Annotated in this window: 47 protein-coding genes and 1 pseudogene (1 of these 48 running past the window's edge); 24 read left to right on the top strand and 24 right to left on the bottom strand. The window is 63.7% G+C overall.

The annotated features are described in order from the left end of the window. Positions 1-205 precede the first annotated feature (205 nt). Positions 206-1348, bottom strand: a complete 1143-nt coding sequence (locus tag G6N44_RS04050; RefSeq protein ID WP_163661320.1) for a type II toxin-antitoxin system HicA family toxin — start codon at positions 1346-1348, stop codon at positions 206-208. A gap of 98 nt (positions 1349-1446) precedes the next feature. On the opposite strand from G6N44_RS04050, the gene drmD reads away from it, so the two are divergent. Both drmD and G6N44_RS04040 read left to right on the top strand, forming a co-directional pair. Beyond that, a complete protein-coding gene (drmD, locus tag G6N44_RS04045; RefSeq protein WP_235682941.1) occupies positions 1447-4995 on the top strand; it encodes a DISARM system SNF2-like helicase DrmD in 3549 nt (1182 codons plus the stop codon). After that, positions 4995-9062, top strand: coding sequence for an Eco57I restriction-modification methylase domain-containing protein (locus tag G6N44_RS04040; protein ID WP_163661318.1), 4068 nt, complete (start codon positions 4995-4997; stop codon positions 9060-9062). Before drmD ends, G6N44_RS04040 begins: the two co-directional genes overlap by 1 nt. Positions 9063-9210: 148 nt before the next feature. On the opposite strand, the gene G6N44_RS04035 is transcribed toward G6N44_RS04040, so the two are convergent. Next, positions 9211-10146, bottom strand: a complete 936-nt coding sequence (locus G6N44_RS04035) for a type IIL restriction-modification enzyme MmeI (protein ID WP_179964476.1) — start codon at positions 10144-10146, stop codon at positions 9211-9213. Between the two features lie 177 nt (positions 10147-10323). On the opposite strand from G6N44_RS04035, the pseudogene G6N44_RS04030 reads away from it, so the two are divergent. From G6N44_RS04030 to G6N44_RS04005, 6 genes and pseudogenes are all read left to right on the top strand, one after another. After that, positions 10324-11461, top strand: a pseudogene (locus G6N44_RS04030) (IS3 family transposase). 321 nt (positions 11462-11782) lie between these two features. Then, positions 11783-13117, top strand: a complete 1335-nt coding sequence (locus G6N44_RS04025; RefSeq protein ID WP_163661316.1) for a recombinase family protein — start codon at positions 11783-11785, stop codon at positions 13115-13117. Beyond that, on the top strand, positions 13114-16827 hold the full coding sequence (gene drmA, locus G6N44_RS04020) for a DISARM system helicase DrmA (protein ID WP_235682940.1): 3714 nt from the start codon (positions 13114-13116) through the stop codon (positions 16825-16827). The genes G6N44_RS04025 and drmA overlap by 4 nt, the downstream gene beginning before the upstream one ends. Continuing rightward, complete coding sequence (drmB, locus tag G6N44_RS04015; protein WP_163661314.1) at positions 16827-18878, top strand: MrfA Zn-binding domain-containing protein; 2052 nt, start codon at positions 16827-16829, stop codon at positions 18876-18878. Before drmA ends, drmB begins: the two co-directional genes overlap by 1 nt. Further along, on the top strand, positions 18868-19572 hold the full coding sequence (gene drmC / locus G6N44_RS04010) for a DISARM system phospholipase D-like protein DrmC (RefSeq protein ID WP_163661312.1): 705 nt from the start codon (positions 18868-18870) through the stop codon (positions 19570-19572). The genes drmB and drmC overlap by 11 nt, the downstream gene beginning before the upstream one ends. 410 nt (positions 19573-19982) lie before the next feature. Continuing rightward, positions 19983-21728 carry a hypothetical protein gene (locus tag G6N44_RS04005; protein ID WP_163661310.1) on the top strand — a complete coding sequence of 582 codons (1746 nt, stop codon included), beginning with the start codon at positions 19983-19985 and terminating at the stop codon, positions 21726-21728. Positions 21729-21871: 143 nt separating this feature from the next. Here the strand turns inward: G6N44_RS04005 and G6N44_RS04000 are convergent, their stop codons facing one another. From G6N44_RS04000 to G6N44_RS03980, 5 genes are all read right to left on the bottom strand, one after another. Beyond that, positions 21872-23440 carry a hypothetical protein gene (locus G6N44_RS04000; protein ID WP_179964475.1) on the bottom strand — a complete coding sequence of 523 codons (1569 nt, stop codon included), beginning with the start codon at positions 23438-23440 and terminating at the stop codon, positions 21872-21874. 670 nt (positions 23441-24110) lie between these two features. Further along, complete coding sequence (locus tag G6N44_RS03995) at positions 24111-25013, bottom strand: hypothetical protein (protein WP_163661308.1); 903 nt, start codon at positions 25011-25013, stop codon at positions 24111-24113. Positions 25014-25092: 79 nt separating this feature from the next. After that, on the bottom strand, positions 25093-26097 hold the full coding sequence (locus G6N44_RS03990) for a TniB family NTP-binding protein (protein ID WP_163661306.1): 1005 nt from the start codon (positions 26095-26097) through the stop codon (positions 25093-25095). A 4-nt stretch (positions 26098-26101) separates the two neighbouring features. Then, positions 26102-28168 carry a Mu transposase C-terminal domain-containing protein gene (locus tag G6N44_RS03985; RefSeq protein WP_163661304.1) on the bottom strand — a complete coding sequence of 689 codons (2067 nt, stop codon included), beginning with the start codon at positions 28166-28168 and terminating at the stop codon, positions 26102-26104. Continuing rightward, a complete protein-coding gene (locus G6N44_RS03980) occupies positions 28165-28947 on the bottom strand; it encodes a TnsA-like heteromeric transposase endonuclease subunit (protein WP_163661302.1) in 783 nt (260 codons plus the stop codon). Before G6N44_RS03980 ends, G6N44_RS03985 begins: the two co-directional genes overlap by 4 nt. 800 nt (positions 28948-29747) lie before the next feature. Between G6N44_RS03980 and G6N44_RS03975 the strand changes: the two genes are divergently transcribed. Continuing rightward, entirely contained in the window at positions 29748-30917 is a 1170-nt protein-coding gene (locus G6N44_RS03975) for a helix-turn-helix domain-containing protein (protein WP_163661300.1), read from the top strand. A gap of 317 nt (positions 30918-31234) precedes the next feature. On the opposite strand, the gene G6N44_RS03970 is transcribed toward G6N44_RS03975, so the two are convergent. The 4 genes from G6N44_RS03970 to G6N44_RS03955 form a co-directional block, all read right to left on the bottom strand. Further along, positions 31235-31729, bottom strand: a complete 495-nt coding sequence (locus G6N44_RS03970) for a hypothetical protein (protein ID WP_163661298.1) — start codon at positions 31727-31729, stop codon at positions 31235-31237. A gap of 141 nt (positions 31730-31870) precedes the next feature. Next, positions 31871-33517, bottom strand: coding sequence for an Rv0964c family protein (locus G6N44_RS03965; RefSeq protein WP_163661297.1), 1647 nt, complete (start codon positions 33515-33517; stop codon positions 31871-31873). A gap of 12 nt (positions 33518-33529) precedes the next feature. Beyond that, the gene (locus G6N44_RS03960; protein ID WP_163661295.1) at positions 33530-33886 is read right to left on the bottom strand and encodes a WXG100 family type VII secretion target; all 357 of its coding nucleotides are present in this window, start codon (positions 33884-33886) and stop codon (positions 33530-33532) included. A gap of 226 nt (positions 33887-34112) precedes the next feature. Then, the gene (locus tag G6N44_RS03955; protein ID WP_163661293.1) at positions 34113-35198 is read right to left on the bottom strand and encodes a tyrosine-type recombinase/integrase; all 1086 of its coding nucleotides are present in this window, start codon (positions 35196-35198) and stop codon (positions 34113-34115) included. Between the two features lie 153 nt (positions 35199-35351). Here G6N44_RS03955 and G6N44_RS29385 point away from each other — a divergent pair, with 153 nt between their 5' ends. The 6 genes from G6N44_RS29385 (at position 35352) to G6N44_RS03925 (ending at position 42301) form a co-directional block, all read left to right on the top strand. Then, positions 35352-35726: a hypothetical protein gene (locus tag G6N44_RS29385; RefSeq protein ID WP_235682939.1), complete on the top strand. Its 375-nt coding sequence runs from the start codon at positions 35352-35354 to the stop codon at positions 35724-35726. Between the two features lie 645 nt (positions 35727-36371). Beyond that, positions 36372-37481, top strand: coding sequence for a tyrosine-type recombinase/integrase (locus G6N44_RS03945; protein WP_163661291.1), 1110 nt, complete (start codon positions 36372-36374; stop codon positions 37479-37481). Then, a complete protein-coding gene (locus G6N44_RS03940) occupies positions 37478-37813 on the top strand; it encodes a helix-turn-helix domain-containing protein (protein ID WP_065070328.1) in 336 nt (111 codons plus the stop codon). Before G6N44_RS03945 ends, G6N44_RS03940 begins: the two co-directional genes overlap by 4 nt. Beyond that, positions 37803-39353, top strand: coding sequence for a site-specific integrase (locus G6N44_RS03935; RefSeq protein WP_235682938.1), 1551 nt, complete (start codon positions 37803-37805; stop codon positions 39351-39353). The genes G6N44_RS03940 and G6N44_RS03935 overlap by 11 nt, the downstream gene beginning before the upstream one ends. 96 nt (positions 39354-39449) lie before the next feature. Then, entirely contained in the window at positions 39450-41720 is a 2271-nt protein-coding gene (locus G6N44_RS03930) for a methyltransferase domain-containing protein (RefSeq protein ID WP_163661289.1), read from the top strand. 11 nt (positions 41721-41731) lie between these two features. Continuing rightward, entirely contained in the window at positions 41732-42301 is a 570-nt protein-coding gene (locus tag G6N44_RS03925; RefSeq protein WP_197907489.1) for a TetR/AcrR family transcriptional regulator, read from the top strand. Between the two features lie 7 nt (positions 42302-42308). On the opposite strand, the gene G6N44_RS03920 is transcribed toward G6N44_RS03925, so the two are convergent. After that, entirely contained in the window at positions 42309-43043 is a 735-nt protein-coding gene (locus tag G6N44_RS03920; protein WP_179964474.1) for a ZIP family metal transporter, read from the bottom strand. Positions 43044-43201: 158 nt separating this feature from the next. Here G6N44_RS03920 and G6N44_RS03915 point away from each other — a divergent pair, with 158 nt between their 5' ends. The 5 genes from G6N44_RS03915 to G6N44_RS29380 all read left to right on the top strand — a co-directional run bounded on the left by G6N44_RS03915 (position 43202) and on the right by G6N44_RS29380 (position 47833). Next, a complete protein-coding gene (locus G6N44_RS03915) occupies positions 43202-44113 on the top strand; it encodes a universal stress protein (RefSeq protein ID WP_163661286.1) in 912 nt (303 codons plus the stop codon). 161 nt (positions 44114-44274) lie between these two features. Next, positions 44275-44733 carry a methyltransferase domain-containing protein gene (locus G6N44_RS03910; RefSeq protein WP_235682937.1) on the top strand — a complete coding sequence of 153 codons (459 nt, stop codon included), beginning with the start codon at positions 44275-44277 and terminating at the stop codon, positions 44731-44733. A gap of 154 nt (positions 44734-44887) precedes the next feature. Continuing rightward, on the top strand, positions 44888-45334 hold the full coding sequence (locus G6N44_RS03905) for a DsrE family protein (protein WP_197907487.1): 447 nt from the start codon (positions 44888-44890) through the stop codon (positions 45332-45334). 471 nt (positions 45335-45805) lie between these two features. Continuing rightward, a complete protein-coding gene (locus G6N44_RS03900; RefSeq protein WP_179964473.1) occupies positions 45806-46528 on the top strand; it encodes a peroxiredoxin in 723 nt (240 codons plus the stop codon). Positions 46529-46660: 132 nt separating this feature from the next. Beyond that, on the top strand, positions 46661-47833 hold the full coding sequence (locus G6N44_RS29380) for a DUF2202 domain-containing protein (RefSeq protein ID WP_308213819.1): 1173 nt from the start codon (positions 46661-46663) through the stop codon (positions 47831-47833). 233 nt (positions 47834-48066) lie between these two features. Here G6N44_RS29380 and G6N44_RS29375 read toward each other — a convergent pair whose 3' ends face one another. Beyond that, on the bottom strand, positions 48067-48702 hold the full coding sequence (locus G6N44_RS29375) for a type II toxin-antitoxin system PemK/MazF family toxin (RefSeq protein ID WP_235682936.1): 636 nt from the start codon (positions 48700-48702) through the stop codon (positions 48067-48069). Between the two features lie 35 nt (positions 48703-48737). Further along, the gene (locus tag G6N44_RS29810; protein ID WP_344035140.1) at positions 48738-49184 is read right to left on the bottom strand and encodes a PIN domain-containing protein; all 447 of its coding nucleotides are present in this window, start codon (positions 49182-49184) and stop codon (positions 48738-48740) included. Between the two features lie 12 nt (positions 49185-49196). On the opposite strand from G6N44_RS29810, the gene istA reads away from it, so the two are divergent. Beyond that, positions 49197-50714 carry an IS21 family transposase gene (gene istA, locus G6N44_RS03880; protein ID WP_163661282.1) on the top strand — a complete coding sequence of 506 codons (1518 nt, stop codon included), beginning with the start codon at positions 49197-49199 and terminating at the stop codon, positions 50712-50714. Beyond that, complete coding sequence (gene istB, locus G6N44_RS03875) at positions 50711-51514, top strand: IS21-like element helper ATPase IstB (RefSeq protein WP_179964472.1); 804 nt, start codon at positions 50711-50713, stop codon at positions 51512-51514. Before istA ends, istB begins: the two co-directional genes overlap by 4 nt. Positions 51515-51549: 35 nt before the next feature. Here istB and G6N44_RS29685 read toward each other — a convergent pair whose 3' ends face one another. From G6N44_RS29685 to G6N44_RS03825, 10 genes are all read right to left on the bottom strand, one after another. Then, a complete protein-coding gene (locus G6N44_RS29685; RefSeq protein ID WP_264033058.1) occupies positions 51550-51672 on the bottom strand; it encodes a PIN domain-containing protein in 123 nt (40 codons plus the stop codon). A 46-nt stretch (positions 51673-51718) separates the two neighbouring features. Continuing rightward, positions 51719-51940, bottom strand: a complete 222-nt coding sequence (locus tag G6N44_RS03865; RefSeq protein WP_083119727.1) for a type II toxin-antitoxin system Phd/YefM family antitoxin — start codon at positions 51938-51940, stop codon at positions 51719-51721. Between the two features lie 172 nt (positions 51941-52112). Then, positions 52113-53051, bottom strand: coding sequence for an alpha/beta hydrolase (locus G6N44_RS03860; protein ID WP_163669561.1), 939 nt, complete (start codon positions 53049-53051; stop codon positions 52113-52115). 297 nt (positions 53052-53348) lie between these two features. Beyond that, on the bottom strand, positions 53349-53975 hold the full coding sequence (locus G6N44_RS03855) for an RES family NAD+ phosphorylase (protein WP_163661280.1): 627 nt from the start codon (positions 53973-53975) through the stop codon (positions 53349-53351). Between the two features lie 101 nt (positions 53976-54076). Then, on the bottom strand, positions 54077-54781 hold the full coding sequence (locus G6N44_RS03850; protein WP_220099792.1) for a hypothetical protein: 705 nt from the start codon (positions 54779-54781) through the stop codon (positions 54077-54079). A 270-nt stretch (positions 54782-55051) separates the two neighbouring features. After that, on the bottom strand, positions 55052-55414 hold the full coding sequence (locus tag G6N44_RS03845; protein WP_163661276.1) for a metallopeptidase family protein: 363 nt from the start codon (positions 55412-55414) through the stop codon (positions 55052-55054). Positions 55415-55575: 161 nt separating this feature from the next. After that, a complete protein-coding gene (locus G6N44_RS03840; protein ID WP_235682935.1) occupies positions 55576-55953 on the bottom strand; it encodes a type II toxin-antitoxin system PemK/MazF family toxin in 378 nt (125 codons plus the stop codon). Beyond that, a complete protein-coding gene (locus G6N44_RS03835; RefSeq protein WP_235682934.1) occupies positions 55905-56042 on the bottom strand; it encodes a hypothetical protein in 138 nt (45 codons plus the stop codon). The genes G6N44_RS03840 and G6N44_RS03835 overlap by 49 nt, the downstream gene beginning before the upstream one ends. A gap of 125 nt (positions 56043-56167) precedes the next feature. Beyond that, the gene (locus tag G6N44_RS03830) at positions 56168-56500 is read right to left on the bottom strand and encodes a type II toxin-antitoxin system PemK/MazF family toxin (RefSeq protein ID WP_163669557.1); all 333 of its coding nucleotides are present in this window, start codon (positions 56498-56500) and stop codon (positions 56168-56170) included. Further along, positions 56497-56703: an antitoxin MazE family protein gene (locus G6N44_RS03825; RefSeq protein ID WP_163661272.1), complete on the bottom strand. Its 207-nt coding sequence runs from the start codon at positions 56701-56703 to the stop codon at positions 56497-56499. The genes G6N44_RS03830 and G6N44_RS03825 overlap by 4 nt, the downstream gene beginning before the upstream one ends. Before the next feature lie 234 nt (positions 56704-56937). On the opposite strand from G6N44_RS03825, the gene G6N44_RS03820 reads away from it, so the two are divergent. Both G6N44_RS03820 and G6N44_RS03815 read left to right on the top strand, forming a co-directional pair. Next, positions 56938-57342 carry a PaaI family thioesterase gene (locus tag G6N44_RS03820; RefSeq protein ID WP_163661270.1) on the top strand — a complete coding sequence of 135 codons (405 nt, stop codon included), beginning with the start codon at positions 56938-56940 and terminating at the stop codon, positions 57340-57342. A gap of 235 nt (positions 57343-57577) precedes the next feature. Continuing rightward, a protein-coding gene (locus G6N44_RS03815; RefSeq protein WP_163661268.1) for a YaeQ family protein crosses the window boundary here: on the top strand, positions 57578-57671 show its beginning. The gene runs 458 nt beyond the window's last position; the window shows 94 of its 552 coding nt (coding positions 1-94); its start codon is at positions 57578-57580; its stop codon lies beyond the right edge, outside the window.

The raw sequence follows: 57671 nt of genomic DNA, 5'->3' as shown, positions 1-57671 counted from the left end.
CTAGCGTCGAGCAACTACCACGAGCGGGCAGTGTTCGGTCGACCGCGACAGCATTGATCACGAGCGCTGACCTAACTAGTTGGTTTCTGCCTGGTTGCTCTGCCGCCGCGACGTCAGGGCAGGCCGGCCACGTGCCCCCGGCGTGGGCATACCTGCGCAGCTGTCTTTCTCGCCGGGTTGTCGTCCGAGGGGTTGCGGTTAGCCGCTAGAAAGCCAGATCGCCGAGACGCACACCTAGTGCTTGGGCGACCGACTTCAACACGACCGGCGAGAGCGACTCGCGATTGCCGGGGATCGTGAGTGATTGCTTCCCAACATGTTTGAGACGAATGTGCGAACCTTTGCCGCGACCAGGCTCAACCTTCCACCCGAGTTCTTCCAGGTGGCGGATGGCTTTTCGACTGCTCACGGAGGGAAGCGCAGGAGCGTGGCCGATCCAGGGCAGGATCGGTTGCTCGCCCTTCGGGACGAGCACGTGTGTGATGCGCTGGCAGTCGAACAGACCACGACGCAGGTGCGGGGCCAGGTTCCACTCGCTGGCCGCCCGTATGGGCGAAACGGCTGCTTCGTGCACTTGGCTCATCAGCGCCCGTTGCGCGTAGTCGAATGTCCGGTCATGGAGGTAGCGGCCAGCTTCGCGGTAGCTGGGCGGAAGGGCACGAAACCACTCCGGAAGCATCGCGATGGTCGCATCCCGGACAACCTTGGCGACTCCTCGGCGGTAGAGATCTTCTTTCTTGAAACGGCGATACATCTCCGCGCACGCGAGCGATTCTTCGAGCACGTCATCAGATCCCTGCTTGATGAGCGGGATGAATACCCCCTTGGAGTAGGGGAGGTAGCGCCGTGTCCGCTCCACCATTTCGAATCGGATTGCCAACGATTCGATCTTGTGGTGGTACGCCTCATGTAGGTAGAGCACCGACATGGCTGCTCGGCACGCACCCATGACGTTGGCCGGTTGCCCGCGTTCGGGCTCAGGCAGTCGGTTGAGGATGGCTACGGCGACGTCGAAGACGGCCGACTCCCGAATGTAAATGGCCGAGCCGAGGCCGAAATAGTGAATCGGCGTGTACCAAGCGAGCGCGTCCAAGACATCACGCGGCGGAACCAGGAACCCGCCGCTGGCGCGCTTGCGGACTTCGTCGATGACCGCAGACTGCCCGATCGGTAAGTCATCAAGCGGCGAATCGGCCATTCGGTCATTTGGATGGATCTGCGTCCAGTCCGGCTCGTAGATATCGGCGTCTTCTGGATCACCGGGCCAGGGGCCGACGCTGTCGAGGTCAACGAGGTCCATGTCCACGAGGGTGTCGACGACTTCGGGAAGCCAGAGCGGGTCAGCCACGGGGCGATCCTGCCACAGCATTGCTGGTCCACTGTGAAGCGAGACGTCGGGCCTCAAATCCGCGTGTCAGACGTGCCACCCAGCTACGGTTTGGCCCTGTGGGGGTGTCACCGAAAGCAGAAGCAGACCAACTGTCACCGGGGCAGCGGTCGACGATCCGTCGTGCCGTGCAAGAGGCGATCGATGCACACGGCCAGGAGTGGGCGATGCGCAACACCTGCGCCGAGCTCCAGGAGAAGTACGGCATCTGCTACGACACGATCGATTACCTGCTCCACGACGAACTGCCGGAGGCATTGCCCGAAGAGCTTCTGACCGCCGGTCAGCGCAATCGCATTCGCCGAGAAGTCCGGGAAGCCACCGCCACCGCGAAGCCCCACCAGCGAAGCCAGGCCGTCGTCGCAGCAGTGACGAAGCTTTCTGAACACCTGGGCCTCTCCGAGGACGCTATCCGCGCGGTTGTCGGTGCGGACGGCGATACTGTTCCCCCAACCAAACTGACCGGAGGATCACCTGTGCCCGTAGCTGCGCCGTCCCTGCCAGAACCCGGTCAGGTCGTCGAGGTACGCGGTGCGACATGGGCGGTTGCCAACGTCGCGGCGCAGGGTCTACCGCGCAGCCCCGCCGACGACACGGCCGCGCAGCTCAATCACATCGTCGATCTGCAGTCACTCGACGAGGACCGGCTCGGCCAGCAGTTGTCGGTGATCTGGGAGTTGGAGGTGGGCCAGACGGTCACCCCGGCGCAGGGCCTGCCGGAGCACATCACCCGGGAGGGGTTTGACGATCCGGCTACGTTGGCGGGCTTCATCGACGCGATGCGCTGGGGCGCGGTCACCTCGGCCGACCCGAACCGCTACCAGGCGCCGTTCTGGTCCGGTGTGGTCGTGGAGGCCTATCAGCTCGAACCACTCAGGCGCGCCCTGACGAGCCCGCGGACCAACTTGCTGCTGGCCGACGACGTCGGGTTGGGCAAGACCATCGAGGCCGGCCTGGTCCTGCAGGAGCTGTTCTTGCGGCATCGGGCCCGCACCGCGGTGATCGTGTGCCCGCCGAGCCTGGCACTGAAGTGGCAGGACGAGATGCGCGACAAGTTCGGTCTGCAGTTCGTCATCGTCAACAGCGAGCTGATGGCGCAGGTGCGCCGCACCCACGGGCTGCACGCCAACCCGTTCCAGCTCTACCCGCGGGTGATCGTGTCGATGGCGTGGCTGCCGCAGGTGCGGTGCCAACGGCTGCTGCGCGACGTCTACGCCCAGGCCCGTAACCCGAAGGTGGGCAAGCGGTTTGCCTTCGATGTCCTCATCGTCGATGAGGCCCACCACGTCGCGCCGTCGAGCCCGTCGGCGGTGGCCGGCGGCCGCGGCTATTCGGTGGACACCCAACGCACCGTGGCGGCCCGTCAGCTTGCCGACAAGTGTGAGCACCGGCTGTTCCTGAGCGCCACCCCGCACAACGGGCATCCCGAGTCGTTCACCGCGCTGATGGAGATGATCGATCCCCGCCGGTTCTCCCGTGGCGCGCTCCTGGACGCCAAAGCGTTGAAGGACGTCACGGTGCGTCGGCTCAAACGCGACCTGACGGGCAAGGGGTTCAAGGACCGCGAAGTCAAGATCCTGAACTTCACACCTGATGACAGCGAGCAGGAGATGTTCGCCCTGCTCGACGACATTGTCACTCGCAGCGCCAAGAAGAACGGCACCAAGCCGGGCGGTGACATCGTCACCATGCTGCTCAAGAAGCGATTCTTGTCCAGCCCCTTCGCTTTTGGCATGACGATCGGCCACTACGTGGATGCGCGGACCGGCCGCGGACTCTCCGACGACGACTACGACGACATCTTCGGTGACGGTCAGGCCGACGAGGAAGAAGGCCTGTGGGAGCAGGACGAGGCCGAGCGGCTTCGTGAGTCGAAGGCCTCGGACCCGCTCAGCGCGGCCGAGCCGGGACAGCTGGAGAAGCTGGCCGAGTGGGGGCTGAGCTACGAGGGGCGCCCGGATTCCCGGCTGGAACGGCTGATCACTTTCCTGGACGCGGTGTGCCGGCCCGGCGGCAAGCATTGGTCCAACGAGCGGGTGGTGGTGTTCACCGAATACGCCCATACCCTCGGCTGGTTGCAGCGGGTCTTGGCCTCCCACGGCTACACCGACCGGTTGGCGGTCATCGAAGGCCAAACGCCCACCGAGGACCGCGAACTCATCCGGTTGCAGTTCACCGCGGACCCGGCCAAGGAGCCGGTGCGGGTGCTGCTGGCCACCGATGCAGCGGGTGAGGGTATCGACCTGCAAACCCACTGCCACCGGTTGGTGAACTTCGACATCCCGTTCAACCCGTCGCGGCTGGAGCAGCGCATCGGTCGCATTGATCGCTACGGCCAAACCGAGACACCCGAGGTCCATCACTTCGTTCCCGACGACAAGTCCTCCACCTATGGGGCCGACGCGGAATTCATGGCCCGCATCGCCCGAAAGATCGCCCAGGTCGAGGTGGATCTGGGGTCGGCCAACCAGGTGATCGGCGAGGAGATTCAGGAGCATTTCGCCCGCCGCACCCCTGCCACACGCAAAGCCAAGGGCCTCGACGGCAATCAGGTGATCCAAGAGACGCTGGCCGGAGGTATCGAACTCAACGCACGGTTGACGGAGCTGGAACGCGGCTATGACGCGTCACGCGCCGATCTGCATTTGGAACCGGAGAATCTGCGCCGCGTGGTCGACACCGCGTTGCGGATCAATCATCAGTTGCCGTTGCAGCCGATCGGTGACCCGGACACCGACGCCGAGGTGTTCGAGGTGCCGGCGTTGAGCCCAGGGTGGCAGGACACCCTCAAAGGCTTGGAAACCCGGTTGGAACCCGATGTGCTGCGGCCGATCACGTTCGACCCGGCCGCCGCGGAAGGACGCAGCGACCTGGTGTATGTGCACCTCGGGCACCCGATCGTGCAGAAAGCCCAACGGCTGCTGCGTAGTTCGTTGTGGAGCGTGGATTCTCCGTTGAGCCGGGTGACCGCGGTGGTGGTCGAGGACCTGCCGGAATCGTTCGTGGCGGCAGTGACCCGCATGGTGCTGGTCGGCCGCGGCGGGCTGCGGCTACACGAGGACGTGTTCCTGGTCGGGGTGCGGTTGAAGGGCCGCCGGGCGATGGCCGAGGAGAAAGCCGAGAAGGCTCTAGACCACGCGCTCGACGCGGAGAAGCTCACACCCGCCGGCCAGCAGGTCCGCGATCACCTGTGCCAGCTGTGGAACATCCCCGACGCGCCGTTGCGTACCCGGTTGGAGGCGTCGATGCAGGATCGGGCGGCGCGCCGGCAGGAATCCGTGATCGAGCAGCTGACCAAACGCCAACACGCCGATACCCAACGGGCGCGCGACATTTTCGCGGCGTTCCGCAGCAACCTGCGCGACTCCCTGGCCCAGCTGCGCTCCAAACAGGCCGAGTCCGAGGCGATGCTGTGGGCCGACGATCAGCAGAAGCAGTGGCGCCGCGACATCGAGGCCATGCAACGCCGCCTCGACGACCTTGACGACGAGGAAGCGCGCGAGGTCGCGGCGATCAGCGAACGCTACGCCGACGTCAAACCGCACACCACCGCGGCGGCCGTGGTGTTCGCGCTCACCCCCGACGACGCGGAAGGAGGGTTGCGCTGATGGCCGCGCGACGACGCCAACAGACCGCCAATGTCGCTGACCTGCACCGGCAGTGGCTGCAACTGGTCGACACCGAAGGCCCGTTCCTGGCGATCGCCCCGCTCAAACGGGTGTGGCCGCAAGGGATGCCGAGCCTGCCCGCGGACCGCAAGGGCCTGCTGGCCGACGCCCGCAAGGATTTCGAACCCGCGTGGGAGGCGCTCGACCGCCGCCCGGATGACGAGGCGACCCTGGATGGCTACCGGGTGGCCCGCGACAAGTGGGTCGAAACCGTGTTGCGGGAGGTGGTCGGCTGGGCCGAGTCGCTGTCCTGGGGTGAGGTGCCCGGGGTGTCGGCGCAGTCCCCGAACCGGGCGGTGACGGTGACCGCGCAGGCCGCACTCACCGGGCCCGACGGCATCGGCGCCCTGGTCTCCGTGATCGATCCGGTCGATTCGCTGCGGCAGGTGCCCAACGATCTGTGGGCGGCGACCCCGGTCGACCGGATGGAAGCGTTGTTGCGCGACAACGGCATCCAGACCGGCATTGTCACCGACGGACGCTGGTGGGGTCTGGTGTGCGCCCGCGACGGCGCCATGGCGGCCTCCGGCATCGTGGACGCACTGACCTGGATCGAGGAACCTCGCACCCGCGACGCCTTCTTCACGATTACCGGCCGCCAGTACATCATCGGCGGCGACCCGAACGACCGGCTGCCGGACTTGTTCAAGGATTCGGTGGCCGCCGCCGAGGAGATCACCGAGGCCCTGGGCTCCCAGGTGCGCCGCGCCGTGGAGTTGCTGATCGCGTCGTTCTCCGAATCCGCCGCCGACGCGCTCCGCCGCGGGCTGCCGAATCCGCTGCCCGAGCACCCGCACGACGCGTACGAGGCCGCGGTCACCACCATGATGCGGATCGTGTTCCTGCTGTTCGCCGAGGAACGCGGCCTGCTGCCGTCGGGGGAGCTGTTCGAGCAGGGCTACGGTATCGCCGGGTCGCTGGATCGGTTGCAGGCACGCGAAATCAACGAAGGCGAGGAGGCGCTCGACGCCACCTCGATGACGTGGCATCGCCTGCTGGCCACCAGTCAGGCGCTCTACGCCGGCGCTTCGTTCGAGGGTATGCGGATGCCCGCCTACGGCGGGTCGCTGTTCGACCCCAGCCGGTTTGGATTCCTGACCGCCACCACCGACCAGGGCGCGCTGGCGCTGACCGTGTCCGACCGGGTGATGCTGCACGCCCTGCGGTCGGTGCAGCAGGCTGAGCTCAAGGGCGGTGAGGCGCGCCGAATCTCGTTCCGCGATATCGATGTTGAGCAGATCGGCTACATCTATGAGGGTCTGCTCGGTTACACGGCCGTCACCGTCAGCGAGACCCACCTCGGTCTGGGCGGCAAGAAGGGTGAGGAACCGGAGATCCCGCTGGCGCAGCTCGAACAGCTGCACGGCGGGCACGACGATTCGCCGAAGAAGCTGGCCGCCGCCGTCCGCGATTGGGTCGAGCAGGACCAACCCTCGGCCACGCCACAATCAGAATCTGCGATCGCCAAAGCGATGGGTGCCACAGTGGAGCCCAACGTCGTCAGTGCGCTGACCCAGGCCGTCGGCGACGACACCGATCTGCGGGAGCGGGTGCTGCCGTGGCTGGGCCTGATCCGTCAGGACCTGCGCGGCCGGCCAATGGTCGTCCGCGCCGGCGGCCTGATGGTCAAGGAAACCCCGTCGCGCAAGAATGCCGGCGCGCATTACACGCCGAAATCGCTGGCCGAAGAGGTGGTGCTGCACGCGCTGCAACCGCTGTGCTACCAACCCGGCCCGTACCAGACCGCCGACGAATCGACGTGGACGCTCAAACCCTCCGACGACATCCTCAGCCTCAAAGTCGCCGACATCGCTTGTGGCTCTGGGGCATTCCTGGTCGCCGCCGCACGTTATCTCGCCGAACGGGTGGTGGAGGCGTGGACCGCTGAAGACCCCACCAACAGTCAACGCGGCGACCTGTATCTGCGGGCCATCCGTGAGGTCGTCGCCAACTGCATCTACGGCGCCGACATCAACGACATGGCCGTCGAGATGTGCAAACTGTCGCTATGGCTGGTATCGCTGGACCGCGACCTGCCGTTTTCGTTCGTCGACGACAAGATCTTCCTCGGCAACTCCCTGCTCGGGCTGACCAGCCTCGACCAACTCCGCAAGCTGCACATCGACCCATCACGGGTGCCATCCACGGCGATGATCGACTTCTACGACGTCGACATCGACGCCATCATCCGCAAAGCTGTCGACTTGCGCCGCAAGCTCGCCTCCGAAATCGACGAGAACGACCCGGCCCGCAACAGCACGGCAAAGCGCCGTCAGCTTGACCAATTGCATGATGTGACAGCCGAATTGCGCAAGATTGCTGATGGGGCGATTGCCGCCGGGCTGCCGCTCGGAGGCAAACCGGGAAGGGCTCTCGACGACGCATACGAGAACCTCCGCATCGCCGTCAAAGCCGCATATCCGGAATCCGGCGAGCCAGATTCGACCATGCTCGACAGGATCATCCACACTGGCCTCACTCCGACCGTGCCGACCGACTATGAGCGGTGGCAGCCGAATCACTGGGTCATCGAAGCGCCCGATGTCGTCGTGGAGCGCGGCGGGTTCGACGCGATCATCGGGAATCCGCCATTTCTCGGTGGCCAGAAGCTCACCGGAGCGGTCGGCACGTCTGTCCGCGACTGGTTCGTCAACAGTGTTGCTGGAGGCCGCCGTGGCAGCGCCGATTTAGTCGCCTACTTCTTCCTCCGCGCCACCTCACTGTTGCAGGCGAAGGGCACAATAGGGCTAATCGCTACAAACACTGTGGCGCAAGGTGATACGCGTGAAGTCGGCCTGGACGCGATGGTCGCCAACGGTTTCACCATCACTCGCGCCATCCAATCTCGCTCGTGGCCGGCCTCGAGCGCCAACCTTGAGTACGCCGCAGCCTGGGGCACGCTCGGCCCCGTCGCCGAGGGCGTGCCCCGCGTCGCCGACGACGTGCCGGTGCGCCGCATCAGCACCCTGCTCGAACCCGCCGGCCGAATAGAAGGCAACCCCATCCGACTCCCAGAAAATTCCGGTATCGCGTTCCAGGGCTGCATCGTCCTCGGGATGGGCTTTGTTCTCGATGTTGCCGAAGCGCAACGGTGGATTGCCACCGATGCACGCAACGCTGAAGTGCTCTTCCCCTACCTCAACGGCGAAGACCTCAACTCCCGCCCCGACGCCTCCGCCTCCCGCTGGGTCATCGACTTCAACGACCGCACCGAAGCCGACGCCGCAGAGTACGTCCTCCCGTTTCGCAGACTCGTCGCCGCTGTAAAGCCGGAGCGACAGCGTGTGAAGCCGGACGGATCGTTCGTGTTGCGCCGACCTCTGCCCGAGCGCTGGTGGCAGTACGGCGAGAAGCGTCCGGCAATGCGAAAAGCGATCGCTCCGTTGTCGGAGGTGTTGGTCGTCGCGCTTGTCAGCAAAACAGTGATGCCGGTAAGGGTTTCGACTGGGCAAGTATTCAGTCACAAGCTCGGGGTCTTTGCAACTCATTCGTTCGCCGATCAGGCTGTTCTGTCGTCAAACCTGCATCAGCTCTGGGCTGTGAAATATGGCTCCACCATGCGCGCTGATGTGAACTACTCGCCCTCCGACGTGTTTGATACGTTCCCCCGTCCCACGCTGACGGATCGCCTTGAGCGCGTCGGACACACCCTGGACGAGGAACGTCGCGAGATCATGCTCCGCCGCAAACTCGGATTGACGGCCCTCTATAACCTCGTAAACAACCCCGATCTGAAAGGCGACATGGATGTCGACCGACTGCGCAACATCCATGTCGATGTAGATGAGGCGACCATGGACGCCTACGGTTGGGACAACATCCCTGTAGACCATGGCTTCCACACCTACCGGCAGATGACTCGCTGGACGGTAAGTCCTGCAGCCCGCGTCGAAATCTTTGATCGCCTTGTCCAAGAGAACCACCGTCGCGCTGAACTGGAACGGCCTTACCAGGCCGCCTCACGCAAGACCAACTTACCCATGGAGGACGGGACACTGTTCACCTGAATGGACGTTCGTCGTTCAACTCGCCGGTGCCGGAAGCTGGGCGACCCAACGCAGGTCGCGCATCTGCTTTGTTCCTGCGGGCGCCGCTTCGGCCCCACTCGGGTCGTGGCTATGGATTCGGGGATCGGCCCGAACTGGGAGAGCGAGATCAGGAGAAAAGTGTGCCTTCCTCGTGGGGGACCTCGATTCGCGCCGAGACGGGTTGACTTGACGGACCCAGTTCGGCGCGGTGATGGTTCTCTTCAAGGAGCCGATCAAGAATCTCGGTGCGCGCAGTTGGGCACATGGTCCAGCGCTCCATCTTTCTGTAAGTATGGAACCCGTGGTCCAGCGGAATATCCGACCACCCATAGGCCTCTATGACTGCGTAGTCGAGTTCGACGTGGATGGCCCGTGCCCGGGCGACGTCGGGGTCTGAGCTATCGGCGATGTGCCTGTCGTTGGCCAGGTTATAGAGGGCCGTCAATCCGAGTTTGCGGCGGAGCATGATCTCGCGACGTTCCTCGTCCAGGGTGCGTCCGACGCGCTCAAGGCGATCCGTAAGCGTGGGACGGGGGAAGGTCTCAAACACATCCGAAGGGGTGTAACGCGGGTCGTTCCGCAGCCCCGAACCATAGGTGATCGCCCAGATCTGGTGCAGGCTTGATGACAAGACTGCCTGGTGACTGTAGCTGTCCGAGGCGAACACCACACAGGCTTCGCTCGGCACCTGACCTGTCGGAACGCGCAGTGGCATCACGGTTTTGCTGACACGAGCGATGACCAACACCTCCGACAATGCGGCGACCGCTTCACGCATCGCGGGACGTGCCCGCAGGAACAACCACCACGGAGCGTCGCGCACTGCTTTCGGCTTGCCCGCTCTCTCCGCCTTGACTTGTTCGGCTAGCCGGGAATACGGAAGTGTGTAGGTCGCGGCGTCGGCTTCGGTGCGGTCGTTGAAGTCGATGACCCAGCGGGAGGCGGAGGCGTCGGGACGGGAGTTGAGGTCTTCGCCGTTGAGGTAGGGGAAGAGCACTTCAGCGTTGCGTGCATCGGTGGCAATCCACTCGTGCGCTTCAGCAACATCGACCACGAACCCCATGCCGAGCACGTAGCACCCGATGTAGGCGATTCCGGAGTTTTCTGGGAGTCGGATGGGGTTGCCTTCTATTCGGCCGGCGGGTTCGAGCAGGGTGCTGATGAGGTGAGCCCTTCGTAGTGGTCCAGTTGTTGTGCGACTCTGATGCCCGGTGTTCGGGCAGGAAGAATCGACGACGACATGGCATCGAACAAGCGCCGGCGGCACACGCCGGATCAGATCATCCGCAAGCTCGCCGAGGGCAACAAGCTCCTCGGGACCGGGCAGGAGCTGGCCGAGGTGTGCCGGCACCTGGAGGTCACCGAGTCGACCTGGCATCGCTGGGTCGCCCAGTACGGCGGCATGAAAGCCAACGAGGCCAAACGGCTCAAGGAACTCGAGGCCGAGAACGCCCGGCTCAAGAAGCTGGTCGCCAATCAGGCCCTCGACATCGACATGCTCAAGGAGATCTCGTCGGGAAACTTCTGACCCCGGATCGCAAGCGCAGCGCCGTCACGGCGTTGCGTGAGCGGTTCGGGTCTCTGAGCGTCGAGCCTGCACGGTGGTCGGCATTCACCGCTCCACGATGCGACTGACGCCGCCACCGATCACCGACGAGGAAGCCGAGCTGCGGGCCTGGCTGCGGAAATTCTCCACCGACCGGCCCCGCTGGGGCTGGCGACGAGCGGCGATTGCCGCACGAAAAGCGGGCTGGGTCGTCAACAACAAGCGCGTCCGCCGACTGTGGCGCGACGAGGGCCTGCGAGTCCCGCAGCGCCGCAAGAAGAAACGTCTGACCGGCATCGGGACCGCGGTCGGCGCGATGTGCCCGATCCAGCCGAACGTGATCTGGGCGATGGACTTTCAGTTCGACACCACCGCCGACGGGCGCACCATCAAAATGCTCAACATCATCGACGAGTTCACCCGCGAAGCCCTGGCGATCCACGTCGATCGCGCCATCAACGCCGACCGGGTCGTCGACATCCTCGACCAACTGGTCGACCAACATGGCGCGCCGCACTACGTGCGCTTTGACAACGGGCCCGAGTTCGTCGCCCACGCGGTCAACGACTGGTGCCGGTTCAACGGCACCGGCTCACTTTTCATCGACCCCGGATCACCCTGGCAGAACGCATGGATCGAGTCGTTCAACGGCCGACTGCGCGACGAGCTGCTCAACTCCTGGCGCTTCGACTCACTGCTCGAAGCCCGGGTGATCATCGAAGACTGGAGGATCGACTACAACGCCAACCGACCGCATTCGGCCCACCGCGGACTCAGCCCAGCCGAGTTCGCCCTACAGTGGACCACGACCCACCAACCCCAAGCCGCATAGCGACTGGACCACCGAATGGGTCCCCCTCACTGATGCGGCGCACCGGCACGTCGTCGGCGACGCGGGGCACGCCCTCGGCGACGGGGCCGAGCGTGCCCCAGGCTGCGGCGTACTCAAGGTTGGCGCTCGAGGCCGGCCACGAGCGAGATTGGATGGCGCGAGTGATGGTGAAACCGTTGGCGACCATCGCGTCCAGGCCGACTTCGCGCGTATCACCTTGCGCCACAGTGTTTGTAGCGATTAGCCCTATTGTGCCCTTCGCCTGCAACAGTGAGGTAGCGCTTCGCCTGTTGACAAGGATCGCGCGCCACAGTCATCGACATGAACATCAACCGAATTAGCCACTGCGTCCTCTACGCGCGGCTCAGCGTCACCAAAGAAGAATCCGTCTCCATCGCGCGCCAGGTCCAATCGTGCCGGAGGTATGCCGAAGCGCGCGGGTGGGAGGTCGTCGGCGAATTCGTCGACGACGGCGTCTCTGCGACCGCCAACCGCCCCGAGGACCGAAAGGGCTGGTCCGCCCTGCTGGCAGCAGAAGGTTTCGATGCCGTGGTGATCTGGAAGGTGGATCGGCTCGCGAGGCGAGTGCTGGACTTCCTTCACGCGGACGAGACGCTTCAGCTGCGAGGTGCCGGACTCGTCGCGGTCGAGGATCCGATCGACATGACCAGTCCGCAGGGCCGTGCTTTCGCCGTCATGCTCGCCGTTTTCGGCGAAATGGAAGCTGAGGCGATACGGGCGCGAGTTCGCGCCGCACGGGCGCAATTGATCAAGGACCGACGCTTCGCCGGCGGTGGCATCCCATATGGCTATCGCTCGACAGCAAACCCGGAAGGGCCAGGGCGAGTGCTTGCCCAGAATCCAGATACCGTCGGCTGGCTCACCGATGCCGTCCGGATGGCGTTGCGCGGCACCAGCGTCAACGCCATCACGACCTGGCTGACCAATCAGAGGGCGCCACTTCCCGAGGGGCCAAGAACAAGCCGGAATACGGGCGGCAGGGTGTGGAACCGACAAACGGTGGACGGACTCTTGCGGAACCCCATTCTGGCCGGGATGACCCCGCACAATCCCGGAAGGGCCAGGAGCGCCAAACGGGTCGACCCATTTGCGGTAGTCCGCGATGAGTGCGGCGCCCCGGTCGTCAACGAGCCACTCGCTGTCATCACGATCGACGAGTTCACAGCGCTGCAGCGCATCCTTGATTCGCGCACATGCCCGCAGGCGCGAAAACGATCCGAGCGGGAGACGACGAGCCCGTTCATGTCACGTGTCGCGCGGTGCGACGACTGCGAGGTCTACATGTGTCGTGGGACCAACCAGAGGCGGCCGGTCATCTATTGCCCGAAGTGCCGACAGACGCTGAGCAGGACAACGTTCGACCCGTACCTCATCGCACGTCTTCTTACGGAGCGGGGAAGCGAACCGCTTGGGGACTCAACCGTCCGGGACCGCTGGGACGCCGCAGGTCGTGATGAATTGGCGCGGCGAAAGGTCCTCTTGACGCAGCTTGCAAGCCTGCGAGTTCGCCGCGGCGTCGTCGGACGCTACTTCGACGAAGACCGTGTGATGCTCCGGTGGCGCCCTTCCGGTTCGAACCAATCCATGCGGGAGCCGGACCTCGTCGGTGGGCTACGGCAGACTGTTACCTTGTGACCGATACATCCATGGACGCGGCTGGATCGCAGGCTTCGTACGCGTTGACCTTCGAGCCGGACCGCACGTCGTTCACCGTCCGAGAGAATCTCGTCGACATCCTGGAACGTGAGCTGCTCGGCCCGATCCACGGTGCCGACGAGCTGCTGCCGTTCAGCCCGCGCTCGCAGTACCTCATCGGGCACATCGCGCCGGTGCGGCTCACCGGTGCGACTCAGGGAAGCGGCGAGCAGGACGGTGTCGCTGAGCGGGGGGTTTTGGTGGAGGCCCGCGCCGACGAGGATGCCGTGTCGGAGGTGCGCGGGGTTCCCGCGTTCGCCGCCGACGAGCACGAGGCCGATTCCGACGAAGACGACGCCGAGGATCGAGCGCCCAAGCAGGGCTTGATGATTCCGGCCTCGATGGGGCTGCGGTTTCAGGTGCCGCCGGAGTTGGCGGCGTTCACGGTCACCGCGTCGTGGGGAACCTACGAGTCGGTGCAGACCGACAAGGTCACCAAGGCGGGCCGCCCGATCCGCCACTTCCAACGGATCCCGGTCGAGGAACCCCGCACCATCCGCCTTGCCGACCTGGCGGCCGGTCAGACCACGACGATCCCGCTGCGCGACACCATCTGCCTGCGGGTCGACCGCTACGACGACGCGACGTTCGGCCGGGTGCTCGTCGAGATCGCGTTGTGTAATGACCGTGAGACACCCATGCCGATCCCGATCGGGATGTGGATGTTCCAAACCAAGCTGCACGTCGACGCCGGCGGGGCCGAGGTGTTCCTCCCGGTGTGCGACGTGCTGGAACAGGACTGGCCCGAGCATGATCTTGAGGTGCAACGGCTGAACCTGCAGTACCGCAACCGACTTGAGTACGCGATCGGGCGGACCTGCTCGGTCGACTGGACCGCCAAAAAGGGTTCGCGGCGCGCCACCGCAGTGTGGACCACCTGGTTGCCGGTCGCCGAGACTCCGCAAACCCAGGCCCGCGATGTCGAGAAGGCGTTGCTGTCCATGGACGCCCTGGCCACGGTGAACGCCGAGCAGTTGCGCTCGGGGTTGGCGCCGCTGGTCACCGGGTACGGCGAGTGGATCGACGAGCAGCAGAGCGGTGCCGAGCAGTTGCCCGACCATCTGCGCGAGACCGCCGATCTGGCGTTGGTGGAGGCCCGCAGCGCCCACAAACGGCTGCAAGAAGGGCTCGATCACGTCGCCGGCGATGCGGAGGCGTTGCGGTGTTTTCAGTTCATGAACGCGGTGATGCGCGATCAACGCATCGCCTCCCAGGTGGCGGCGCTGCGGGCCTCGGATCCCACGCTGTCGATCGCCGACGCCCGTGATGAGATCGCCGGCAAGGGGGAGAAAGCCGCGTCGTGGCGGCCGTTCCAGTTGGCGTTCATCCTGATGCAGCTGGGAGCCTTGTCAGACCCGGCCGCGCCGCTGCGCAGCGCCGAGCACCTGGCACGGGTGGAGTTGTTGTTCTTCCCGACCGGTGGCGGCAAGACCGAGGCCTACCTCGGGCTGGCGGCGTATACGTTCGCGATCCGCCGCCGCCAGGGTGTTGTCGACTCTGCCGACGGCTCGCTGGATGGCCGCGACGGGGTGGCGGTGCTGATGCGCTATACGCTGCGGCTGCTGACCGCTCAGCAGTTTCAGCGGGCGACAGCCCTGGTGTGTGCGGCCGAGCTGGCCCGCCAGGCCGACGAAGCCACCTGGGGTGTCGAGCCGTTCCGGATCGGGTTGTGGGTGGGCACCGATGTCAGCCCGAAACGGTTCGAAGAAGCCGATGAACAGCTGACCAAGGCCAATGAGTATGGGGCGCACCGACTTACCGTGCTACAGGTGCAGCGTTGCCCGTGGTGCGGCACCCCCATCACCGCCGCACAGGTCAAGGCCGACGCCACGGCGCGCCGGGTGTTCGTCTACTGCGGGGATGATCTGGCGCGCTGCCCGTTCGCCAGGGGCGGTCAGGTCGCCGAAGGCCTGCCGATCCTGACCGTGGACGAGGAAATCTACCGGCTCACGCCGGCGTTCGTCATCGCGACGGTCGACAAGTTCGCCCGGCTGGCGCGTGAAGGTGAGGCTGCGGCGTTGTTCGGCTTCGTCGGGCAGCGCTGCGCCCGCCACGGCTATGTGCACTCCGACTACGCGGCGTGCAACATTTCCACCGCGCATCCCGCCACCAGCGGATATCCCACGGCCACCGTGCATCCGGTGGGCCGGCTGCGGCCACCGGATCTGATCATCCAGGACGAGCTGCATCTGATCACCGGTGCGCTGGGCACCTCGGTGGGCTTGTTCGAGGTTGCGGTGGAAACCTTGGCGTCCTGGGAACAACCCGACGGCAAGCCGGTGCGGCCGCTGATCGTCGCCTCCACCGCGACGGTGCGCAACGCGCAGGAACAGGTCCGCGGCCTGTACGGGCGGAGAGTCGAGATCTTCCCGCCGCAGGTGCTCGACGTCGCCGACACCTACTTCTCCCGCGAAATCCCGATCACCAAGGCCACGCCCGGTCGCCGCTACGTGGGGGTGAGCGCCCAGGGGGTGCGTCTGGCCAGCGCCGAGATCCGGGTCGCGGAGGTGTTGCTGTCGGCGGGGCAGTTGTTGTTCGACAGCAGCGGTATGGCAGCCGACCCGTACATGACCCTGGTCGGCTATTTCAACGCCACCCGCGAACTGGCCGGCATGACCCGCTACCTCGGGGATGACGTGCAGAACCGAGTCAAGCGGCCCCGCAAGGACTCCGGGTTCCCGCCGCGCATCGGAACCGACTACGGCTTCCTCAACAAGGGCGAACTCACCGGGCGCATGGCCTCGTCGAAAATCGGTGAGACCCTGGACCGACTGGGGCTGGACTTCGACGCCGACTACGACACCACCGCGGCCTTTCAGGCCCGGATGGCTGCCCAGAAGGCAGGAAAGAAGGTACCTGCCCGCAAGGTGCCGCCGTTCGACGTGGTGCTGGCCACCTCGATGCTGCAGGTCGGGGTGGACGTGCAGCGGCTCGGTTTGATGCTGGTGGTCGGCCAGCCCAAGAACACCGCCGAATACATCCAGGCGTCCTCCCGTGTCGGCCGCGACGCCGAACGGCCGGGTCTGGTTGTGACACTAGGCAACTGGGCACGCCCCCGCGATCTGGCCCATTACGAGCAGTTCCGCCACTACCACGAAACGTTCTACGCCCAGGTTGAAGCGCTGTCCGTAACCCCGTACTCGCCTACCTCCCTGGACCGGGGCCTCGATGGGCTGCTGGTCAGCGCCGCCCGGGTCACCCAGGCCCGCACCGACGACGGACTCTCCCCGGAACGTGGCGCCTGGCGGATCAAAGACCAACGCGCGGAAGTGGAACGGATCGCCGACCGGCTCATGGCCCGCATCAAGGCCGCCGCCCAGGATGAGGCGGCGGTGAAGTACGCCAGCGACCTTTTGGTCAACCGGATCGACCGCTGGGTGGACCGGGCCACCCGCGCCGGCGACATGCACAAGACGCTGGTCTACGAACGTACCGGGGAAGGCGATAAGTACCTGCCACTGCTGATGAGCCCGGAGAACGCCAAGGCCGGCGTCGGCTCCTCCGCCCATCCGCCGTTCGTCGTCGCCAACTCGATGCGCGAAGTCCAGCCGGAGATCAACATTCTGGTCAGCCCGATCCCGGAGCGGCTATTCGCGCATGTACCCGACGGTGCACCGCGCTGGACCCTGCCGGTGGGAGATGAGGACTGATGACCGAAACCGCGCCCGATGAGGTGATGCTGCACGATCCGGCCGAAGCGCTGGACCCGCTGGCCGATGCCGAAGAAGCGGTGGTGAAGAACCGCGCCAAGGTTGGGTCGTCGCGGCCGTCATCGCTGCTGTACACCTACGGGCCGGGTGCCATCATGGACCTGCCCGGGTTCTCGGTGATGCCGGCGGGCCTCGATGACTGGGAACCGATCTGGAAGCGGCGCGAACACGTTCCGACCATCATCGAACCGCGCCTGCTCAACGTGGTCCGGATGCACCTGGGCAACCAGGTAGATGCGCTGCGGCCCTACCCGTGGCAGCCCAACCAGAACGCGTTCGCCAAAGACGGTGCCGACCTGGGTATCCCGGCCCGGGTGTACCCGCAATGGTTGCGCTGCACCGGATGCGACTATCTGGGCCCGCTGCCGCGATTCAGCTACATCAACACTCACCCGTTCCGCCCGGACCTGGCGCAGTTCACCCACAAGAGCTGCCCTGGGCGCGGCGCCAAACGCGGCGGGGCGAAGTCGGGGCGGCGGGACAGCCCCGCGGTTCCTGCACAGCACCTATTGACGTGTACCAACGGGCACCTCGACGAGTTCCCCTACGAACTGTGGGTGCACCGCGGCCGGTCCTGCCCCAAGGCGCAACGGCCCGACCTGAAGATGCGCGACGCCAACCTCGGCAAGAGCGTCGGATCGATGATCTCCTGCGCATCCTGTGGCGCCACCCGCGGCATGGCCGAGGCCCAAGGCTCGGTCGGCCGCGACAAGCTGCCCCAGACCTGCCGGGGACGGCACCCGCACTTGAACGCCTTCGACAAGGAATGCGACGCCCGTCCGGCGTTGATCATGATGGGCGCGTCGAACCTGTGGTTCGCCTCCACCCAGTCGATCATCGTGATGCCCCGCACCGACGCGGAAAAGGCTGAAGCCCTTGGTGATCGACTGCGCGTGGAACTCGGCGTGGAGCAGGTCAAGCAGTTCGCCGGCCAGCTTGAGGTGATCCGCGCGATGGCAGGTCTGAAGGATCTCGACCTGAGCGGGGTGTCGGATGACAGCTTGGCCGCCGCGATCGCCGATGTGCTGGTGCCGCCGGAATCCGAGGAGCAGCGCAAGCAGAAACTCGACACCTGGGATCCGATCGAGCTGCTGATCCCCGAATGGCAGTACCTGCAGAAGCCGGCGTTGTTCCCGACCCAGAAGAACACCAGCGGCCTGATGGTGACCGACATGCCCCGCGGCCCGGCGCTTCCCGCCAACATCAGCCGGGTCGTCGCGGTCAACCAGATGAAGAAGGTCAACGCGTTCCTCGGCTTCACCCGACTCGACGAGATGGACCGCGTCAACGACCTACCCGGCCGACTGGTCAAACTCACCCGCAACGGCAGCCCCGCCTGGGTGCCGGCGACCGAGGACCGGGGTGAGGGAATCTTCCTGCAACTGCGCCTCGATGAGGTGGAAGCCTGGGAGAACGCCGTCTACTCCACGCCGCTGTGGGAAGCCCACCGCGCCGCGAACCGCCGCAACTTTGCCCGCCGTTTCTCCGAGACCGCCAAGGCTGTCGATCCCGATACCCGGCTGCCCGCGCCGCGGTATTGGTTGCTGCACACCCTGTCTCATGTGCTGATCCGCGAGATGGCCATGTCCTGCGGCTACGGGGCGGCCAGTCTGACCGAACGGATCTACGGCTGGCCGGCATCCGCGCATCGGGAGGGCGCGGCCGGTCTGCTGATCTGCACCACCGCGTCGGACAGCGAAGGCACCCTGGGTGGCCTGGTGGCGCTCTCCGAGCCGGTCCGCTTGCAGGGGCTGGTGATCTCCGCGTTGCGGCGCGCCAGCAGGTGCTCCTCAGATCCGGTGTGCGCCATGCGCACTCCCAGCGATCCCGAGGACTTCCTGCACGGTGCGGCCTGCCACTGCTGCGCCTTCGCGTCGGAAACATCGTGTGAGAAGGCCAACCGATTCCTGGACCGTCGCTTCCTGCTGACCCTGCCCAGCGGGGACGGCAACCCGGTGCCGGGGTTCTTCGGGAGCCCTGATGTCCAATGACCCGCTGGGCCGGCTGGGGGAGTACCTCACCGCCACCGAGGCCGAGGGGTTAGCGGTACTGCTCGACGCGGGGGAACACACCACCCACGCGTTGGCGTCGGTGAGCGCCGCCCGGCGTGAACGGGTCGCAGAACTGTTGAAAGCGGCCGGCATTGGGCATGCTTCGCCGGAGTTGTCGGTTGCGGTCTTGCACGGTATCGCGGGCGCGAAATCGGCGCACCGCGACCTGATCCCGGTGTGGACGATGCCGGGCAACGAGGCCACGGTCGGTCACCTGACCAACCAGTTTCACGACGTGGTCGCCGCCGCCCGCACCTCCGTCACATGCGCGACCTACAACTTTTCGCCGTCCTCGAACATGTGGGATTCACTCAAGGCGGCGTCCGAGGAGCCTGAAGTCGCCGTCTGCGTGTACGTGGACGGAGATAAAGGCGACCCGGTCAAGGTGAAGGCGCGGCTGCCGCGGGCAACGGTGTATCGGTCAGCCACCCTGCCCAATGGCAAGCCGATCGTCAGTCACACCAAGTTCATCATCGTCGATCACGAGATCGTGCTGCTCACCAGCGCGAACTTCTCGTACAACGCGGAGAACCGCAACGTCGAATTCGGGCTGCTGATTCACGACAGCGGTCTTGCCGCATCGGTCGAATCGACGATGGCGAGCAAGCGGGGGAGTTTGTATGAGCTGGCGTAGCACTGCGATTCATCGAGAGGGTACAACGTTTACAACAATGTGTCTCTCTCCTCGACGGGGTGTGAAAATGCGCGGTGCTGCTGGATCCGGGCACGGCGGCGACGACCGGGCCCGGGTTATACGAGTTGGTGAGCAGCGCAGGGTGACCTGACCGCGCGGAGGAACGCAGCAGCCCCGGCATCGATCGATGCCGGGGCTGTTCTCTGTGTTCGTGGTGGAGCGGGACCTAGCACGTCCCAGCGGAGCGGAGATGTCGGTCCTAGGTGCGAATATCAACGGTCATGGGGAAGCAGCAGAAGCGCGCACGACGACACCGGCGCATCGCGAAGCGGACAAGACGACCGGGCAGCAGTACAGCCATGCCTTCACACACGCCGGCCGTTCAACCCACAGCGATGGAGCTGCCCGACATGAGTGATCTTCCGCCCGGGATGCAGCGTGTCGTGGAGGCGATGCGCGGGATGGCGCGGCACGCGATCACCGCAACAGCAGTGGGCTTGGAGCCGCTCGATCGGGATCAACGCCTTGAGCTGCTCTCGGGTATCGACAGCACAGCGGTGCTGGTAGCGCTGGGTGAGATGCAAGCCGAACTCGACGCTGCGATGCTCAGCAGTGCGGAGACGTTGCCGGTCGAGGCGATGCGCATCGTGGATTCGCAGTGGTACGAGCCGGTGCGGCAGCAGCTCGCGGCGGGGCATCGGTTGGCGCCGCCGCAGACGATGATCCGGCTCATGCGGGAGATCATCGAAGCTGGCGAGGGGCGCCGGCTCGGTATCGAGGACGACGATGCCCTGCTTCAACTGCTGTTGTCGGTGAACGAGGACCACGACGCCCCGAGTGGCAGGGCAGCTCGGTTCAACGCAATGGACATGCGCCAGATGGACGCTGAGATGCGGGCCATGTCGGAGGACGAGCTCATAGGGTTCGCCAACGAGGTGGCGGTCGATGAAGCTGCGTCGATGATGTTCAACGCCTCTCGGTTACCCGAGCACATGAAGTGCATGACCCACGAGTTCTGGTACCAGCCCTGGGCGCAGAAGGTGGGAGACCAGCTCGGTGCGACCCCCGCCGACACTTTCCGTGAAGCCACGGGGATCAGCATGGACGAGTTCCTGCAGGCGGGCGACGTCATCATGTCGGTGCTCCGGACAGGGCGCGCACGATTCGACCTGGGCACACTCCACGAGCACGGTGTCAGTGATGGAGTGGTGCAGTACATCAAGCGGAACATGGTCCGCGACCTCGACGAGTTCCGCGCTATGTCGCGGCAGGATCGGGAGCGCGGCGACGTGCGAGCACAGCGGTACACGTTCACGCGGTTCCCGTTCCTCGATCTTTGCGACGGCGCAGTGCTCGCGCTTCGAGCTCAGTGGGGCATGGACCGGTTTTTCGGGAACGCCCCCGAGTTCGATGTTCAGCAGGGCTTCGTAGACCAGGGAAAGCCGGAGCGGGCGAAGCAGTTTCAGGATGCGGTCAAGCACCAGTTCGAGCAGATCGTCGGCCGCATCGTCGGCCGCATCGCTGCGAACAGTGCAGTGTTCGGCTCCATCGTCGGCGAGGATGAGATGCAGGCCGCATGGCCTGCCAAGAGGGGCCAGCAACCGAAGGCGTGTGATTGGATTCTGCCGACCAACAATCGGTTTACCTGGCTTATCGACGCGACGCACCGCCCTCTGAGGCAACCGCTGGCGGAGGGATGGGGCAGTGGCGAGGAGTTCGCCTCCAACCTCGAAGCGTTCCTGACGAGCAAGAAGGCTCGTCAGTTCGAGTCCGTGATCGACCACGTGACCGAAAGTGGCTGGGGCGGAGTATCGTTCGCGGACACGACGTTCGCGCCCTTCGTCGTCGTGCCCGACGTGGGACTTCCAGGTACTCCGATGTCGATGATGCTCGTCGGGTTCTGCGCTCGCGAGATGATGGCAGCGTACGGGGGCAGGATGCTAGCGCCCGCTGTCGTCTCGATCTCTGATCTCATGTTGCTGGAGGGCATGGCCGAGACTCCACTGGTTGAGGTGGCCAACCTTATCCGGGCCTGGCGGCAGGTGGGGGTGATGCCGCTGCAGCAGTACCTGGAGGCGTCCGGTTCCCCGTACCGCCCGTGTCCGCAGCACATGGTCACAGCCGCCGCAGAGCTGGACGCGCTGATACGACCCTAACGGGCCGCGTGAGGAACCGACGGTGGCGGCGCCGGAACCTTGGAGTTCATCGACCTCCACCGGGATCCCGCTGATGACCGTTGGTGGTCAGTCTCGGCGTGGTTTCCGGTCGACATGCCCGAACCACTGGCGGCTGCGTCGTGTCAGACGGGGTGGTAGCCGAACAGCGCTCCGTAAAGCACCGCGCGTTCGTGCAGCGGGGGTTCGCTCCACTCCGGCGGTGCAGTGAGGCAACCGAGCAGCGGGCTGGGTGCGGCCGCTGTCTGCGGCTCGTTCCGCAGAATCACCTTCGTGAACTCCTCGATGAGCTGCAGTCCGGAGACCAAGAGCGTGACCCCCGCTGTGGCGAGGTCGGCGACCTTCATCGTGGTGGCGAAAGCGTCGGCGGGGTCGGCTTGCCACGCACCGAGCGAGTCGTAGTGAGCCTGGGTCAACCTGGTATCCACCGCGGTGCTGCCAGGTAGCAGTTCAGGCATCGCGTCCAGGTTCAGTGCGATGTTCCTGGTGCTGCCGTAACTGCGCCCGAGATGCTGGTTGACGGGCAGGATGCCGTCGTGGATGTGATTGCGGAGCACCTTGCACACCGTCGCATAGACGTGCAGCCGTTGAACATCGACGAGCAGGCCGGCGTCGTATTCCTTCTCCACGTGGTCCCTGATGTAGCCCTTTCCGTCCAAAGACTGGCGAAAGTTCTTCGGGTCACGCGTGGGATCGATGAGGAGAGGGTACCGACGCCCGTAGATATCGAAGGCCGCGGCGAGGTAGAGCAGTTCCCGGTCGAAAGCCTCGGCGGCGGTCTCGATTACGTCGGCCTCGTGGTGGTTGTTCAGCGGGTTGGAGAGCGCCGCGAGCATGTGGTCGAGTGCACGGGCTGCGCGAGTCAGGCGCACACGGATCGACTTGAGCGCCGTTACGGTTGCGCTGTCCGACTCCCGAGCGGCGAGTGCCTGGAAGATCTCGAAGTAGCGCATGTGCGACACCAAGCCCCAGTTGTAGAGGTTCTCGATGGTTCTGGTGGTCAATGTCGTCTCCCACGATCCAACATCGCCGGCGAGTGCTCCCCGCTGCACCCCGACAACGGGGTTGGCTGTCATGCGCAGATGGAGTCCGATCAATGCCACCGCGTCATCCGGAGTGACTGCCACGACCAGGTCGTTATCTGCAACGTCAGGCCGGCCCGCGGTCGGTGCGTTGGTAACGATGACGTCTATGTCGACCTTCGCGGCCACCGTGGCGTAGGCAGCCGCGTGGTGCCGCTGCGACAAGTTCAGCGGCTGCGCGCTGGCAGGTGCTGCTTGCGCGTCGGCGAGCTGATACGCGGGGAAGAACTCTGCCGTTCCCCGGGTGCGTCGCGTCTCGCTGTCAGCAGCGAACCCCACGCTGAAGGCCAACACCATCGGCCAGCTCTCAGGAACAGCAGTGAACCCAACTCGCACTGTCGTCGCCGTGGGCAACAGGGCGGCCCACGTGCTGGGCACTTCCTGGTCTTCCGGAAGCAGAAGCTGGACGTCGATCTCGTCTCGTGTTAGGTAACCAGCCAGGAGTCCGTCCGGGGGAGTCGGCACTGTGGTGACGTCGATGCCCAGTCGCAACTTGCGCGTCGCGGGGCGAAGCGGGAACAGCGGGGGGTGGTCATCGTCGTCCCTGACTGGTGGCCGCACGTACCGTATGAATCGCTCGTTGGGTTGCCCGCTGGGGAGGGTGATGGTCATGATCTCCAGCGTGTTGATCCTGCGAGTCTCTCTGCGGCTCCCCGGCCGGGCAGCCATTAAAGGCTCAGGAGGGCACTTGAGGAACGTCTGGGTCGATATTCATCGTCGTGCGCGGTCGACTCTCCACCTCTGACGGTCGACTCTTCCGAAAAGCCACTCCTGAGCCCCATTCACGATACTCCTCGTAACCGGTTTGTCGCGCGCATCGCGTCACATAATCGTCGACCCGACGTCGACGCTCGACTGTTCGTGCGCGCCTGCCACTAGAACGCTCGGATGCAGCAGATCTCACGTCGCCGACCCGAGCTGTCAGATCCAGTGCGACTCTCATCATTTCGCGGATTCGTGCACCGAGTTCGGCCCTTTTCCAGGATGACATGACAGTGACAGATAGCCGGGACGCATGTCGAGCGGTGGTAGACAATTTTCCCGCTACCCGGGATGACCGCGGAAAGGTGAGAGCGCCGGATACGTTGCGCAACAACATGCGAGTACCGGACAAGCAGATGTCGCTCACCGACCTGGTGGCCGGCCTACGCGGCCCGCGCCCGCGGCGGCTCGATACCGCGGCCATCTAGCGAGTGAGCCTGCGACCAGGGGACCGCGTGATCACCCCGAGCGGTGACAATCCGTGGGGCTATGCTCGCCGAATCTCCTTGATCTCTTGGACTCAGTGCGGGTTCGGACGGGCCAAAGAGAGATTCCCGCTGTGGGGGCGGTGCGGTCGAAAGTCGTCTGGTGCCAATGGGGGTTGGCCTTCGGCTTCGCAGCCGGGTTCGAGCAGCTCGGCGAAGATTGCCTGGCGGAACGGGTCTGCGGCGCCACCGGGGCTCAGCCCGGCGATGGCTTCGTGCAGTTGCGCGAGCGCGCTGGCGACGATGCGTGGCTGCGTTAGTTCAGCAGTGATGACGTGTCGGCGGTGCGACAGGATGATCTGGGTTACTGCGACGGCGTTGGGGTACCACGCGGCGACTTCGGCTGGTCCCAGTGGTTGGGCCTGTTGGGTGACTCCCAGTCGCGCCCATCGTGTGCTGATGTCGGGCGCACGCATGACTACAGGCCATCTCGCCCACAGCGACAAGCAACGGACTGCCGCGACGAAACTGGCGCGGACCGGTCCTCGTCCCCATTGCTTGATCAACCGTTGGTGCTGCAGGTTGGCGGTGACGATGTCGGGGCAGTTGTGCAGTGAAAATTGCGCTGTTGGTGTGCATTTGAGGTCGGGGCTGCCGATCCAACGCCGATGAGTGTGGCAGATGAGTTGTTGGTGGCAGGCGAACACGGTGACCAGTGTCGTGCGATCTCCGGTGCGGGCAGCCGCACAGTGCGTGCAGGCCGGGCGGGTGCCCGCACAGGCTGAGACCTGTCCGATGAGATGCGGCCACTTCTCGACGGTCGCCGTTGAACGCAGTTCTGGCAGTGCCGATGCCAGATGTCTCTCGGAGAGCCCGGTCAGGTGCGCCAACGTCGCACCAAAATGCAGTTGATGCGACAGTCCGGTAAGCCACTGCGGCCGCAGCAGGTTTCCATCGGTAAGTCGTTGCAGGTAGCTGACCAGCGTCTCGTTGGTCATCGGGGCTATCTGGACAGGCAGCCCACTGCCACGCAGCAAAGGTAGGACCGAATCATCATGCTCGATGAGCTTGAAAGAGCTAGTCGACATCGGCGGCTTCCAGGTCCACATCGTCGACGGCTACCGAGTCGAGAAGCTTGAGCGTGATGGCCTCCATCCCGAGGTCGATGGCGTCAGTGGCTGCGTCGATGACCAAGTCGGTGAGCGCCGCGATCGAGCCGTCGGTGCGGTGAAACAGATAGTCGGCGTTGCTCTCGAGCAGGCCTTCCTCGTGCAGCGGCAGCGGCAAGATCCGTTCGAGCGAGGCGACCAGCTCGATCCACTCTCTGTGATCGGCCTCATTCGACAGCACATAGTTGGCGAGGTTGACCGCCCGTGTTCGCTTGCGCCATTGCTCACCGTTCTCGCCGCTGAACAGCGGCGCCGTCTCCAAGGAGATGCCGGCGAACAGCATCGTGGCGTCGAGATTCTCGGCGAACGTCTTAATGTTGTCTGCGACTTCGGCGCCGGCGGCGCGGTCGGTGTTCAGACGCTGGACGTCATCGAGGATGACGAACTTCGTTCCGAGGCCTTTCAATAGTCGTGCGAGGTCCACGAGTCGCTCATCAGCGTTGCTACCCCGCAGCTCCCGTACACCGACAAAATCGGCGAGCCTGACCCAAAGTTTGTTTGTGGTCGTGGCGGTTGCGATCGTGGTGTAAACAACGGGAAGATAGGACCGATCGTTTCCTTTACCGCTGGCTCGGCGAAGCTCAGCGTCCAGGCGCTTGCCGGCAGCCATCACGTCGGTGGTTTTGCCGGTTCTCGGTTTGCCCGAGACCCTAATCCCGGGGCGCGCAACCCATTTCTCCACCCGCGACCTGCGCAGAAGCCGATGGGAGTGCTTGAGGATTCGGTTCAGGTCGCGGGTGGGAAACACCCGCTCCTCGTTGAGGTAGTCGATACGACGCTCGTTGTAGACGTCACGGGCTGACGGACTGAGGGCTTTGATTTCATCGATGGTCAAACGGGGGCGCTGCGAGTCAGGTGTCGGCTCATACATGCAGTACTCGCGCCACTCGTCTCTAGTTGTCGGCGATGCCACCTGATCACCACCCTTCCGACAAGCGCATGGGGCGCATCGGTTCTACACGACTGGCCGCAGGGGGCGTGATCGTTTCCGCAGCCGCCTCAGCTTGATCTGACTCAAGTTGCGGGTCTGGTTCCGGGGGACCGGCACGTAGCTCTTGGCGTGCCAGGTTGGCTCGGGCCGCGACGGTTTCGGTGCGGGTCAGGGGCCGGCGTCGGGGTTCTGGAGGGCCGCCGAGGAGTTGACGGTGGATATGCTCGGCGCGCTCGAGAACCTGCTTGTCGCTGATGTTGTTTCCTAGATCGTCTTTTATGGCGCGAAGGATGTCGACACCGAACGGGACTGACACAAATTTCGCGAGAACCCAACGGCATTCGATCCACCCGTTGTCTTTGACGGTCTGGTGACCGTCCTCGTCGTAGTCCAGTGACTCATCATGCACCCAGATCTGCAACAGGTTGTTGGGGTCGTAACGCACCTCCCACTGTCCGTTCTTCTTCTTGTTGGGCGACTTGCGTCGGCGCAGACGGTGAAACTCCGGCGAATCGTCGTTGTACGTCAAGTTCTTGAAGTTGATTCCGTATCGATTGATTCGTCTGAATGCGCATGGGTGCAGGCAGATCCACTCCTCGCGGGTCAGTATCCGAACCGGTGTCGGTGCTGACTGCGACAACGCGCGATATATGGCGTTGGGGGACAGCTGCATTCGGGGTGCGAACGCTGTCTGTGGGCCGACGTGTCGACGGTACTGGTAGACCATGATGACCCACTGGTCTAACAGCGCCTGCAGCAGCGGAAGCGGCCATACCGCATCCTTCTCCGGGTGGCGGCCACGATGGTTCACCGAGCGTCCCTTGTAGCCGGGAATCCATCTGACGAAGTCGTCGGCAATGGTTTTCAGCAGTCGCTCGATGTGTGGTTTCGCTGTCGGCGTGTATGGGGGTGCCAGACGATAATTGACACCGCGGGCTTCTGCAGCGCGTAGGAACGTATCCGAGACGAAGATCTTGCCGCGGTCAACGACCAGGCCACGCACATCGATGAGCGGCTTGTCCGCCAGCGCAGCATCGAGGTCCTCCTCCGAAGCCATCACGTCGGGTAGATAGCTGCGTGCGATCGCCATATTTTCTTTCCAGCCCGGTACCTTCTGTTGCGGTACTGCCGAATTGGCCCAGACCTCCATGACGTCGACGGTCTTGCAAGCGTTCACCCGCAGTATCGGGCACAGCACGGTGCCTGTGGCGACATCGATGCCCGCGGCCAGATCCACGGTGCCGGGATGGCCGTCGGCCATGAGCACCATGGCGTCGAGGGGAGTGGAGTCGACCTGGACTTCCTCGCCCGGGAACAGGGCGACAATCTTGCTGAAGGCGCGGTCTGGGCTGTTGGCGTGGCTGCGCCGTGCGGTGGCATCGCCGGTAATGTGCTCGCCACGGTCAAGCCTATCGAGCAGTTTGTACATGGAGGTCTTTTTCGGCATCTCAATGCCATCGTCGGTGAGGCGATGTTTTGCGATTTCGATGACCTGTTTCTTTGTCGGAGTTGACTTGTCGATGAAGTGGGTACGGACCGCGTCGAGGACTATCTCGATCCGCTGGTCGAAGCCGGATAACCGCACGTGGCCGGGCGTTCCGCGCAGATCCATGCAGCCCACGACGCCGCGCCTATTGAATCCGCTCCATTTGCGCCACATGGTCGCCATCGACACCGTGATACCGAGGTCGCGCAGCTGTCGGCGCTTATCCGATAGTCGCGCGGCGACGGTCGATGTCGGCTCGACTGGGGCGAGGATGCCTCGGTCTTGCAGGGATATTCCGTATTTCACTTCGAACATGTGCCCGTACCAGAATTCGGCGTCGGCGCGGCGTTGCGGTGACGCCAGGTCAAGCAGACGCTGATCAGCCACGCTGGGACCACCAGCATCGGGTCCAACGAAAGTGTCGTCGGAGGTCACCATCGCGGTTGGCAGGGTGAGTTCGCTACCGTCATCGAGACATTTCAGTTGCAGCGCCACAGCATCTCGGTCCCGTATCTGCCATGTCTGGCAGCGGAATTCGATGAGGTCGCCGACCTTAATTTCGATCATGATCGCACCACCGCGTTCCACGCGAGCAGATGGTTGAGGTCGATGTGCAGCTGCGCGGTCCACAACATGTGATAGACCGCGCACAGCAGCTGATCGTCGGGTAGGCCGGTGGCAGCACCGGCGGCATCGATCAGGGCGGCCAGTCGCACACCGTGGTCTCCGGCCTCCCGCACCCGTGACACGATCAGCGTGCGAGCACTCTCGGCGGGAGCGAACCGCGGATGATGGTATCCCGACAGCACGCGAAGATTGCGCTCCACCGGAGTGGTGATCGAAGTGAACTCCTCGTATTCCCAGCCGATTTCAGTGCAACACTGTCGTGTGAGGTCGTGTTGCTCGCGGTCTTTGTCGGTGATGCGCTCGGCAGGTTTGACATCGACGATAAGGACCGAGCCATCGCGGCGGCGCACGAAGAAGTCCGGTGCGTGGCGCACCGGTTTGGCGCCCCGCGGCCACAACAACCAGAACGGATTGGAGCTGACCGCGATCGCCTCACCCTGAAAATCGAGCACCATCAGCGCCGTCATCTCGAATCGAGATTCGAAATGCACGTGCGAGGACGATCGCGAAAACCAGTACCGGCCTTGATGAGAGCGTCTGCCGCGGTAGGCGGGGAAGACTCGGATCGGGGCTGATGCTTCGAAGCGGACCTGGCCGACCTCGGCGACGATGCGAGACCGAACCCGTCGACCCGTATCGGGATCGACGTACAAGATTTTCGTGTATGGCGCATCGTTGACGGGTAGCGCTGCCGGCTTTTTGGATCGGTGCGTGGTCATGGCCGCCGCCATGTCCACCGAACCCCACCCGGGGCACGCTGCGCAGACGCCCACACGGGCGCCGATAAGGGGTTGACAACTTGATCTGGGCACGCTGAAATAGCCATGTGTCCTCCTCTAACGGGGAGTGGGATGGGTGCGGTGCTAGACCGCATCGGAGAAGCCGGGTTGCCCCCCGGCTTTTCCAATTCTTAGGGTCAGTGACCTAGAAGTAGTCGCGAAATCGACTGTCAAGTACGAATCGGTGTCGAGCACCTCCTGTGATGGGAATGTGCGAACGCCGTTCAAGCCCGGTGAAAGGGGCCGACGGCCTGTCCCCGGCGCGATAAATATTCGGGGCAATCGCTAGTTCACCACACGCTAACCGTGCTCCACAAGAGCCCCAGCAATCTTGCCGCTCGCTCGAATACGCAAGCCACACAATCCTGAAACGCCGCAGGCGCACGTTCACGAATCTAGATCACCTGGCGATACCCGACGCACATGCGCGGCACAGCGATAGGTACGAACGAGAGTGAATAACCTTGGTAATCGATCCAATACAGGATTTCATTCGAATACGTCAGCTCATCGAACGGTCGAGCATCGACACATCGGCGCGAACACAAAAAGAAGCACGAATACGCAGCGACCGTGATCATCACAGGCCAAAAGGCGCGCAGTCAGCAAACGCTTGCCGTGGAGGTACGGTACATCAATATGGCATTAGCGTACCGACACGGCGACGCAGCTGTCAATGCATCGCACTACGAACACAACGAAGCGCCTAAGTTGGTGGGAAAGCGAGGAGGATCGAGGCGGTGGCGCGAGGCGTACGTGAGAAGGGCGGCTTCGACGGCTCGCGCCTGATGGCGGTCCGGAAAGACCTGGGGTGGACGCGCGCTGAGTTAGCGAGGCGGTTGAACACCGGATGGGACGTGGTCTTGCAGTGGGAGACTGGCCAATGCCAACCCAGACCACGAAGCGTCCCTACGATCGCCGCAGCCGTCGGGGTCGCGGTCGCCGACCTCTACGGCACTGCCGAGGGCGCCGAGACTCTCGCTGAACGGCGAGTGGTCGCAGGGCTCAATCAAACCGACGTCGCCAAGGTGTTAGGGGTCAACCGGGCGACCATCTCGCAGTGGGAACGCGGTTCGCGGCCCGTACCCGACAAGTACCGCCACGCGTACCACCGCCTCCTGGGCCTGGTCGACGGCGACGACGCGAACCCGAGCTCGAGCACTGACGAAGAATCTGGATCGGCCTCCACAGACGTGCCCACAGGTCGCCCGGCGCCGGCTAGCAGACTCAGCCGTGAATCCACGACTCAGGTGGCGCACCTCATCGTCATCAGCGATCTCGAGTTTTCCGACGACAAGTTCGTCGCCCCGGGCAATCACCCCAAGAATTGGCGCGTCTATTCGCCCCAGGGGGTAGGGGTAAACAAGACGATTACCGATCTCGACCAGCTGATGGAGGAAGCAGCCACCCAATTGGCCCGGCGTGGCTATAGCCAACTGTGTATCCATAGTGAGCAGCGCGTCATCATCGACGATGAGCCGGTCCGAGTCGTTCGTGTTCAAACCAGTCCGCCGAGCGACGCCCGGCTGCACCAGAGTCGAGTCTTCCTCTCCCACTTCACCCCTGACTTCTACTTCCAAGGAATCGGTGAGGATCTTCAGGAGAAGGCAGAAATCAGGAAGGAATTCGAACGGATCTTTCCCGGATCGGTGACCGGGGAGACGTTGTTCGTGGTGGCCGAACCGACTGATTCGTACGGTTGGCTTCAAGACCAGACACTTCCGTACACTCCTTACACGATTGTGTGCTACCGGCCTGCCACCAATCGACCATTTTTCGCCGCCATCCACTACGACCACGCCAGCGTGAACACGAATGTAGGACTGGTGCCATTGGATGATCTGGGGATCACACGCAACACCACGATCAGTGAGATTGCCGATCGGCTCGATCGTCACTTTCAAAAGTAGGTCGGTCGCTGACGCTCATCCCTTTGACGGGGTCGGGAGCCCGCGTTGAGGTGCGACGGATGGCCAGGACGGCGAAACCGCGCCGCCGAGGAACACTGCGCCGCCTGCAGCATCGGTTCACCTCAATGAAGTGTGCTGTCGTACTCGCCTTGCGACGCGCGTTTGGCTGCTCTCCACAGGGAGCGCGCTGGGTTGTGCCGATGAGGTCAGCCCGACGTCTGGATCCTCGTGCCGTCCTGGGATCCGCCTTCGACTGATGCGACGCAGCGCAAGCGCCAGGCTATATCGCTACTGCACGGTGCAAGCTGTTCTCCGGATCATCCTTTGACCGGCTGCTGAGCTATCACAGGCGGGTTTCGCGGCAGATCGTCACGACGCAGGTTTCCGGGATAGCACGGAGAGGCACCAATCACGCTCGGCGGGTAGTTGGCCGGATACGCCGCCGTGATCTGAAGGATGTAACCGTCTGGCGCATATCCGAAGCGGTTCGGCTTGTCATATCCGTCGCGCTCAATGACTTGCCACCCCCAGCTTTTCCACAGTTCGCCAACTTGCTCAACAAGCGCGTTGTAATTGTCCTGCGGAGGCATTTGTATATCGCGCCAATCGGAGAATCTGACCGGCGCATCAGGGCCGCTGGGATCATCGTCGCAGTAGCGAGTGTCGCCCCCGACAACGTATCTAGTGCCATCCAGAGTGCTTCCCGGCGGCAAGGCGTTGACGGTCTGCTGCAGATAGCGCAGAACGGTGTCCTGGGCTTCCTGTTGACTGGCCGGGATCTTCGGCGAGGGCGCGACAGGCGTCGGTTCCATTGGGCCTCCTGGAATCAGGGTAGTGCCGGATGGTTTCTGGGCGCTGGGCGATGCATCCGGCGGCGTGTTCGACGAGCAAGCGGCCATCAGCGCGCACACGGCCGCGGCGACTAGAAACTGTTTCGGTGAGGGCATGGGATCTCAGGGGTTGAATGTTGGTGGAGTGACGTCGGTTCTGCCGGCGATGATACGGCCCATATTGATCAAGGCCGGATTGCTCGCGTTGTCCCAGTAGCTGCTGTGCGCCTCAACGGAAGGCAAGCCGAATGGCCAAGGTTTGCCGGGAGATGCCTCGAACGGGATTCCGCCGAACTTGCTCATCATCGGATCGGGTCCAAGCGTCAACCCTGTGACTGATCCGATGATGTCGTTCTGAGCACGGGTTGCGAACACGTTCGAATCTGAGGGCAGGTTGAGATCTCCTGCATGTCCGGCAAGTACTCCCGGGCTGCCCACGGCAACAACGTTGTTGGCATCCAAGAACCCGTCAAGACCGGCCGCACCCATCAAAGTTGACCCGTAGCTGTGCCCAATGACTGTGTTTGTGGAGGGACCACCCGCCGACATGTCATCGTGGGAGGCACGCATGCCACCCTGGAAGCCCTCAAGTGCAGCAGCCCCGTCGTGGGCGGGGCTGGTAGATCCTGCCTGAAAGACATTCATCGGCCGGTCATAGTCCATCCACGTAGTTACCGATACGTCACCGGGCCGCAGCGACCGGTCCGCGCTCATCGTCGCCTCATACATCGCTTTGGACTTCTCTGTGCTGTACTCCAGACGGGATACGTCTTGACCGGTCCCCGGCACGAAGGTGGCGTTGCGTTTCGCCTCGTCCGGGTTGTTGATGGATACAGCGGCGTGGCCCTTGTCGTCGAGGACGCCGAGGAACCTAGGGAGCCCATCTTTGCTCGAATCGAGCGCCTGCCGCACCTGGCCGTACTCAGTCTGCGACTTATTCGCGTTGTCCCACTCGGCTTTCCATCGCTTCCACTCTGACCTTCCCTTGTTGGTCGGGTAGTTGCCGGCCGCCCAGTCTGGATGTTGAGCGCGCAGACGATCGAGCTCCGCCTTATTCGCATGCTCCAATTCGCCCAGATGCCGTACGTTGAATCCGTTGCGTTCATCAAACGGCATTCCGTCACTGTTGCCCACGAAATGATCCCGTTGGTAAAGCCACTCCTTTTCCTCGGGGGTCAGCTGCTCCCACAGGTCATTGAACGCTTGAGGATCTTGGGGCAGCGGCTTGGACAGCGCCTCTTGTATTTCCGGCCGATTGTCATGGGGCGCATCGGGAATCGGCGACTCGCCGGTAGCCATCTTGATCGCATCGGTCAATCGCTGATCGACTGCGTTGGCATCGGCCAGCACTGCGTTGAGCTCGGGTTGGAGCTCCAACAGCGCCGTGATCATCTGCGAGCCGTTGATCGTAGACCCAGGCGCACGGTCGAACGAGTTGGTCGCCGGGTTTAGTGCCATCCCCAGCTTTTCGGCCTTAGCGCGCAGGTTGGCCAACCTATTCTGGACCGCCTCAATACCGCTGGCGGCCTGATCCGCGGCACGCGCTACTGCGATCGACTCATTGCCATGCTTGTCGAGATCTCTGCGCTGCTGCTCGTTCGCCCTACGGGCGGCGTCAGACGCGTCGCCGCCCCACTGCTCAAACGCAGGGAGGCGTGCAATGCCATCGTTCGCCTCACGAGCAGCGTCGGCGCGGCTTTGCGCAGCGTGGAACACTTCCCGGACATCGCCAGCACTCCAACGATCAATATCAGCGATTGTCAGGGACACGTCACGTGGGCTTCACAGCTGGGAGACAGGGTTGGCCTCGTTGCCAGCAGTCTTGATGGTGCAGGCTGCACGAGCATCTGTCTCCCGGTAGGCCGTAGCTGCCGACCGGAATGCCTGACCATGCTTGGTCAGCTGCTCGACCAACGCAGTGCTGTCGGACCGCCACTTCGTGACCAGACCTTTTAACGCGACCCCCGAACGCCCCACCTGACCGGCCTGCGCGGCTTCCATGCGGCCATGCGCCGATTCGTGGCTGGACTTCAGATCAGTGACCAAACGGTCGATCCGGTTAGCTGAGTCCGAAAGATCATCCGGATCAACCCTCAGCCCCTGAGAAGACGAAGGCTGAGCCTTCGAAACCTGCGGCATCCATTCCCCCGATCCGACGCGCACAAGTCAGCAAACGCACTGACGGACTCAACCTACCCCGGGTTTGCCAGGCGCAACAACACCAATCCTATTCTGTTGGCGGGCCGGCCTGAGGTGAGCCGTTCGTCGTGGTGGCCGCCAGCGCCTTGGCGCAAACCAAGAGCAAGCGGAAATACGTACCACTGATTGCACCACAGAGCCGGCTCCTCTGTTGCGCCTCTCAAGTTCAGATGCCGGGGACAGGGCATACTGCCGCAACGTCGGCAGCGAGTTCATACATGCGGTTTTGTGCTGCAGCTGTGCGCGTTTCGGTTCCTGCGGCAGTGACGTAGCGCTGGGATGTGGTCATTGATTCGTGGCCCAGCAGCTTCATCAATGTGTAGACGCTGACATTTGCGTTGGCCAATTCGGTGGCGAAAGTATGTCGCAACCCGTGCACCATCGCCCCGGGTACCGGCTGGGCATCGGGACCGGCAAGCTTGAAAGCACGCTTGATGCGTGACTGCACCGTTCCCCGTGTGATGCGCTGGCCGTCTCGCCCAACAAAAAGAGGTGAACGTGCCGGCCACCGAGAAAGACCGCCGACCGTGGGTCTAGCCTGACCTTTGACGGTGTCAGGGAATCGCGTCGCCCTGCTGTCGAGATAGGCTTCGATCACTCTCAACAAGTCGGCTTCTACCGGTACCGACCGATCCTTGCCGCCCTTGCCTTTCACGTGGATGATCCCGGCACCGTCGTCGACGGTGCGCACGTCGCCGACATCGGCCTGGCGCAGTTCCTCTGCCCGCAAGCCTGCCAACAACGACGTGAGGATTATCGCGAGATCCCTTTCTGCCCAATCTGTTTGACGTTTCGAGTCCGCGCCATCTGCGACAGCTTGCAGCAACGCGCCGACGGCGGTGTGGGGGAGCGCCTTGGGTAGCGACCGCGCGAGTTTTGGTCGACCGACCAACGCCATGGGATTCGCAGTCAGCAGTTCAGAAGTGAACAGGAATGTGCACAGCACATTCCAGGTGGACCAGCATCGCCGGATCGAAGCGGCTTCATGGTCGCGCGCATAGGCGGCGAACACGGCACGCATCGATTCTTTCGTTATGTCAGATACGGCGAGTCGAGCTGGATCGCCGCCGGTGGCCAGCGTGGCGATCGCAACGAAGTCCTGGCGGTACGCCTTCATCGTGTGTGCGGATGGTTTGCGGGTCTGCCGATCATTGAGGAACTCAACAAACCAGACCGGAAGCGGATCGGCAGATGCCTCAGTCGTCGCTACAGGGGCAGGCGACTTAGGCGAGGATTCGCGGCTGACGACCATGTCTCAACGCTCACGCAAGAATGATGGATAATCAACATTATCCATCAAAAGTGGGTAATCCGGTGCGGGGCAGTGACTTTACCGTTATAGCGAGCAGGGGAGAAGTGTCACGGTGACAAAAGTGTGCGGTGAGCACACGCATATAATGTGACCGTGACTGGTGAGACTGCCGACCACGAACCTGGCGCCTTTGCAGCAGAACTAGCCGAGCTGCTGCACAACAGCAGCCTGTCAGCCAAAGATCAACGAGCGGTGCGCGACGCCATCGTCGACAGCATGCTCGCAGACGCGATACCTGACCGCGAATCCACACAACGGCTGATCGAACTCGCCGCCGGCCGAATCACCATCGACGAATACACAAGCCAGGTACTCAAAGCAGCTGACGCCGCCGGCAACACGGTCACCTCATCGGGCCCGCCTCATCGCCAGTTCGGCCAGCTGCCCAACCTCGTCGCGCCCGACAACTTCGATGACCCGTTTCCAGAACCGGAAAACCCAGCGCAGGAAGGCAATTCCGCCACCTAAGTCTCCATCAGATACATCCAGCCACACCACGCAGTTACGTCACTGTGACGATTACGTCAGGCATCGCGGACCTCGAACCCGTTGCGCGGGGACACATATCCGGCACTCTCAGATAATCGCGGACGATCCGAAACGCTCAGTCCGACACTGTCAGATCATCGCGGATTCAGCGGTCGTCGCGGTGGTCGAGTGACCACCGCGACCTAGAAACACCGAACACGCTGCAACAACAGAACTCTCAGATGGTTCCGGAAAACAGGGCAGAATCGGATCACTCTCATGTTTTCCCGGATTACTCTCAACTGGTTCCGGATCGGACATCGGACAACTGCGCAGCGGCCAGCTGCGGCTCACCTATACCCACGCCAGTTATGTACCGATAAGCTACATTATGTTAAGTGAACCACTGCATATTGCATCGGATGAATCAACTCCTCGCCGCTTGCCGACCACCACTCCTCCCGTGGTTTTCGGCTGCGTTGCAAGACTTTCCGACCGACATCCGTGCGGTGCCGACTTGTGTCGGCTGCAATGCCCGCTGCGCCCGTGGCCGTTCCGTCGACACGCTGACCTGGGGTCTTGACTTGATGATGCAACAGATGAATCATTGATTCATCTGTTGATACCAGACGGCGGGAGTTTCGGGTGGCAGTCGACGACGTCGGACGTGCGTATCTCGTTGACGCGGTCCGGCCCCTGCACCCCGAAGAACAAACAGTCGCCGAAATGCTCCAAGGCTGGCGCAACCAGCAGCTCAGCCGCAATCTGCAGTTCGAGACTATCGACGCCCGCATCAAGCAGGTGCAGCGCTTCATCGAGCACTCGAACGAGTTCCCATGGACCTGGACCGTCGCCATGGTCGACGAGTTCTTCGGCGATCTCCGCAGTATCCACAAACTCGCCCAATCGTCGATCCGTTCGTATCAGGTCGGCCTGCGACAGTTCTGCTCCTATGTCAGCAATCCAGACTACGGCTGGGACCGCGTCTGCGAAGCACTGTTCGGGACCCACCCATCCCAGGTCTTCTTCGACTGGAACACCGCACGACACGTCCAGGAGAACGAGGCCCAACCCGAGAAACGCGCATTCACCAAGCGCGAACTTCAAGACTTCTTCGATCATGCCGACGAGCAGGTATCTGCCGTCGTAGCTTCGGGCAGAAAGGGTTGGCTGCCCGCGTACCGCGACGCCGTGATGTTCAAGATCGCCTACTCGTATGGGTTGCGGTTCAACGAACTGGCCCACCTGCAGACGGTCGACTTCGCAAGGAACCCCCACGCTAAGGAGTTCGGAAAGTTCGGACTGGTTCATGTGCGATACGGCAAAGCGAAGAAGGGCTCCCCGCCGAAGCGGCGCAGCGTCCTGACAGTCTTCGACTGGACGCCCGAGGTGCTGGTCGACTGGCTGGAAAATGGTCAACACCATATGGACGATGGGATCGACCTGTTCCCCAGCGAACGCGGGAATCTCGTCTCGGAAACCACACTCATCAGGCGGTTCCGCCGCTACTGTGACGATCTCGACCTATCGCCCGGCCTCGATCTCCACTCGTTCCGACGGTCCTATGCAACGCATTTGCTCGAAGCCGGCTGGGATGCGATGTTCGTTCAGCACCAAATGGGTCATGAGCACGCGTCGACCACAGCGATCTATAGCTGTGTCAGCAGCGATTACCGCACCCGGACGCTGCGAAATGCGCTCGACGCCACCATCGCCGCAGCGCTTCAGCCGAAACAGAACGGCGGCGCCGGATGAAACGCGATGTCGATTACCAATGGCGCCTCGCCGAGCTCATGGCGGGTAACCAGATGCACAACAGCACCGACCTCATACCACGGCTGAACGAACGCGGCATCACGCTGTCAAGGCCACAGGTCTACCGACTCGTCCACCAGCGACCCGAACGAGTTTCCCTGAAGCTCATCGCCGCACTCTGCGACATCTTCGACTGCGGCCCAGACGATCTCGTCACTGTTACTGCTGCGGACGCCCGAAAGAAGGCCGCCAGCGCTGGCCGAGAGAACGTCGTCGAACTGAACAAGGCCATCCGCCCCAAACGTGCTCGGATCCTCAGCGATGACGATTGAACCGCAGCGCCGGAGCACCGTTCGCGGACGACCCAAAGTCACCGACGGATCAATGGAGTGTGCTCGTTGCCACCGCGAGATGCGGCGTACGGCAGCAACATGGCCAGACGGCCGCATCTGCAATTCCTGCTACTACGAAGCAACCAACCTCTACGGCGACTGCCCCAGCTGCGGATTCCACCGCCTCTTGCCGGGTCGACTGGACATCGGCGATCAAGCGGTGTGTCGAGACTGCGCACGTATCCGCCAGAACTTCTACTGCACGTCGTGCAACGAGGAGCGGCGACCCTACCGCGGCAACGTATGCGCACGTTGCAGCCTCCGCGAAGACCTTGAGCTGGCGTTCCTCCACTCGGACTCCCCCGCGAGCTTCACACAACTCATCGACGCCCTGTGCGCAGCCGATCGCGCCGAGAGCATCATCACGTGGAAACGATCGGACAAGGTTCAAGGACTCCTACGCTCCCTCGGAGATGGCACCACTCCCCTCACCCACGACGGCCTGGACCAGTACGAGCCCGCGGGCCGGCACGTCGACCACCTACGGGCCATCCTGCAGCACCATGACGTAATTACCGCACGTGACAAGTATCTCGCCTACTTCGAGCGGTGGATCGAAGACAAGCTGCGCCCGGTGTCTGACGCCGAGATAGCGCAGCCGATAAGGCAATTCGCTACTTGGCACCACCTCAAACGTATCAACGAGTTGGCACTCGCCGGGAAGCCGACGCGCGGACCCGTTCACGCCTCGAAGCAGGACATCACTGAGGCACTGAAGTTCCTCGAGTGGCTTCGAACTGAACATGGCCGAACGATCGCCGACTGCACACAGCAAGACGTGGACCTCTGGGTCGCAGGGGGTCCGACCACACGGCACCTCATCCGGACATTCATCATCTGGTGCAAAAAGATGCGGGTCAACCGATCAATTACGCTCGGACATCGACAGGCCAAGACCGTTCGGGTTCTCACGCAAGATCAGCGGCTCGAGTGGATTCGAGAGCTTCTGTCCGGCGACAGCGAATCGCTCCCCTACCGCGTCGCCGGAACCCTGCTACTCCTCTACGCCCAGCCACTCGTGAAGGTCGCATCAATACCGATGAGCAAGGTGCTTGTCTCTCCAGACGGACTATCGCTCGAACTCGGCGTTACTCCCTCGCCCGTTCCTGAGCCATTCGCTGAACTGCTCAAGAGCCACGTCATCAACAGGCCAAACCTTCGCACAGCAGGAGCAGACAATCCCTGGCTGTTTCCGGGTTATCGACCTGGCGAGCACTTACACCCCAACACGCTGATGGATCGTCTTCGATGGCTAGGTATGGACCTACTGGGCGCTCGCAACGCTGCGCTGCGCGAACTCGTCACCCAGGTACCACCGCCGTTCGTGTCTGAGATGCTTGGTTACAGCGACCAAATTGTAATTCGACACGCTTCAGCCGTCTCCGCCCAATGGGATCGTTATGCCTCAGGGCGGGGCAACCGGCGTCCCATTGGGGCCGCTTCGCGTTACCCGGGACGGCAGCAGTCGGATCCCGAGTAGGCTGTGCATGCAAGGATACCCTTGCAACGTCTGGGTTGGTTGAGCGGAGCAACGAATGACCATCAGAGCGACGGACGGCCGAGCTCGGGGTGCGGTGTGACTGGAAACCGAATACTGGTGATAGGCAGCGGGTTCGGGGGTGCCATCCCTGCGGCCCGGCTGGCTGAAGCGGGCTTCGACGTCACGCTTCTCGAGCGCGGGCCGTGGCGCGACAGCGTTCCCGTGCGGTCCATGGGGATAGGCAGTCGCGCGCCGCTGCCGACGGGTCGCCATCTGTTCGGCGGCTTTCTGCGGTCGATTCGCACACCTCGGGGTCGAATCACTCTCAACAAGCGCGGGTTTCTTGAGGTGTACCTCAGCAAAGGCCTCAAGATCCTCAGTGCGTCCAACGTCGGCGGCGGCAGCCACGCGTACCTCGCCCTGCACATGCGTCCGCCCGAACCCGGATACTGGGACGCTGCAGGGCTGAGCGATGCCGACATGGAACGTCACTACGAGACTCTCATGAGCAGAATGGGAACGACGGTGCCGGGATCCGCACACCGTCGTAATTCAATCGGGAGTCTGGTCGCGAATTCGTCGGTGCTCTCGACTGACGATGATGCATCCGCGCTGCCGATGGGCCTGCGCCTCCCAGAGGAACCGGATGCGCCCCGGTTGATCAGCGACGACGGCCTGAGTCGGTTGGAATCGCAGCCCGGCCGTGACGGCACTTTCGGGTCGCCCGGCGGGGGCAAGACCACGTTGGACGCGGTCTACCTCTACGCCGCCATCCGTGACCACGGCCTGCAGGTGCACGATCTCACCGAAGCGGTCCTTGTCCGACCGGCGGGTCCGGCGGTCGCTGGGCGCTGGCGGGTCACGGCACGGAACCTACGGTCCGGACGCGTTCAAGACCACTTCGCCGATCACGTTTTCGTGGCCGCCGGCACCATCGGCACGTTGGACCTCCTCCTACGCAGTAGGCAAGCCCCGCACGGTCTGAACGGTATGCCTCGTCTTGGCGAGAAGTTCTTCGCCAACGGGGACTTGGCCTTCACGTGCCGTTTGCCCGACGGCCGCTTGACCAGCCCGTCGATCGCCGTGGACGGCGCCGTGCGGTGTGCCGACGGTGCTCACCCACTCGGCGAGCGCGAATGGCCGCTGCTGATCGTGAGCACACTGCCGACGCGAGATCTGCCCGTACCGAAGTTCCTGAAGCGACGATTACGCCGCAACGTCATCATCGCCGGCATGGGGAAGGACCGGGGTGGTCGCGTGCGTCTGGTCGACAACAGCCTCGTTGTCGACTACGAGCCCAGCGCCAATCCGATCTACCGCGATGTGACCGAGGCGGTCGCCATCGTCGCCGCCGAACTCGGCGCCACCGTGTCCGACCCGGGGACGCCGACGACAGCGCACCCGATGGGCGGTGCCTCCCTGGCCGACAGCGACGACCGCGGTGTGGTCAACCTCGACGGCGAGGTGTTCGGCCACCCAGGGCTGTACGTCACCGACGCCGCAGCGCTCCCCCAACCCGTGGGCGGCCCGCCGTCGCTGACGATCGGGGCTTGGGCGGAACATGTTGCCGCGCGGTTCATCGAGAGAAATGCACCGACAGGCAAGCGAGAAACACCGGCCCGCAAGGAGTCGACGCCGGAACCCACCACGATAAACAGCTGGTGGGGACGTCATGTGGTCACCCGGGTGGTCCGCGATGGCTGCCGTCGTCCCGCTCTCATGGCAGCCCGCGACGAGCTGCTTGCCCTTGCCCACGGCGCCGTGTTCGAACTCGGCTGCGGCGACGGCATCAACATCTCGCTACTCGACGAGTCGCGGGTCACCAGCTACGCGGCGATCGACCCATCCGAGGAGTTGCTCTTCGATGCCCGAGACGTCGCCGCCGCTCGTCGGATTCCGGCCGACATCCGCTGGGGTGTGGGCGAGGACGTGCCCTTCCCCGACGCGAGTTTCGACACCGTGATCACCAGCTACACGTTGTGCTCCGTTCGAAATCCCCAGGAGGTTCTGCGCGAGATACGCAGGATCCTGCGTCCGGGCGGGGTTGTGCTCTACCTCGAACACGGACTCGCGCCCGATCCGGCGGTACGACGCCGGCAGCACCTGATGGACCCGATCTCCACCAGACTCTTGGGCAACTGCCACATGTCTCGCTCGGTGTCGGACAGCTTTCAGCAAGCCGGCTTCACCATTGAACGCATGGGCGCGGCCTACGCCGACGGCCTGCCGCGTTACGCCGGATGGCTGGAATGGGGCGTGGCCCGCCCGGCGAGCGACGAACCGGACATGGACGGGCAGGCGATCCAGCCAGCCGGGCACGGTTCCCGGTCGGTTCCGCCGACAATCGAGAAGACGATCGAGAAGTAGTGGGCGAGTAGGTGACCGGCAGGAGCAGCACGCGCGAGCGCATCCTGGACACCGCGTTCGACCTCTTCAGCGAGATGGGTTTCGGCGGCACATCCATCAGCGAGGTCGAACGCCGGGTCGGACTGGCCGCGGGAACGGGAAGCTTCTACCGGCATTTCCGCTCCAAAGAGGCGGTGTTTCAGGCCGCGGTCGAGCGCGAGGTGGCTCGCTGTATGGCCGCCGTCGCCGCGGAACGTGACTCCGCGTCGAAAGCGGTCTCACACGACCAGCGGCTGGTTCGGGAGGCGGTGCTGCAGCGGATGCTTCGCGCGATTCGCCGGTTCGACCGACTCTTTCGCCTCATCCTCAATGAAGGCGACCGGATCCCGGAACTCCGTGAGGTGATCGGCACCGCCCTTTCGGGCCTCGGACAATCGCTGACCTGGAAGGAGCATCCCGCTGAGGTGTTGCTCCTCGCGGCGCTCGGCGGCTACCACTTTTTCGGGCTGGTCCAAGCCCAACCCTTCCAGGGAGCGAGTGAGGAGGAGTTCATCTCGGCTCTCGCCGCATTCGCCCACGACTGGGATCCACCCGCGGCGTGAAGCACGCTCACACGAGCACCGCGGTGACGCCGAGGAGCACCAGCCCGGCTGCGAAACAGAGGCTGTAGACGATCTTGTGCCGCGGGTGGGGTGAGGTGGTGATCTCCGGAAGCAGGTCGGCGAGCGCGATGTAGATGAAATTGCCCGCGGCGAACGGCACGAGGTAGGCGACGTCGACGTGGCCCGCGAAACCGTAGGCGAGTAACCCGCCGATGGGGAACGTCAACGCCGAGGCGACGTTGTACAGCAGCGCGTGCCGCGCACTCCATCCGCTGTGCACGAGAATCCCGAAATCGCCGAGCTCCTGGGGGATCTCGTGTGCCGCCGCCACCAGCCACGTCACGACGCCGAGGCGGACGTCGACGACGAATGCGCTACCGACCGCCACCCCGCCGACGAGGTTGTGCAGGCCGTCGGCGGCCAGGATCAAATAGCCCAACGGCCGGTGCTCGCTTATCGGCCGGTGGCAGTGATGCCAGTGCAGGAACTGCTCGAGCAGATAAAACGAGAACATGCCGGCCGCGACCCAAACATAGACCGAGAGATCGTTTCCGATCACCTCTATCGATTCGGGCAGCATGTGAAAAAGCGCACCGCCAAGCAAGGCACCCGCCGCGAGTGCCACCAACGGCATCACGATTCGCGCAAACAGGCGTTCGGGAATGAGCAGAGCGGCGCTGCCGACCAAGGCCAGCAGACTCATCGCAAGTCCCGCCACCACGATCCAGCCGAGCACCGACATGGGCAACCACCCTATCGGCTCAGCCTGATGTCCCGATCGAAGATTTACGCTCGGTGCGTCATCCTAGGGTCCAATGTCTCCTGACACACGTGCCGCTATGGTTAACGTCAGGGCTACACCGGACAACCCGGCTGTCGTCTGCTCAGAGGAGATTCAGAATGTCACCGCAACAAAAGCCGCTCGGAATCGTGGTCGGCGTCGACGGCTCTCCGTCCTCGACGGCGGCAGTCGAATGGGCAGCGCGGGATGCCGAGATGCGTAACGTCCGACTCACTTTGGTGCACGTAGTACCTCCGGTGGTCGCCGGCGGCGGATTCTGGCCCGAAACGCCTGCCCCCGGCGGCTTGGCGGAACTGCAGGAAGGCGAAGCCCGCCAGGTCATCGAGGACGGCCTCAAGACCGCACTGGAGGCCAGTTCGCCCGATCGCGCGGAACAGGTGCACAGTGAGGTGCGGAACGCCCAGATCGTCCCCACCCTGATCGAATTGTCCAAGGATGCCGACCTGCTCGTGCTGGGCTGCCGGGGTCAGGGTGCGCTGGCCCGGGCCTTGCTGGGGTCGGTCAGTTCCGCTCTGGTCCACCACGCACACTGCCCTGTGGCTGTCATCCACGACGAAGATCCGGCGCAGTCGCATTCACCGGAGGCGCCAGTGGTGGTCGGTGTCGACGGGTCCCCGGCGTCAGAGTTGGCGACCGAGATCGCTTTCGACGAAGCCTCGCGACGCGGTGTCGAGTTGGTGGCCGTGCACGCCTGGAGTGACATGGGACCCCTGAACTTCGGCACCCCCGGCCGCGCGCCGATCGAATGGGCAAACGTCAAGGAACAGGAAGAAGAGGTCCTCGGGCAGCGGCTGGCGGGGTGGCTCGAACAATACCCGGACGTTCCCGTGCGCAGGGTTGTCGTGAGCGACCGGCCCGCACCTCGGCTCCTTGAACAGGCGGAGAACGCCCAACTGTTGGTCGTCGGCAGTCACGGCCGCGGCGGTTTCACCGGCATGCTGCTGGGGTCGGTGAGCCGAACCGTGGTGAACTCCGCTCAGATACCCGTGATCATCGCCAGGAAACCCTAAGGAACGGGACACAGTGATCGCGAGGTGTTGACCGCGGTCGGTGAGTGACGCGGCAGCGCATCCGCCCTGACTTGTGACGGATCCAGGTGCGATGTCAGGGAGCGCCTTCGACGAGTTGACGACTTGCGGGGTCAACGGTGTCAGACCGTGGTGGAGGTGGGATGCGGCACGGGCCGGCTAACCGCCCATATGGTCAGGCGGGGGGCTGTCCTGGGCGTGGACCCGTCATTGGCGATGCTCGCGTCGCCGCCACCCGAGCCCCCAACCGACTCGTCTGCGCCGCTGGGCGACGGCTACCGTTACCCTACGGTGTCGCCGACGTGGCGATCACCATCGCGACACTCGAATTCACCGATACACCAATGGTTCTCGCCAAACTTGACCGCATCACCCGCCCCGGTGGACGAATCATCGCACTCGCCCTCAATTCGGGTAGCCTGTCGGGGCTGCTCGACCAGCCCACCCGCCGCGCCCCGTTCTCGACGGCTGATTACCTCACCCGAGACGAGCTCAGGCGCCTCAGTAGCCGCCATGGCCGAGTACGAGTGAGTGGCCGGCTGTTCACCGCAGCCCCGTGGCTGGGCGCAATACAGGTCCTGGTCGTCGAGCGACCGATGTGATGCTCGGTCCGAACGCCCGACGGGCACCGGGGCGTGCAGAGACCGCGAAGGGTTGGGGGGGTAAGGCAGCTCGGCTAGCTAGCGGTGTTGAATGAGTCCCGGCACCGTTACCGACACGAGCCGCACCGCCCCGTATGCGAAGAGGAGCAGGACGATGAAGTTCGCGCTGAGATGGCTGACGATCTGTGTGATGACGAGTATTGCGATGTTGGGGGCGGCCCCGATGTCCTCCGCCGAACCTGCCGCCCGCGACGGCGTGTTCATTCACATCAGCCACGGGCCGGAGGACCCGCATCGAGTGCTGATGGCGTTGAACATGGCGACGATGATGTCCGAGGACCGCGACGTGGCCGTCTACTTCGACATCAACGGAGTCAACGTCGTCCTTGCTGACGCCCCGGATCTCACGTACGCCCAGTTCCCGTCGTCCAAGACCCAGATCGCGACACTGCTCAGCAAGGGTGTCCCGTTGATGGCGTGCCCCGGATGCCTCACCGCAGCGGGAAAGAGTGCGGCCGACTTGGCTCCGGGAATCCAGCTAGCCGACAAGCAGAAGTTCTTCTCGTTCACAAACGGCAGAATCCTCACCTTGGACTATTGAGCAGGACCGGTCGATCACCTCGACACAATCGCACCGATGCGATGTCGCGCAGCCGGACCGCGCGTGACGGATAGCGTCGTCATGCGGGTCAATCTCTTGGCGCGCTTGAGGTGTTCGACAGCAAAGTGTGGACCACGTCGAACGGCGCGTGGTCCTCGCCTGCACCAACCGCAACGGCAGTCCCCGCAACTCGGCGTCGTGAGCCGCCTAGGCGACGGCCGCGCGGGACGATTCGGAGGCGTCGACGCCCACGATGATCGGCCCTGTTGCCGGTTCCTTGGTCGTCATGTCTTCCCTCCTGGTCGGCTGTCCGGGGTGAATCTAGCGACAACCGGCGACGCGATCCCGGTGTCTTTCGGCCAGTGGTAAGAGAGCCTTTCGGCCTCGTATACCCCCTAGCGTATATACCCATGGGGGTATATAGTGGGGACCGGTTGGTTCGATACTGAGAGTTCGATAGAGAGGATCATCATGACCGTCGTCGATACGCCCACGCCCGCCTTCACGATGCCCCGGATCGGCGATCCGGCACCGTCATTCACCGCGGCAACCACCCAGGGGGACATCAACTTCCCGTCCGACTACGCGGGCAAGTGGGTCATCCTGTTCTCCCATCCCGCCGACTTCACCCCGGTCTGCACCAGCGAGTTCATGACCTTCGCCTCGATGCAGGAAGAGTTTGCGGCCTACAACACCGAACTGGTCGGGCTGTCGGTCGACGGTCTCTACAGTCATATCGCTTGGCTGCGCACCATCAAGGACAAGATCGAGTTCAAAGGCATGCGTGACGTCGAGGTCACGTTCCCGCTCATCGAGGACATCTCGATGGAGGTCGCGCGGAAGTACGGCATGATCATGCCCGGCGAGGCCTCCACGAAGGCCGTGCGCGCGGTGTTCGTGATCGACCCGAAGGCCGTCATCCGAACGATCATCTACTACCCGCTGAGCACCGGCCGTAACTTCGACGAACTCCTTCGCGTCGTCAAGGCTTTGCAGACCGCCGACCACTTCGATGTGGCCACCCCGGCCGACTGGCGTCCGGGTGACCGGGTGATCGTTCCGCCGGCGGGGTCCTGCGGTACCGCCAAGGACCGGATGGACGGCGAAGACGAGGGCCTCGAGTGTGCGGACTGGTTCTTCTGCACCAAGGACCTGCCCGAAGCTGAGGTGGAAGCGGCGATCAGGCATCGCTAGCCGGTGCGGCGGGTAGGCTGACGCCCGGTGCACGGCGACTGGCTCGATCTCGCGCTGGTGGCGTTTCTCGTCTTGGTCAACGGCCTGCTCGCCGGTAGCGAAGCCGCGTTCATCTCGTGACGCGAGGGGCAGATCCGGGAGCTGGAACGCCGCGATCTACTCGTCGCACGACTCGCGCGGGAACCCAACCGTTTCCTGGCCACAATCCAGCCCGGAATCACGCTCGCGGGTTTCCTCGCCTCGGCGACTGCCGCTGTCACGCTCGCCGAGCCGTTGACCGCCCGACTGAACTTCCTCGGGTCCCCCGCGCCGGTCGTCGGCATCGCCGTCGTGACGGTGATCGTCACGGCATCGACGCTGGTGGTAGGGGAGCTGGCGCCCAAACGGCTCGCGATGCAGCATGCGCGCCGGTGGGCGGTGATCGTCGCCTCGCCGCTCAACTCAATGTCGACCCTGGCCGCCCTGGTGGTGTGGTTGCTGGGCAAGGGCACCGATGTGGTTGCTGGGCAAGGGCACCGATGTGGTGGTGCAGCTGCTGGGCGGCGATCCCCACGTGCGGCGCGAGGAACTGACCGGGGGGGCAAGCATTACGCTGACGTCAGGGCGTGGGTGGTTCTGCCCCCTGGTGCAGCTGGTGCGATGACCACGGCTACTGAGATAGGGAGGAGTCGACCCTCCCGGGTGGCCGAACATGAGCGGAGGAATCAGATGAATGGCGACGTCAACCCGGAACCGGCGGCCGGTGGTCCGCTGTCTGAGGGCGAGCGGGCGAATCTCGTCCTGATGCGGGAGGAGGAACGGCTGGCGCGCGATTTGTACCGGCGGTTCCACCAGGCGTGGGACGTACCGATCTTCGGCAACATTGCCGCCAGCGAACAGCGTCACTACGACACGATCGGACGACTGCTCGAGCGGTACGGCGTCCCCGACCCGTCGGTCGGGCAGCCGCCCGGTGTCTACGCCGACGCTGCACTGCAGCAGGCCTACGACGGTTGGCTCGCCCGGGGACTATCTTCCGTCGAAGATGCATGCGCGGTCGGGGTGGAACTGGAAACCGGTGATATCGCCGACCTGACTGCGGCTGTCGAAGGCAGCGACAAGGCAGTCATTCATAGGGTGTATGAGAACTTGCGTGCTGCTTCCGAGAACCACCTGCGGGCGTTCGAAGGGGCGACATCGGGTCGCCCCATGGGCGGCGGCCGAGGTGTTCGACGGCGCGGCGGGAGCGGTTGCGACGGCGCTCACCACCGTCCTGGAGGTGGTCACGGCCACCACGGTGGTGGACGCGGACGGCACGACCGTTGAGGCGGACAGCCATCAAAAGGTCGATGCGGAGATCGGCTACCCGGAAGGTGACTGTGGGGCCCAGGCCTGTGCCAGCGCGGCGAGAGCGGAGATGAAGTTCTGCACGCTCACTCCCTGAAAGGGCTGGTCGTGCACCAGCCCTAAGAAGTGGTAGCCGCCGAGCGCCGAGATCAGCAGTACCTCGATGGGAATGCTCGCGCCACGACAGCGACCGTCAGGCCGGTTAGGGCAGGCTATGTCCGGCGGGGTATCGCCACACGGAAGGCCCCGGCTTGTCGAACCGGGAGTCGTACGCGGCATTCGGTTTCGCTCCCACGGTTGCGCCGCTCAAGTCGAGGTCGCCTACTTCGTGCCGCCCGCAAACCTCGCCGCCCGGTTATCCGGGATTCCGTCCGGACAACGCAGCAGTCTCCGTCTGCGCGGTCGTCTCTGCAGGCGCCGGAATCTTCCTGTGCAGCCCGGGCACTCGCATCTCCGGTCTGGCCCGCTTGCAACGACTGCGTGGCCACGGCCACCAGACCGTCGGGCAACCATTCGACTCCCCCGACAACTCGCGCGAGATACCAGGTTGGATGACCACATCGCGGGTCAGCTCGTCGATTAGCGGCCGGAGCTATTCGTGGTCGGCGGAGTTTTGGGCGCTGTAGCGCGTTTCGCGTCGAGCTGGCAAGTTCGACATGACTTCGCAAGCCGTAATTAGCGGTCGTGATCGGGACCACGACCACCAGCCCGCCGGGACCGTTGTTGAGAATGTCGACCGATACCACCACCACCGGGCGACGAATGCCGGCTCGTGTCCGACCGGCTGGGCTGCCCGGACACGAATACGACCGATCCGAATACGGCGGGTTGCCGGTAAAATACTGCATAATGCGTTGCTGCTCAACGCTTTCGAGCGTTGCCCCTATCGGTGATGCGGGTGAGTAACTGACCGCAGTTCCAGTCGCGGGATTCCCGTGAAGTCTGCAGGGTTGCACGTGTACAGCGGCACTCCATGTGCGATTGCACTGGCCGCAATAAGCGCGTCGTAGGCGCGCGCAGCCGGCTGGCGACCCGACGCGCGCAGCGCCGCCGCTACGGCTCCAAACGCGCGGGCGCAATCTCCATCGAACGGTAGGACGTCGAAATCCGCCTCGGCCTGCTGCAGGTGCTGCTGCCGAGCACCGCGCTCAGCATCGTCGTTGGCGACGTGGGGACCTTGTCCGTGGCCATGAAAAAGTACCCACTGGTGGCCAAGTGGAGGTATCCAGTTTTGGCCAGTTAAAAGTATCCACCCCGTGTTCGTCGTGTCGATCAGGAACTGCGGGCCCCGATGGTGACGGTGAAGGCGCCAACCAATCGCCACCACCATCGGGGAGTTCCATTGAAATCTGCGAAGGACCGCATGGACATCATTTCCGCTTACTACGAGCTCGGGTCGTACCGGGGGGCCGCCGATAAGTGCGGCACCACCCACAAGACGGTCAAGAAGACCGTCGACAGGTACGAGGCCGACCAGGCTGGCGTGGCGCCGGCGCCACGGGCCGAACGTGCCCACAACTACGACACGGTCGCTGAGTTGGTCGCTGAGCGGGTCGAGAAATCGGCGGGCCGGATCTCAGCCAAACGACTCCTGCCGATCGCCCAGGCTGCCGGCTACGAAGGCTCGGCACGCAACTTCCGTCGTCTCGTTGCGCAAGCGAAAGCTTTGTGGCGCAGTGAGAATCACCGAGGGCGACGGCCGGCGGTATGGTCACCGGGACAGTATCTGGTCATCGATTGGGCACAGGCTGCGCCGGGGTTGTTCCTGTTCTGCGCGGTGCTGGCGTTTTCTCGCTGGCGTTTCGTGCGCTTCGCCACCGATCAGAAGGCCTCCACCACGCTGGCGTTGATCGCCGAAGCGCTGACCGCGATCGGCGGGGTACCGGCGCGGGTGCTCGCTGATCGGATGGCCTGCCTCAAAGCGGGGGTGGTCGCCAACGTGGTCATCCCGACCCCGGACTACGTGCGGCTGGCAAGTCATTACGGGTTCGTCCCGGACTTCTGCCACGCCAATGACCCGCAGTCCAAGGGCGTCGTGGAGAACTTGTGCGGGTATGCCCAGCGCGACCTGGCTGTGCCGCTTTTGACCCAGGCTGCCGTCGACGGCGTGACCCTCGACCTGCGAGAGGCTAACGCCGCCGCGAGGGTGTGGTGCGCGGAAGTCAACGCCGCTCCACATTCGGAGATCCACGCCATCCCTGATGAGCGGTTGATCGCTGAACATCAAGTGCTGCAACCACTTCCCTCGTTGCGGCTGCAGATAGGAGCACCGTCGGTGCTGCGCAAGGTCGACCGGCTGTCGTGTGTGCGCTACGGCTCAGCCCGCTACTCGGTACCGACTCGGCTGATCGGGGCCACCGTGGCGGTGGTGGTCGATCACGGCGCGGTCTGCCTGGTCGAACCAGCCACCGGGATGATGGTGGCCGAACACGAACTCATCGCACCCGGTGCCGCCTCGGTCCTCGATGAGCACTATGACGGGCCGCGGCCGGCACCGAGCCGCGGACCCCGCCCCAAGACCACCATCGAGAAGCAGTTCTGCGACCTCGGCGCGGACGCGCAAGCGTTCCTGGTCGGGGCAGCCGCGATCGGCAACACCCGCCTAGCCTCGGAGCTGGAGATCCTGCTCGCCCTGGGCGCTGCCCATGGCACCGACGCCCTGGTCGCGGCGCTGCACCGGGCGGTGGCGTTTCGCCGCTTCCGCGCCGCTGACGTGCGCTCCATCCTGGCCGCCGGCACCGGAACCCCGCAGCCGCGCCCGGCCGGGGATGCACTCGTCTTGGACCTGCCCGTCGCCCCGACCCGCTCCCTGGACGCCTACAAGATCACCGCGGCCGTCGACGGTGAAGTGATCTCGTGACCAAGACACCACCGCTGACCGCGACCATACCTGTTGCACCACCGTCGGTCCCAGCGCTGGATGCTGATCTCGACGCGGGCCTGCGGCGGCTGAAGCTGGCCGCGATCCGGCGAAGCGCACCGGAGGTGTTGATCACCGCCAAGACACAACGCTGGACCCCCGAAGAGGTGCTGCGCACCCTGGTCGACACCGAACTGGCGGCACGAGATGCCTCCAACGTCGTCAACCGGCTCAAGGCCGCCGCATTCCCCGTCCCCAAAACGTTGGAGTCCTTCGACGTAGCCACCTCCTCGATCCAACCCAAGGTCTTCGACTACCTGTCAAGTCTGGAATGGATACGCGCACAACACAATCTGGCGATCATCGGGCCCGCCGGCACCGGCAAGAGTCACACCCTGATCGGCCTGGGAACCGCGGCGATCCAGGCCGGGCTCAAGGTCCGCTACTTCACCGCCGCCGACATCGTCGAGACCCTCTACCGGGGGCTGGCCGACAACACCGTCGGCAAGATCATCGAATCCCTGCTACGGGTCGATCTCATCATTCTTGACGAGCTGGGGTTCGCTCCACTGGATGACACCGGCACCCAGCTGTTGTTCCGCCTCGTCGCCGGCGCCTACGAGCGCCGCAGCCTGGCCATCGGATCGCACTGGCCCTTCGAACAATGGGGCCGATTCCTGCCCGAGCAGACCACCGCCGTCAGCATCCTCGACCGCCTGCTGCACCACGCCACCGTCGTCATCACTGACGGCGACTCCTACCGCATGAAAGACGCCCACCACCGAAAGGAACAGCCCTAACCACAACACAGAACCACCGCACGGGGTGGGGACTTCTACTTGGCCACCACCGGGGACATCAACTTGGCCATTGACAGACCTACGGACAGCTCAGCCAGCGTGATCGCGCTGATCACCGATTGATCGGGCAGCTCGGCTGGGTCAGACAGCTGACCCAAAAGGATCACCGTCGAGGTATCCAGCATCCCCGGCTCTGGGTTTGCGTCACAGTGACGGGTCAATGAGATTGTCGATATCGCGCCGGAGGGCATCCGGGTCCACCGGCGGAAGATTCTTGCGGCGACGAATCAGTTCCGCAGGTCCTGCGCTCGAACGAGGCAACGGCCGTAGCTCAGCAACAGGTGTCCCGTCCCGAGTAATGACGATGCGCTCACCATGCTCGACACGGCGCAGAACGTCTCCTCCACTGTTGCGCAATTCGCGCACCGTGACTGCATCCGCGTACGCAGTGTATCACCGGTGAGACGTCAAAGCGGCGAACCAAGAGTTCACCGTTGCGCACGCGAGAATATGCAGCAATCGAATATGCAGCGTTACCGGTAAAGGTCGCCGTGTCCATCCGATGAATCATTCTCCGCTGCAACCGGTTTCGTGCGAATCAACGGAACGGCACTACTCGACCGTTGGGTGAGACGATTCGGTCAAGCATCCACGAACCGACGTCATCAAGCGCCCGTTGGGCGATCTCCGTCGAATGTCCTGTGAACCCGTGGGGCGACTCGGGATATACCCGAATCTCGACATCGTTGCCGGCGGCCCAGAGTCGACTGGCCATTGCCAGGTTGTCTTCCAGTAGCACGTCCTGATCCCCCACGATCATCAGAATCGGCGGCAGCCGGTCCAGATCACCGTAGATTGGCGAGATATCCGGGTTCGTGCGATCTGCCACATGGCCCACATAGGCGTCAAGGAAATACTCATCGGCGATGCGGCGACCCGCGGGCGTCTGTGCGCTCAGGTCGAATGTCCCAAACTGAAGCGCGGCGCCAGCGACACTCTCTGCATGTCCGGTGTCCCGAAGCCGTAGCAGGGTGGTCGTCGCCAGAGTCGCTCCTGCTGACCGGCCCCCGATGACCAATCGTTGTGACCCGAATCGGTCCTGCGCGTGTGCAATGAGCCAGCGTGCAACGGCTTCACAGTCGCGGGGTGCCGCTGGCCACGGATGTTCAGGTGCTAGTCGATAGTCGATGCTGACCACCGCAATATTCAGTGCGTCCGCTAGAGCGCGATTGCGGACGTCATCGCGGGCGGCGCAGTCCATGTAGAAGCCGCCGCCGTGAATGTCCATGTAGACGCCTCGCGCCGGATCATGTGCGGGAGTGAAGATTCTGATGGGGACTGCGACTTCCCCATCCCGCACTACATACTCATCCGCCGGAGGATTCGACGGAGCGGTTGCGTTCCTGGCCGACCTGGCCGCCCTCAACTCCTCAGTAGTGCGCGGGCCACGCCCGGCCGGCCTGACGGCGTAGAACTGTCGGGCGTCCTCAACAAACTTGGCAGGCACGTTGACCAGCAGATGCCCAAACCTGACCACAAATCCTCCGATTCGGCCGACCGGCAGCTCCCAGCCCGTCAGCAATCCGTGGGCACGCCCCTCGCCAACGCGCGCTTGACACCCTACTGCGGTCGATCGCGACAAGAATCCGGGCTCTCCCCGGTTCGGCCGGACTACAGATACCCGTGCACGTAGGCCGACAATACGGCCGAATCGAATATGGCGGGGTTACCGGTACTGCATATTAAACTGGCGGCCAATGGTTTCCGGGTTGATCAATTGTCCGGTTCATGGATAGCGACCGCTACTTCTCGTAGTCACCCGCCACAACCGCGCCTACGCCTTGTCCGTCTCGATCAGCGCACGCAATTCTTCGGCGATCTCGTCGACGAGTAGCCGCCCTGGGCCTTCGTAGAGGTTCTGCGAGCCGGGTCCGGACCGCTGCCAGGAACCCCGCTTCGACGGGTACCTTTCCCCGAACAGGATGATTACTTCTTCGGGTGGCTTCTTGATCAACTCGGCTTGACGGGAATGCCAGATCAGTCCCTGAATCGGCGGATCATGTTTCTGCGCAAGCGCTGCGATGGCCAGGCGCCGGGTGCATGGATAGTGCTCGGCTGGACTCGAGATCACGTGGCTGCGCTTGAGGTTCAGCCGCGTCAGCTCCGGATCGCGAAGGTCACCCAGCGTGGCATCGGCCGGCACCTCAATGTGCGCCAACAGCTTCTCGTGCAGATGCGCGTCGTAGGCGATCATGCTGCCCAACTGGTGCACGTCGTGAAAGACCGACTCGAGCAGCACCCCGGTAGGCGACTCGCCCAGATGCATGTTCGACAACCGCTTTCCGGTGATCGGGTCATCGATCGGGGCGAATCGGGTGTCACCCCAGCCGGCATTGAATTCGTCATAGCCCCACTTACCGTCGTACACGCGGTAGAGCATCCGGCCCTTGTCGAGGGGCACCGTATTCAATGTGGGCAACGTCGCGACTACGGCACAGCCGGCCGGATGGGGGCACACCAGATCCTGCGGCGGAGGCGTAGCGGTCACGTCGAGCTGGCGTTCTAGGCGGCCGCACCCGCGGCGAAGCGCTGGGCTGCGCGCAGCGCACGTGCTGGATCAGTTGTTGCGATGCGCTCTGGCACCTCGCCGGAGAGGAAACTCGTCGGGCTGGTCAGCCACGTCCATAAGGACCAGTCCCGTACTCCCCCTTGGGCAAGCGCTGCCAGGATCGGGGCCAACTCGGTGCGCAGCTTGCCGTGCTCGTCGAATTGAAACGCCGGTATCAAGGTCCTGCCGTCATGGTCGACGGTGAATAGTTTGTGCGCTTGGCGGCGTCGCGCCACCCACGTTCTGGTGTTGGACTCCGACGAATCACGCTGCTCACTCAGCGACGTGTAGGTGTGAAAAGGTGTTGCGAGCAGCGCGTTACGGTGGGTGGCCAAACGCTTCGACTGCTGCAGGGTCGCGGCGGGCGTCAAGCTAACGCCATGGCCCATCAGCGCTCGAAGGAGCTCTTCGCGGGACGCTTCCACATGCTCGGCTTGCAGCGTGCGGATGGCATTGAACAGCTCAAGGAACTCGCGGACGTGGACACCGCCCTGCTGGTCATGCGCAATCGCGTTGCGCAGTTGGCGCAGGCCGATTGCCTCGTATGCGCCTGCAGTTTCTCCGAAGAGACTGAGGAGCTGAAGCGCCTCGGTGAGCTCTCCTCGGGTGATGCCACGGACCTCTAGTCCATCGCCCACCTCGGCGATATCAAAGTCCAACATAATGTAGCAATTGTAGCAGCTGATCCTGATATCGACAGATCGCTACACAGCCCAAGTCGTGTCGAGGGTTGCGCTCGCGCCGCACTTTCTTGTCGATCTTGCTGACGCTCGTCTTCGGAATGTCGGAGACAATGGTGATGCGGTCGATCTCGGGCACCGCAGTACTTGCTGATGCGGTTTGATTTGACCGCAGCGAGCAGGTGATCACGGACCGTGTCCGAGTCGACCTTCGCCCCGGGCTTGCCGACAATGAGCGCCATCCCTCGATCAGTAGCGATCGAGCTCGATTAGTCGCTGGTCGCTTATCCCGAAGTGATGTGCGATTTCGTGGAGTACGACGTGCCTGATCTCGCGGCACAGACGTTCGGCATCGCCGGCAGCGAGTCGCGTGATCGGGCCGGAAAAGATGCTGATCTTGTCGGGAAGCGCTCCGCTGTACGAGCTCGTTCTCCGCGGCAGCGGTACGCCCTGATAGAGGCCTAGTAGCGGCTGTTCGTCGGGAGGCTCGCCCTCGACAACGATCTCGACGTTGCTCATCGCCGCACGAAGCTCGGCAGGGAGGGAGCCCAGCGCGTCGTCGATCGCCTTCTCGAACGGATCCTCGGACTCGGGCACCGAACGCGCATCCATCCCTGCAATGGTGCCAGACTCCGGTTCCCGGCGCCGTGGTGCGCGACGCTACAGCAACACTTGAAGCAATCGAGCCCATGGCCGACGCTGACGTACTTCCGCTGATTGTGTAGTACAGCAACAGGTTTCGCTCGTGCTCTTACCCTTCGCAGGGGTGTGCGTCATAGGTTGAGGATAAAGCGCAGCGCTTGGTCAATGGCCTGAATTTGTTCTGGGTTGAGCACAGTCTGTCGTGATGACAGACGTTCGACGGATACCATTCGCAGTTGGTCGCAGCGTGCGTACGAGGCCTGGTCAAGTCCGCTGCCCTCTGACTCCACTTCGACATGGCTTCGCAGTCGGTAGCCAACGGTGATGGGAACGACGACCACCAGGCCGCCTGGCCCGTTGTTGACAATGTCGACCAACACCACCGCCGCTAGTCGTCGGAATGGCGGCTCGTGGCCGACCGGTTGGCCGAGATCGACGTAGTAGACCTCCCCTCGCCAGATCAAGCCAGGTGATCCCGTTCGTGACGCTCGGCCAGGTACTGCGCCCACAATTCGGGGTTGCCACGCAGGCGCTGGTAATCGCCGTTCAGTCCGAGCAGGAACTCCTGGCGTTCCAGGGCGTCGATAGCCGCGTGCACGACGTCAACAACGGCGGATTGCTGGTTTCGGGCAGTCGAACGGCCGAACTCACGCCGACCTACGGGGAATATGCAGGATTACCAGTAAACTACGCCGTTAGCACTGCCGCTCAACGGGTTTCATTTCATCGAGCAAGGCCGAGGTATGCCATCATTGCCCGCTCGATCTCAACCAGTTGCTCGGCTGTCAGTCGGCCAACCCGGGCATGGACGTTCGACCTTCTGACCGTCGTGAGCTTGTCGATCATCACGTCACTATCGTGGTCGAGTCCCGCAAGTCGCCCGTCTCCGCCGCCGATGCGGATGCGCATCAGCGGCGCATCTAACAGCGTGGTGGTCATCGGAGCTAGGGTGACCGAACTCGTGGCATCGAAAAGGTCATCCTGAACGATCACCGCCGGACGCGGCTTCGCCGCGTAAACACCTCCGACCACGGTCCAGATTTCCCCTCGATTCACTCCTCGTCCCACCGCGTCGAGATTGCCTCAATGAAGTCTTGGTCGTCGCTGTTTTCGTCCGCTGCCGCGACCAGCGAGGCCTGCCTGTGGGCCTCGGCCGCGAAGGTCTCGGTCCGCACATCAGGCACCCAGACCTGTAATGGCCGGAGGCCACGCTCACGCATCCGTCGTCGGTACTCACCGACTCGTTCCCTCACCGCCATGAAGCATGGTTACATGTAACGCTGCGTCTAGGCTGCTGGATCATCAGACCTGACCAAGTGATGCCGACAGCCAGAGCCACTCCCCTGCCACATCTCAGCCGATCCCGCACCCCAGATCGGGAGGGATACGACGGAATCGAATATGGCGGGTTACCAGTCAAGTACTCGGTTTTCATCTGACAAATCACAGGCGCCGGCCGTGGTGGCGGTTTTTCGGCCTAAACTGCTCGCTCTATGACGTCTTCCCTGAATCGCGCGGGCGGCTTCGGCGCGCTCATCGGCCTCGAAATGGTTGAGTTCGACCGTGCCGGAGCGCACAGCCTGTGCCGACTCACGGTCGCGCCTGAGCACCTCAATCCGCACGGCGTACTGCGCGGTGGGGCGATGTATTCGATGGCCGACCAGGGCATGGGCGCAGCTGTCTACTGCGTGCTCGCGGACGGTGAGTCCTGCGCCACCATCGAGGTGAAGATCGTCTACCTTGCCGCAGTGCGTGAAGGCGTGGTCGAGTGCGAGTCCCGCGTGATCAACAAGGGAATGCGGGTCATTGCCCTTGAATCGGAACTCCGAAACGCGGGCCGCCTGGTCGCCAAAGCGCTGGGTACCTTCGCGGTCTTTCCGGCGCCGACCAGCTCGTAGTAATCAGTCGGCTCGAATTTGGCATATCCGTCCAGCAAACTCCACGCACAGCCACTCGGGCAGGACCAATGATCGAAACGACCACGGACACAGGGCATGGCCAAGAGCGGGGCTGCTGCATGGTTGCGTGCCCGGGGGCCTATCGGTGGAGACTCGATCCGACGGCCGGCTCGTGGCCTGACCACTCAAATCGGCCCGACTGCTCCGGGGGCACCACCTGGGTGGACACTATGACGTGGCCCTTTCTGCAACAGTATTCAAAGTCGAACTTGGCGTCTCCGATGTCGATCACGGTTACTACGCCGATCACACGCTGACCGTGGCCCGCC

This window comes from Mycolicibacterium alvei, from assembly GCF_010727325.1.
Classification (GTDB): domain Bacteria; phylum Actinomycetota; class Actinomycetes; order Mycobacteriales; family Mycobacteriaceae; genus Mycobacterium; species Mycobacterium alvei.
This window is presented reverse-complemented; position numbering and strand designations above follow the sequence as displayed.

Coding starts and splice junctions, on each gene's coding strand:
- G6N44_RS04040 (WP_163661318.1), top strand. CDS start 4,995: ATGGCCGCGCGACGACGCCAACAGACCGCCAATGTCGCTGACCTGCAC.
- G6N44_RS04035 (WP_179964476.1), bottom strand. CDS start 10,146: ATGGGGTTCGTGGTCGATGTTGCTGAAGCGCACGAGTGGATTGCCACC.
- G6N44_RS04025 (WP_163661316.1), top strand. CDS start 11,783: ATGAACATCAACCGAATTAGCCACTGCGTCCTCTACGCGCGGCTCAGC.
- drmB (WP_163661314.1), top strand. CDS start 16,827: ATGACCGAAACCGCGCCCGATGAGGTGATGCTGCACGATCCGGCCGAA.
- drmC (WP_163661312.1), top strand. CDS start 18,868: ATGTCCAATGACCCGCTGGGCCGGCTGGGGGAGTACCTCACCGCCACC.
- G6N44_RS04005 (WP_163661310.1), top strand. CDS start 19,983: ATGAGTGATCTTCCGCCCGGGATGCAGCGTGTCGTGGAGGCGATGCGC.
- G6N44_RS04000 (WP_179964475.1), bottom strand. CDS start 23,440: ATGACCATCACCCTCCCCAGCGGGCAACCCAACGAGCGATTCATACGG.
- G6N44_RS03995 (WP_163661308.1), bottom strand. CDS start 25,013: ATGACCAACGAGACGCTGGTCAGCTACCTGCAACGACTTACCGATGGA.
- G6N44_RS03985 (WP_163661304.1), bottom strand. CDS start 28,168: ATGATCGAAATTAAGGTCGGCGACCTCATCGAATTCCGCTGCCAGACA.
- G6N44_RS03980 (WP_163661302.1), bottom strand. CDS start 28,947: ATGACCACGCACCGATCCAAAAAGCCGGCAGCGCTACCCGTCAACGAT.
- G6N44_RS03970 (WP_163661298.1), bottom strand. CDS start 31,729: ATGGAACCGACGCCTGTCGCGCCCTCGCCGAAGATCCCGGCCAGTCAA.
- G6N44_RS03960 (WP_163661295.1), bottom strand. CDS start 33,886: ATGCCGCAGGTTTCGAAGGCTCAGCCTTCGTCTTCTCAGGGGCTGAGG.
- G6N44_RS03955 (WP_163661293.1), bottom strand. CDS start 35,198: ATGGTCGTCAGCCGCGAATCCTCGCCTAAGTCGCCTGCCCCTGTAGCG.
- G6N44_RS03940 (WP_065070328.1), top strand. CDS start 37,478: ATGAAACGCGATGTCGATTACCAATGGCGCCTCGCCGAGCTCATGGCG.
- G6N44_RS03935 (WP_235682938.1), top strand. CDS start 37,803: ATGACGATTGAACCGCAGCGCCGGAGCACCGTTCGCGGACGACCCAAA.
- G6N44_RS03920 (WP_179964474.1), bottom strand. CDS start 43,043: ATGTCGGTGCTCGGCTGGATCGTGGTGGCGGGACTTGCGATGAGTCTG.
- G6N44_RS03915 (WP_163661286.1), top strand. CDS start 43,202: ATGTCACCGCAACAAAAGCCGCTCGGAATCGTGGTCGGCGTCGACGGC.
- G6N44_RS03910 (WP_235682937.1), top strand. CDS start 44,275: ATGCGGCACGGGCCGGCTAACCGCCCATATGGTCAGGCGGGGGGCTGT.
- G6N44_RS03905 (WP_197907487.1), top strand. CDS start 44,888: ATGAAGTTCGCGCTGAGATGGCTGACGATCTGTGTGATGACGAGTATT.
- G6N44_RS03900 (WP_179964473.1), top strand. CDS start 45,806: ATGACCGTCGTCGATACGCCCACGCCCGCCTTCACGATGCCCCGGATC.
- G6N44_RS29375 (WP_235682936.1), bottom strand. CDS start 48,702: ATGCAGTATTTTACCGGCAACCCGCCGTATTCGGATCGGTCGTATTCG.
- G6N44_RS29810 (WP_344035140.1), bottom strand. CDS start 49,184: ATGGTGGTGGCGATTGGTTGGCGCCTTCACCGTCACCATCGGGGCCCG.
- G6N44_RS03845 (WP_163661276.1), bottom strand. CDS start 55,414: ATGGATGCGCGTTCGGTGCCCGAGTCCGAGGATCCGTTCGAGAAGGCG.
- G6N44_RS03825 (WP_163661272.1), bottom strand. CDS start 56,703: ATGGCGGTGAGGGAACGAGTCGGTGAGTACCGACGACGGATGCGTGAG.
- G6N44_RS03820 (WP_163661270.1), top strand. CDS start 56,938: ATGACGTCTTCCCTGAATCGCGCGGGCGGCTTCGGCGCGCTCATCGGC.